Origin of the sequence: Actinomadura spongiicola (assembly GCF_003432485.1) — a bacterium.
Classification (GTDB): domain Bacteria; phylum Actinomycetota; class Actinomycetes; order Streptosporangiales; family Streptosporangiaceae; genus Spirillospora; species Spirillospora spongiicola.
In genome coordinates this window covers 676,194-728,017 of the sequence record NZ_QVNQ01000005.1, presented here as the reverse complement: position 1 = coordinate 728,017, position 51,824 = coordinate 676,194, and the positions used below count along the sequence as shown (strand labels likewise).

At 71.8% G+C, this 51,824-nt stretch carries 50 protein-coding genes (1 of these 50 only partly in view); 26 read left to right on the top strand and 24 right to left on the bottom strand.

Going from position 1 to position 51,824, the window contains the following annotated elements:
• A partial coding sequence (locus D0T12_RS19735) for a maltotransferase domain-containing protein (RefSeq protein ID WP_117401138.1) occupies window positions 1–170 on the bottom strand: 170 nt, incomplete at its 3' end.
• A 141-nt stretch (window positions 171–311) separates the two neighbouring features.
• On the bottom strand, window positions 312–674 hold the full coding sequence (locus D0T12_RS19730) for an STAS domain-containing protein (protein ID WP_147339555.1): 363 nt from the start codon (window positions 672–674) through the stop codon (window positions 312–314).
• A 183-nt stretch (window positions 675–857) separates the two neighbouring features.
• Between D0T12_RS19730 and D0T12_RS19725 the strand changes: the two genes are divergently transcribed.
• The 4 genes from D0T12_RS19725 (at window position 858) to D0T12_RS19710 (ending at window position 3,514) form a co-directional block, all read left to right on the top strand.
• On the top strand, window positions 858–1,541 hold the full coding sequence (locus tag D0T12_RS19725) for a carbon-nitrogen hydrolase family protein (protein ID WP_117401039.1): 684 nt from the start codon (window positions 858–860) through the stop codon (window positions 1,539–1,541).
• 129 nt (window positions 1,542–1,670) lie between these two features.
• On the top strand, window positions 1,671–1,946 hold the full coding sequence (locus D0T12_RS19720) for a sulfurtransferase TusA family protein (protein WP_117401137.1): 276 nt from the start codon (window positions 1,671–1,673) through the stop codon (window positions 1,944–1,946).
• A gap of 42 nt (window positions 1,947–1,988) precedes the next feature.
• Window positions 1,989–2,939: a DNA polymerase domain-containing protein gene (locus D0T12_RS19715; protein ID WP_117401038.1), complete on the top strand. Its 951-nt coding sequence runs from the start codon at window positions 1,989–1,991 to the stop codon at window positions 2,937–2,939.
• Window positions 2,940–3,031: 92 nt separating this feature from the next.
• Window positions 3,032–3,514, top strand: coding sequence for a VOC family protein (locus D0T12_RS19710; protein WP_117401037.1), 483 nt, complete (start codon window positions 3,032–3,034; stop codon window positions 3,512–3,514).
• A 49-nt stretch (window positions 3,515–3,563) separates the two neighbouring features.
• On the opposite strand, the gene D0T12_RS19705 is transcribed toward D0T12_RS19710, so the two are convergent.
• On the bottom strand, window positions 3,564–4,394 hold the full coding sequence (locus D0T12_RS19705) for an undecaprenyl-diphosphate phosphatase (RefSeq protein ID WP_233526179.1): 831 nt from the start codon (window positions 4,392–4,394) through the stop codon (window positions 3,564–3,566).
• Between the two features lie 300 nt (window positions 4,395–4,694).
• Between D0T12_RS19705 and D0T12_RS19700 the strand changes: the two genes are divergently transcribed.
• From D0T12_RS19700 to D0T12_RS19680, 5 genes are all read left to right on the top strand, one after another.
• Complete coding sequence (locus D0T12_RS19700; protein ID WP_117401035.1) at window positions 4,695–5,114, top strand: YciI family protein; 420 nt, start codon at window positions 4,695–4,697, stop codon at window positions 5,112–5,114.
• A 13-nt stretch (window positions 5,115–5,127) separates the two neighbouring features.
• Window positions 5,128–6,414, top strand: coding sequence for an RNA polymerase sigma factor (locus tag D0T12_RS19695; protein ID WP_117401034.1), 1,287 nt, complete (start codon window positions 5,128–5,130; stop codon window positions 6,412–6,414).
• Window positions 6,415–6,457: 43 nt separating this feature from the next.
• Window positions 6,458–6,982, top strand: a complete 525-nt coding sequence (locus D0T12_RS19690; protein WP_117401033.1) for a DUF488 domain-containing protein — start codon at window positions 6,458–6,460, stop codon at window positions 6,980–6,982.
• Between the two features lie 399 nt (window positions 6,983–7,381).
• Complete coding sequence (locus D0T12_RS19685) at window positions 7,382–8,473, top strand: PQQ-dependent sugar dehydrogenase (protein WP_117401032.1); 1,092 nt, start codon at window positions 7,382–7,384, stop codon at window positions 8,471–8,473.
• A 154-nt stretch (window positions 8,474–8,627) separates the two neighbouring features.
• Window positions 8,628–8,870, top strand: coding sequence for a hypothetical protein (locus D0T12_RS19680; protein WP_117401031.1), 243 nt, complete (start codon window positions 8,628–8,630; stop codon window positions 8,868–8,870).
• A gap of 11 nt (window positions 8,871–8,881) precedes the next feature.
• Here D0T12_RS19680 and D0T12_RS19675 read toward each other — a convergent pair whose 3' ends face one another.
• Window positions 8,882–10,642, bottom strand: a complete 1,761-nt coding sequence (locus D0T12_RS19675; RefSeq protein WP_117401030.1) for a methyltransferase — start codon at window positions 10,640–10,642, stop codon at window positions 8,882–8,884.
• Window positions 10,643–10,858: 216 nt separating this feature from the next.
• On the bottom strand, window positions 10,859–11,638 hold the full coding sequence (locus D0T12_RS19670; protein WP_117401029.1) for an IclR family transcriptional regulator: 780 nt from the start codon (window positions 11,636–11,638) through the stop codon (window positions 10,859–10,861).
• A 138-nt stretch (window positions 11,639–11,776) separates the two neighbouring features.
• On the opposite strand from D0T12_RS19670, the gene D0T12_RS19665 reads away from it, so the two are divergent.
• The 4 genes from D0T12_RS19665 to D0T12_RS19650 all read left to right on the top strand — a co-directional run bounded on the left by D0T12_RS19665 (window position 11,777) and on the right by D0T12_RS19650 (window position 16,069).
• The gene (locus D0T12_RS19665; RefSeq protein WP_117401136.1) at window positions 11,777–12,982 is read left to right on the top strand and encodes an FAD-dependent monooxygenase; all 1,206 of its coding nucleotides are present in this window, start codon (window positions 11,777–11,779) and stop codon (window positions 12,980–12,982) included.
• Window positions 12,983–13,014: 32 nt separating this feature from the next.
• On the top strand, window positions 13,015–13,626 hold the full coding sequence (locus tag D0T12_RS19660; protein WP_117401028.1) for a hypothetical protein: 612 nt from the start codon (window positions 13,015–13,017) through the stop codon (window positions 13,624–13,626).
• Window positions 13,627–13,634: 8 nt separating this feature from the next.
• Window positions 13,635–14,606, top strand: a complete 972-nt coding sequence (locus tag D0T12_RS19655) for an amidohydrolase family protein (protein WP_117401027.1) — start codon at window positions 13,635–13,637, stop codon at window positions 14,604–14,606.
• Window positions 14,607–14,782: 176 nt separating this feature from the next.
• Complete coding sequence (locus D0T12_RS19650; RefSeq protein WP_117401026.1) at window positions 14,783–16,069, top strand: MFS transporter; 1,287 nt, start codon at window positions 14,783–14,785, stop codon at window positions 16,067–16,069.
• Window positions 16,070–16,134: 65 nt separating this feature from the next.
• Here the strand turns inward: D0T12_RS19650 and D0T12_RS19645 are convergent, their stop codons facing one another.
• Genes D0T12_RS19645 through D0T12_RS19630 form a run of 4 tightly spaced genes read right to left on the bottom strand, consistent with a single transcriptional unit; the run spans window position 16,135 to window position 21,574 of the window.
• Window positions 16,135–17,616 carry a CoA-acylating methylmalonate-semialdehyde dehydrogenase gene (locus D0T12_RS19645; RefSeq protein ID WP_325050824.1) on the bottom strand — a complete coding sequence of 494 codons (1,482 nt, stop codon included), beginning with the start codon at window positions 17,614–17,616 and terminating at the stop codon, window positions 16,135–16,137.
• A 26-nt stretch (window positions 17,617–17,642) separates the two neighbouring features.
• Window positions 17,643–18,587 carry an alpha/beta hydrolase gene (locus tag D0T12_RS19640; protein WP_117401024.1) on the bottom strand — a complete coding sequence of 315 codons (945 nt, stop codon included), beginning with the start codon at window positions 18,585–18,587 and terminating at the stop codon, window positions 17,643–17,645.
• A 51-nt stretch (window positions 18,588–18,638) separates the two neighbouring features.
• Window positions 18,639–19,991: an amidohydrolase family protein gene (locus tag D0T12_RS19635; protein WP_117401023.1), complete on the bottom strand. Its 1,353-nt coding sequence runs from the start codon at window positions 19,989–19,991 to the stop codon at window positions 18,639–18,641.
• A gap of 14 nt (window positions 19,992–20,005) precedes the next feature.
• The gene (locus D0T12_RS19630; protein ID WP_117401022.1) at window positions 20,006–21,574 is read right to left on the bottom strand and encodes an FAD-dependent oxidoreductase; all 1,569 of its coding nucleotides are present in this window, start codon (window positions 21,572–21,574) and stop codon (window positions 20,006–20,008) included.
• 277 nt (window positions 21,575–21,851) lie between these two features.
• Between D0T12_RS19630 and D0T12_RS19625 the strand changes: the two genes are divergently transcribed.
• The 6 genes from D0T12_RS19625 (at window position 21,852) to D0T12_RS35415 (ending at window position 26,979) form a co-directional block, all read left to right on the top strand.
• Window positions 21,852–22,658 carry an IclR family transcriptional regulator domain-containing protein gene (locus D0T12_RS19625; RefSeq protein ID WP_117401021.1) on the top strand — a complete coding sequence of 269 codons (807 nt, stop codon included), beginning with the start codon at window positions 21,852–21,854 and terminating at the stop codon, window positions 22,656–22,658.
• A 30-nt stretch (window positions 22,659–22,688) separates the two neighbouring features.
• Window positions 22,689–23,597, top strand: a complete 909-nt coding sequence (locus D0T12_RS19620; RefSeq protein ID WP_117401020.1) for a dioxygenase family protein — start codon at window positions 22,689–22,691, stop codon at window positions 23,595–23,597.
• Between the two features lie 2 nt (window positions 23,598–23,599).
• Entirely contained in the window at window positions 23,600–24,691 is a 1,092-nt protein-coding gene (locus tag D0T12_RS19615) for a maleylacetate reductase (protein WP_117401019.1), read from the top strand.
• Window positions 24,692–24,705: 14 nt separating this feature from the next.
• Complete coding sequence (locus D0T12_RS19610) at window positions 24,706–25,131, top strand: sensor histidine kinase (RefSeq protein WP_117401018.1); 426 nt, start codon at window positions 24,706–24,708, stop codon at window positions 25,129–25,131.
• Window positions 25,132–25,268: 137 nt separating this feature from the next.
• Window positions 25,269–26,714, top strand: a complete 1,446-nt coding sequence (locus D0T12_RS19605; RefSeq protein ID WP_117401017.1) for a hypothetical protein — start codon at window positions 25,269–25,271, stop codon at window positions 26,712–26,714.
• A gap of 109 nt (window positions 26,715–26,823) precedes the next feature.
• Window positions 26,824–26,979, top strand: a complete 156-nt coding sequence (locus D0T12_RS35415; RefSeq protein WP_158581543.1) for a hypothetical protein — start codon at window positions 26,824–26,826, stop codon at window positions 26,977–26,979.
• A 33-nt stretch (window positions 26,980–27,012) separates the two neighbouring features.
• Here the strand turns inward: D0T12_RS35415 and D0T12_RS19600 are convergent, their stop codons facing one another.
• The 5 genes from D0T12_RS19600 to D0T12_RS19580 are packed head-to-tail and all read right to left on the bottom strand — an operon-like array spanning window position 27,013 to window position 33,092.
• Window positions 27,013–28,152 carry an acyl-CoA dehydrogenase family protein gene (locus D0T12_RS19600; protein ID WP_117401016.1) on the bottom strand — a complete coding sequence of 380 codons (1,140 nt, stop codon included), beginning with the start codon at window positions 28,150–28,152 and terminating at the stop codon, window positions 27,013–27,015.
• Window positions 28,152–30,338, bottom strand: a complete 2,187-nt coding sequence (locus D0T12_RS19595; RefSeq protein WP_199487550.1) for an iron-containing redox enzyme family protein — start codon at window positions 30,336–30,338, stop codon at window positions 28,152–28,154. The genes D0T12_RS19600 and D0T12_RS19595 overlap by 1 nt, the downstream gene beginning before the upstream one ends.
• 11 nt (window positions 30,339–30,349) lie before the next feature.
• On the bottom strand, window positions 30,350–31,294 hold the full coding sequence (locus D0T12_RS19590) for a beta-ketoacyl-[acyl-carrier-protein] synthase family protein (protein WP_117401015.1): 945 nt from the start codon (window positions 31,292–31,294) through the stop codon (window positions 30,350–30,352).
• Between the two features lie 2 nt (window positions 31,295–31,296).
• Complete coding sequence (locus D0T12_RS19585; protein ID WP_117401014.1) at window positions 31,297–32,058, bottom strand: thioesterase II family protein; 762 nt, start codon at window positions 32,056–32,058, stop codon at window positions 31,297–31,299.
• A gap of 8 nt (window positions 32,059–32,066) precedes the next feature.
• Window positions 32,067–33,092: a DMT family transporter gene (locus D0T12_RS19580; protein WP_117401013.1), complete on the bottom strand. Its 1,026-nt coding sequence runs from the start codon at window positions 33,090–33,092 to the stop codon at window positions 32,067–32,069.
• A gap of 245 nt (window positions 33,093–33,337) precedes the next feature.
• Here D0T12_RS19580 and D0T12_RS19575 point away from each other — a divergent pair, with 245 nt between their 5' ends.
• The 4 genes from D0T12_RS19575 to fabG are packed head-to-tail and all read left to right on the top strand — an operon-like array spanning window position 33,338 to window position 36,670.
• On the top strand, window positions 33,338–33,613 hold the full coding sequence (locus D0T12_RS19575; RefSeq protein WP_117401134.1) for an acyl carrier protein: 276 nt from the start codon (window positions 33,338–33,340) through the stop codon (window positions 33,611–33,613).
• Window positions 33,610–34,884, top strand: coding sequence for a beta-ketoacyl-[acyl-carrier-protein] synthase family protein (locus D0T12_RS19570; protein ID WP_117401012.1), 1,275 nt, complete (start codon window positions 33,610–33,612; stop codon window positions 34,882–34,884). The genes D0T12_RS19575 and D0T12_RS19570 overlap by 4 nt, the downstream gene beginning before the upstream one ends.
• On the top strand, window positions 34,881–35,924 hold the full coding sequence (locus D0T12_RS19565; RefSeq protein ID WP_117401011.1) for a beta-ketoacyl synthase N-terminal-like domain-containing protein: 1,044 nt from the start codon (window positions 34,881–34,883) through the stop codon (window positions 35,922–35,924). Before D0T12_RS19570 ends, D0T12_RS19565 begins: the two co-directional genes overlap by 4 nt.
• A complete protein-coding gene (fabG, locus tag D0T12_RS19560) occupies window positions 35,921–36,670 on the top strand; it encodes a 3-oxoacyl-[acyl-carrier-protein] reductase (RefSeq protein WP_117401010.1) in 750 nt (249 codons plus the stop codon). The genes D0T12_RS19565 and fabG overlap by 4 nt, the downstream gene beginning before the upstream one ends.
• Here fabG and D0T12_RS19555 read toward each other — a convergent pair.
• From D0T12_RS19555 to D0T12_RS19510, 10 genes are read right to left on the bottom strand one after another with little or no spacing between them, the layout of a single operon-like run.
• Entirely contained in the window at window positions 36,622–37,455 is an 834-nt protein-coding gene (locus D0T12_RS19555) for a helix-turn-helix transcriptional regulator (RefSeq protein WP_117401009.1), read from the bottom strand. The two genes, fabG and D0T12_RS19555, sit on opposite strands and share 49 nt — an antisense overlap.
• 15 nt (window positions 37,456–37,470) lie before the next feature.
• On the bottom strand, window positions 37,471–38,514 hold the full coding sequence (locus tag D0T12_RS19550; RefSeq protein ID WP_199487549.1) for a C45 family autoproteolytic acyltransferase/hydolase: 1,044 nt from the start codon (window positions 38,512–38,514) through the stop codon (window positions 37,471–37,473).
• Complete coding sequence (locus D0T12_RS19545) at window positions 38,511–39,110, bottom strand: GNAT family N-acetyltransferase (protein WP_117401007.1); 600 nt, start codon at window positions 39,108–39,110, stop codon at window positions 38,511–38,513. The genes D0T12_RS19550 and D0T12_RS19545 overlap by 4 nt, the downstream gene beginning before the upstream one ends.
• A complete protein-coding gene (locus D0T12_RS19540) occupies window positions 39,107–39,406 on the bottom strand; it encodes a phosphopantetheine-binding protein (protein WP_117401006.1) in 300 nt (99 codons plus the stop codon). Before D0T12_RS19540 ends, D0T12_RS19545 begins: the two co-directional genes overlap by 4 nt.
• Window positions 39,399–40,931 carry an AMP-binding protein gene (locus D0T12_RS19535; protein ID WP_117401005.1) on the bottom strand — a complete coding sequence of 511 codons (1,533 nt, stop codon included), beginning with the start codon at window positions 40,929–40,931 and terminating at the stop codon, window positions 39,399–39,401. The genes D0T12_RS19540 and D0T12_RS19535 overlap by 8 nt, the downstream gene beginning before the upstream one ends.
• Window positions 40,931–44,272: a non-ribosomal peptide synthetase gene (locus tag D0T12_RS19530; RefSeq protein ID WP_117401004.1), complete on the bottom strand. Its 3,342-nt coding sequence runs from the start codon at window positions 44,270–44,272 to the stop codon at window positions 40,931–40,933. The genes D0T12_RS19535 and D0T12_RS19530 overlap by 1 nt, the downstream gene beginning before the upstream one ends.
• Complete coding sequence (locus tag D0T12_RS19525; RefSeq protein WP_117401003.1) at window positions 44,269–46,239, bottom strand: class I tRNA ligase family protein; 1,971 nt, start codon at window positions 46,237–46,239, stop codon at window positions 44,269–44,271. The genes D0T12_RS19530 and D0T12_RS19525 overlap by 4 nt, the downstream gene beginning before the upstream one ends.
• Window positions 46,236–47,354 carry an NAD(P)/FAD-dependent oxidoreductase gene (locus tag D0T12_RS19520; RefSeq protein ID WP_117401002.1) on the bottom strand — a complete coding sequence of 373 codons (1,119 nt, stop codon included), beginning with the start codon at window positions 47,352–47,354 and terminating at the stop codon, window positions 46,236–46,238. Before D0T12_RS19520 ends, D0T12_RS19525 begins: the two co-directional genes overlap by 4 nt.
• On the bottom strand, window positions 47,327–47,674 hold the full coding sequence (locus D0T12_RS19515) for a cupin domain-containing protein (RefSeq protein ID WP_117401001.1): 348 nt from the start codon (window positions 47,672–47,674) through the stop codon (window positions 47,327–47,329). Before D0T12_RS19515 ends, D0T12_RS19520 begins: the two co-directional genes overlap by 28 nt.
• Window positions 47,671–49,002 carry a lysine N(6)-hydroxylase/L-ornithine N(5)-oxygenase family protein gene (locus D0T12_RS19510; protein WP_117401000.1) on the bottom strand — a complete coding sequence of 444 codons (1,332 nt, stop codon included), beginning with the start codon at window positions 49,000–49,002 and terminating at the stop codon, window positions 47,671–47,673. Before D0T12_RS19510 ends, D0T12_RS19515 begins: the two co-directional genes overlap by 4 nt.
• A gap of 331 nt (window positions 49,003–49,333) precedes the next feature.
• Between D0T12_RS19510 and D0T12_RS19505 the strand changes: the two genes are divergently transcribed.
• The 3 genes from D0T12_RS19505 to D0T12_RS19495 form a co-directional block, all read left to right on the top strand.
• Complete coding sequence (locus D0T12_RS19505) at window positions 49,334–50,443, top strand: ATP-binding protein (protein ID WP_117400999.1); 1,110 nt, start codon at window positions 49,334–49,336, stop codon at window positions 50,441–50,443.
• 582 nt (window positions 50,444–51,025) lie between these two features.
• Window positions 51,026–51,679, top strand: coding sequence for a helix-turn-helix transcriptional regulator (locus D0T12_RS19500; RefSeq protein WP_117400998.1), 654 nt, complete (start codon window positions 51,026–51,028; stop codon window positions 51,677–51,679).
• Window positions 51,676–51,824 carry the 5' end (the start) of an aminotransferase class I/II-fold pyridoxal phosphate-dependent enzyme gene (locus tag D0T12_RS19495; protein WP_117400997.1) on the top strand. Its footprint extends 985 nt past the window's final position, so 149 of the gene's 1,134 nt are visible here — the first part of the coding sequence; its start codon is at window positions 51,676–51,678; its stop codon lies beyond the right edge, outside the window. Before D0T12_RS19500 ends, D0T12_RS19495 begins: the two co-directional genes overlap by 4 nt.

Below are 51,824 nucleotides of genomic sequence, written 5' to 3'. Positions count from 1 at the left end.
CGCAACACCACCGCCGCGCCCAACCGCTCGTGCCCCTCACGGAACACCGTCGCCGACACCTCGACCGTCTCACCCACCACCGCCTTGGCAGGCCACCGACCACACCCCACCACCGGCGCGACATCAACAATCGGAATGCGACCGAGCTCCGCCTCCAACTTCACCTGCATGTGCCCGCTCCCGCTCGTCGGCGACGGACCCGCCTCCGGCGCGAGGCATGGGTCCCAGGCATCCATGCCCCGTCCGCGCCGCCACGTGATCAGCGCCGTCACAAGATCACGCAAAGAGATCATCTGTGGGCGGCGCGTCGCTCAGCGGTGCGCGGCGGCCGCGAGCGCCTCGCGAGCGGTCGCCACGTCCGGTGCGATGGCGACCCGGCGCTGCAATCCCGCCACGTCCGACACCTGGCGGACGATGCCGCGCGACGGCAGCACCACCCACATCGGCACGCCGAGTTCGGTGGCCCGCATCTGCGAACGCGTGATCACGTTCAGCCCGTTGGAGTCGCAGAACGCGCACCCGGTGAGGTCGAGGATGAGGGCCGGTGTCCCGGAGTCGAGCAGCCGGATGGCCTGTTCGAGGATCGCGTCGCCGTTGCTCAGGTCGACCTCTTCGGGGAACGACAGCGTTCCGCAGGTCTCCGTGATCTCCACTCGCGCCACTCCGAGATCCATGGTTCGCCCCAAGATCGTGTCCCTCACCTGGATGACAATCGGGGGGTACCTCACTGCGACTGTAAGCTCCAGACCTGGACGGAACCGGAAAGAAAGGGTCAAGTTCCGGACGGTGATCGCCCATATCCCCGACGATCCCGTTCATTGTGGATTCATCCTGGTTTGCCGCTTTTGGAGGCCTGCATGCCCGCCCCGCTGAGCCTCGCCGCCGTCCAGCCGCCCTGCGTTCCGCGCCATGTCGAGGCGAACGTGGCCGCGCACGTCGGGACGATCCGTGCCGCACAGGCCAGGGTGGTCGTCTTCCCCGAACTCTCCGTCAGCGGATACCAGTTGGACGCCGAGGCGGTCGAGCCCTCCGACCCGCGCCTGTCGCCCCTGGTCGGCGCCTGTGCCGAGTCGGGCACCGTCGCCCTGGTGGGCGCCCCGGTCGGCGAGCACATCGCGATGCTCCGCGTCGACGGGGACGGCGTCGCCGTCGCCTACCGCAAGATGTGGCTCTCCGACAGGGAGGCCGAACGGTTCGAGCCCGGCCCCGGACCCGCCGTCGTCACCGTCGACGGCTGGCGCTTCGGCCTGGCCATCTGCAAGGACACCGGCGTCCCGCGACACCTCGCCGACACCGCGGCCCTCGGCATCGACGTCTACCTCGCCGGGGTGTGCGACACCGATCCGGCCGTTCCGGAGGAACGCGCCCACCGCGCCGCGACCGGCCACGGCGTCTGGGCGGCCTTCGCCAGTTTCGCGGGCCGGGCGGGCGACGGCTACGACCCGGCCGCCGGCCACTCCAGCATCCGGACCCCCGACGGCCTCGTCGTCGCCCAGGCGGGGCCCGAGCCCGGAGACCTCGCCCGAGCCACCCTGGTCTGACCACACCCCGGTTCGACCGCATCGTCCCCCTTTGCTCATGAGTCCTGGACGCGGCTGCTAGGTTCGCGACCACGACGGGCGTTGGAACGAGAACGGAACGAGATCGGGGATGAGGGCGGGGGAGGCGGCGTGAACACGGACCCGGTCGTCATCGACGGCGGTGATCGCTCCTGCGTACGGCTGCTGCTGGAGTTGCGCGGTCATATCGCCGGCCTCGCCCCCGGAACCGTCGTCCACCTGATCGCCTCCGACCCGGTGGCGCCCATCGACCTGCCCGCCTGGTGCCATCTGACCGGTCACGTCTATCTCGGCCCGGTTCCCGGAGCCGAGACCCCGACCTACGCCCTCCGGGTGGCGGCCGACGCCAACCCCACGTCCGCGGAGTCGCCCTGGCGTCCGCGCTGACCGAGTCCCGGTTCTGACACCCCCGCGTGCGAAGCTGGGCGGGTGAGCGCCGAGGAGGAACGGGACGGGGTCCGGCTGACGAACCTCGACCAGCCGCTGTTCGACGGGGCGGACGCGACCAAACGCGACCTGGTCGACTACCTGGACGCCGTGTCCGGACGCATCATCCCCCAACTCGCCGGGCGCCCGCTGTCGGTCAAGCGGGTGCTGCGCGGCCAGAAGCCGTTCATGCAGAAGAACGTGCCGAAGTACACGCCGTCGTGGGTGCGGAGGGTGGCGGTGTGGGCGGAGACGTCCCAGCGCGAGGTCTCCTACGCGCTGTGCGACGACCGCCGCACGCTGCTGTGGTTCGCGAACCAGCGCGCCGTCGAGTACCACCCGCCTCTCGTCCGCGCGGACGCCTGGGACCGGCCGACCCACCTCGTCATCGACCTCGACCCGCCCGAGTCGGGGGAGTTCGACGCCGTCGTCCGCGCCGCCCATCTCGTGCGCGGCGCGTTGGACGACTGCGGGCTGCGCGGCGCGGTCAAGACCAGCGGCGCGAAGGGCGTCCACGTGTTCGTGCCGGTCGAGGGGCACGGCGCCGAGGACGTCGCCGCCGCGACCAGGGCCCTCGCCGCCCGCGCCGAACGTCTCGATCCCGCGCTCGCCACCACGGCGTTCATCCGGGAGGACCGCGCCGGGAAGGTGTTCCTCGACTCGACCCGCGCCGCCGGCGCCACCGTCGTCGCCGCCTACAGTCCCCGCATCCGGCCGGGCACGCCGGTCTCGTTCCCCGTCCCCTGGGACGGGCTGGACGGCGTCGCGCCGGGCGACTTCACCGTCCGGACCGCCGTCCGGCTGCTGGGCGACCGCGACCCGTGGGCGGAGCTGATGCCGCCGCCGCAGCGGCTCCCCGACGACCTGATCGCCGAGGGGCACACCATCCCGATCGCCAGGGTCGCGGCCATGCACGAGGGCAAACGCCGGGCCCGCGCCCGCCGCAACGAGTGAACCCCCGCGTCCCGACCCGCGGGGAAGAAGCGATGAGTTTCCCGGACGCGTGGGGTCTGCCCTACTGAGCGACCACACAGGGGTGATATCTGATGGATACCAGGCGTTTGACCACGTGCCTGTGGTTCGACGGGCAGGCCGAGGAGGCGGCGAACCACTACGTCTCCATCTTCAAGGACTCCAGGCTCGGCGACGTCCACCGCGTCGGCGAGGGCGGACCGGGCGAGCCGGGCGCCGTGCTGACCGCCGAGTTCGAGATCAAGGGTCAGCAGTTCGTCGCGCTCAACGGCGGGCCCGAGTTCACGTTCAACGAGTCCGTCTCGTTCCAGATCCACTGCGCCGACCAGGACGAGGTGGACTACTACTGGGACCGGCTCACCGACGGCGGCGAGGAGTCCATGTGCGGCTGGCTGAAGGACAGGTTCGGCGTGTCGTGGCAGGTCATTCCGACCGTGCTGTACGAGCTGATCGGCGACCCCGACCCCGAGAAGGCGGCGCGTGCGACGAAGGCGATGCTCGCCACCCGCGGCAAGCTCGACATCGCCGAACTCCGCAGGGCCCACGCGGGCGCCTGACATTCGGACGCGCGGTCCGCCCACGAGTCCCCGCGACCGCCGCGGGGGCTCAGGCGTCCAGCTCGCCCGCGCCGAGCAGCCCGAACAGGAGCAGCCCGATCACGACCCGGTAGATCACGAAGGACGTGAAGCTGTGCCGGGACACGAACCGGAGCAGCCAGGCGATGGACGCGTACGCGACGATGAACGACACGGCGGCGCCGACCACCAGCGGCAGCGGGTCGGCTCCCGAGCCCAGCGCGCTGGGCAGCTCGTAGATCCCCGCGCCGGTCAGCGCGGGAATGCCCATGAAGAACGACAGCCGTGTCGCGGCGACCCGGTCCAGGCCGAGCAGCAGCCCGGTGGACATCGTCGCGCCCGACCGGGAGAAACCGGGGAACAGCATGGCGAGGATCTGCGAGGAGCCGATCAGCATGGCGTCGGTGAGGGACGTGTCGTCCTCGCCGCGCTTGTGCTTGCCGTACCGGTCGGCGAGCCACATCACGACGCTGCCGCCGAGCAGCGAACCGGCGACCACCCACAGCGACGCGAGCGGGCCGTGGATCAGGTCGTCCGCGGCGACGCCGACGGCGACGACGGGCAGCGTGGCGAAGATGACCCACCAGCCGAACTTGTAGTCGTGGTGGTACCGCTCGGACGGCTTGGCGATGCCGCGCCCCCACGCCTTCACGATGCGGACGATGTCGGCGAAGAAGTACACCAGGACCGCCGCGATCGCGCCGGCCTGGATGACGGCGGTGAACCCGACCACCGCGTCGTCGTCCACCGGGATCCCCATCAGACCCTCGGCGATCTTGAGATGGCCGGTCGAGGACACCGGCAGGAACTCGGTCAGGCCCTCCACGATGCCGAGGACGATGGCCTGCCCGACGTTGATCACGCTCAATGATCCGGTTTCCTCTCCCGACCTGCGGCTGTTCGCGGTGAGCCTACTAAGCGGCGCCGAGCACGATGCCGGTTGAGCGAGAGAGCTTCACCGATCGTTAACCCGCCCGATCATAACCGGACGTCCCCGGCCCTCCAGGGGGTCCGGACGGCCGCCTGAGGCCCTGTGAGAGGCCGGGAACGGAAGTTCTCGGAAAAAGTCCGGCGGACGTGTCGATCCTCGATGGGACCCGTTCGACCTAGGGATGAAAGGGTCCGCAGGAGGGGCCCGAACGAACCAGGGAGACGAAAGATCATGAAGTTCATGCTGATCATGCGCGCCACCGACGAGGCCTTCGCGGGCGCGGAGGACTTCGACTTCAACGAGATGCTCGCGACCGTAGGGAAGTTCAACGAGGAGATGATCCAGGCCGGGGTGCTGCTGTCCGCGGAGGGCCTGGACGACGCGTCCCAGGGCGTGGTCGTCGACCACTCCGTCGAGCCGCCCGTGGTCACCGACGGTCCCTACGGCGAGACGAAGGAGCTGTTCGGCGGGTTCTACATCCTCAACGTCGCGTCGAAGGAGGAGGCCGTCGAGTGGGCCAAGCGGGCGCCGATGGCCGGGCCCGGCTTCAAGACCGAGATCCGCCGGGTCACCACGATCGACGAGTTTCCGCAGGACAATGAGTGGATCAAGAAGGAGCGGGAGTGGCGTGAGGCCACCGGCCAGCTCTGAGCGGAGCGGGGGGATGACCGACCCGACGGGCCGCGAGGCCGTCGCCGCGGTCTGGCGGATCGAGTCCGCCCGGATCGTCGGCGCGCTCGCCCGGTACACCGGCGACTTCGCGATGGCCGAGGACCTCGCCCAGGAGGCCCTGGCCGAGGCGCTGGTGACCTGGCCGCGCGACGGTGTGCCGCGCAGCCCCGCGGGGTGGCTGCTCACCGTCGGCCGGCGCCGCGCGATCGACATGTTCCGCAGGCGTTCCGCCCTCGACGACAGGTACGCCGCCCTCGCCCACGGCCTGGGCGAGGGCGGCGCCGCCGCCGGGAGCGCGCCGGCCGACCCGGCGCGCGAGGCCGACGACGTCCTGTGGGACCCGGACCAGATCGACGACGACGTGCTCGCGTTGATGTTCATCGCCTGCCATCCCGTCCTGTCGCGGGAGTCGCGGGTGGCGCTGACGCTGCGCGTCGTCGGCGGTCTGACCAGCGACGAGATCGCCAAGGCGGTCCTCGTGCCGACCGCCACCGTCCAGGCCCGCATCACCCGCGCGAAGAAGACCCTCGCCGCGGCGCGGGTCGCGTTCGAGGCGCCGCCCGCGCGGGAGCGGGCCGAGCGGCTCGGCTCGGTGCTCAGCGTGATCTACCTGATCTTCACCGAGGGGTCGTCGGCCACGTCCGGCGACGCGCTGATCCGGCACGACCTCGCGGGGGAGGCGCAGCGCCTGGCGCGGGTGCTGAGCCGCCTCGTCCCGGACGAGCCCGAGGCGTACGGTCTGCTGGCGCTGCTGGAGCTGACCGCGGCGCGCTTCCCGGCCCGCACCGGCCCGGACGGCGAGCCCGTCCTGCTGGAGCACCAGGACCGGCGCCGGTGGGACCGCGCCGCGATCCGCCGCGGTCGGGCCGCCCTCGCCCGCGCCGAGCGGGCCGGACGGGGCCTCGGCTACTACGGCCTCCAGGCGGCGATCGCCGAATGCCACGCCGTCGCGCCGTCCGTCGAGGCGACGAACTGGGAACGCGTCATCGTGCTCTACGAGGCGCTCGGACGGCTCGCGCCGTCCCCGGTCGTCGACCTCAACCGGGCCGTCGCGGTGTCCATGGCGCACGGACCGGCCAGGGCGCTGCCGATCGTCGACGGGCTGGTCGCGGCCAAGGCGCTGCCGCACTCGCACCTGCTGCCGACGGTCCGCGGGGAACTGCTCACCCGCCTCGGACGCGCGGACGAGGCACGCGCCGAGCTGGAGCGGGCCCTGCGACTGTGCGGCAACGAGGCGGAACGGACCGTCCTGCGACGCAAGATCGCCGACCTGGGGTGACCCGGGGTGTCGGGCCGGCCCCGTTTCCGGGAACGGGCGGGTCATGGAGACGCTGCTGACCTTCGGACACGGCACCGCCGAGCGTGAGGAGCTGACGCGCCTCCTGCACGGCGCCGGCGTGCGGTCCGTGGTGGACGTGCGCACCGCGCCCGGAAGCCGCAGGAACCCCGACGTGCACCGCGACACCCTGCGGGAATGGCTGCCGGCGGCGGGCGTCGGCTACCGGTGGGAGCGCCGGCTCGGCGGGTTCCGCCGGGCCGCGCCCGACTCGCCCGACACGTTCTGGCGCAACGCGTCCTTCCGCGGCTACGCGGGGCACACCCGCGACCCCGACTTCGTGGCCGCGATGGACGAACTCCTGCGCGAGTCCGACCTGACCCGCACGGCCGTGATGTGCAGCGAGTCGGTGTGGTGGCGCTGCCACCGGCGGCTCATCGCCGACTTCGCCGTCCTGTCGCGCGGGCGACCCGTCCTGCACCTGGCCCACGACGGTCGCCTCACCGAGCATCCGCCCACGTCCGGGGCACGGCTCCGGCCGGACGGGCTCCTCGTCTACGACGGCGACTGATCGACGACCGACGGGCGACCGGCACGGCCGGGCCCGCTGGTCCTCGCCGCCTGCGCGGTCTCGGCGGCCGTCCTGTCCGCGCAGCCATCCGAACACCGCTCTCCACCTGCGGCACCCGGCATTTTCAAGGCGCACCGCACACCGAATGTGAAAGGTGAAAAATCGGAACTTCACAGCGCTCCATGAGGTGGGTAGGTTGTAATGCGGTACCGACCGCTCCCCTTCGGCTGCGCGGCCTCAATCGACCTCCCGGCCCGTTGAAAAAGGACGCGCGACAACGCTCCCCGGTGCCGCCCGCCCCCGGTGGCCGTGAAATTCATCCGTCATTTGAGAACCGCACTCCGCGGGGACAGCGATCGGAGCCCTTTACTCGTTCGGGGGTGTGACTTAGGAGTGAGAATGCCCCGCACAATGCGCACGTTGGCTCCCGCCGCGGCCCTCGCGGTCGCGGCCGTGCTCGCCGCTCCCGTCTCTTCGGCGACCCAGGCCTCGGTGGCCTCCACCACCGCCGATCCCGCGTTCGACTTCACCAAGCCGAACGTCGTCGCGTCCAACCTCACCGTCCCCTGGGGTCTGGCGTACCTGCCCGACGGCAGCGCGCTGGTGTCCGAGCGGACCACGTCCCGGATCCTGCAACTGCGGCCCGGCTCGCAGCCGACCGAGGTCGCCCGCCTCTCCGGCGTCCAGCCGACCGGTGAGGGCGGGCTGCTGGGCCTGGCCGTCTCACCGAACTACAAGGAGGACGGCTACGTCTACGCCTACTACACCGCGGCCTCCGACAACCGGATCGTCCGGTTCAAGCTCGCGGCCTCGCCCCAGCAGGAAGTGATCTTCTCCGGTATCCCGAAGAACTCCTACCACGACGGCGGCCGCATCCACTTCGGCCCCGACGGGATGCTCTACGCCGGAACGGGCGACGCCGGCCGGACCGCCAACTCCCAGGACTGGAACAGCCCCGGCGGCAAGATTCTGCGGATGACGCCGACCGGCGCCCCGGCCCCCGGCAACCCCCGCGCGAACTCGGTCGTCTACAGCATCGGGCACCGCAACGTGCAGGGCCTCGCCTGGGGCGGCGGCCACATGTACAACGCCGAGCTCGGCAACAACGCGTGGGACGAGATCAACCACATCGAGGCCGGCGACAACTACGGCTGGCCGACCGTCGAGGGCACGGGCGGCGAGCCGACCTACCACGACCCCATCGCCGTCTGGCGCACGCGGGACGCGTCGCCGAGCGGCGCCGCCGTCGCGGGCGACACCCTGTACGCCGCCGCGCTGGGCGGCCGCCGTCTCTGGACGGTCCCGCTCGACGGCAAGGGCGGAGCGTCCGGCCAGCCCACCGCCGTGCTGCAGGGCACGTACGGGCGGCTGCGCACCGTGGAGGTCGGCCCGGACGGTTGGCTCTGGGTCACGACGAGCAACCGTGACGGCCGTGGCAGCCCCAACCAGGCCGACGACCGCGTGATCCGCTTCCCGAGGAAGGCTCGCTGACGTGAACTGACCCGGTCGTCCGCCACCGGCGGGCGGCCGGGTCGGCGGTCGGCGGGACACCCGTGTTCGGTCCGGCGCCTCTCGGGTACGTCAGCCGGTAGGTCGACAAGTCAACGGCTCGCGCGTGCCGTTCGGCCGCCGGGGATGGTGAGACATGGGAACGTTCTTCAACCGCAACGGGCCCGAGGACGACGTACCGTTGGACGCCGCTGTGGCCTGGTCTCGCGCCGAAGGCGGCGAACCCAATCCCGCCTACCCCGACCAGCACTGCACGACCGGCACCACGCCGAGCACGACCTTCGTGGGACGGGTCGCCGGTGACGATGTCGGGCACTGGGAGGAGAGCGGCGCGGAACGGCGGGCGGCGGCCGCGCGGCAGGAGTCGTCCGCCTCCTGACGGCCCCGCCCCTACACCTGGCGCACCGGTCGACCCGATCGACATTCCGAGGCGACCGTACGGGCGATGGTGACGGACATGTCGAGCCGGAGCGGCCTCTCGTCGACGACGACGAACCCGGCCTCGTCGAGTAGGGACCGGTACTGCTCGCGGGAGCGTTCCCGTCCTCCGACGTTGTTCACCAGCATGTGAAGGTCCCACAGGCTCGACACGGAGGGATCGGCCGGGTCGTCGGGCAGCGGCCGTTCGATGACCAGAAGCGTGCTGTCGGCGGTGGCGGCCCCGTGCACGGCGCGTAGGATCGCGAGGCAGGTCTGGTCGTCCCAGTCGTGCAGGATCCGGGCGACGATGTACACGTCCGCCCCGGTGGGGACGTCCCGGGCGTCGGTGAAGGAACCGGGCACCAACGTGCAACGGTCCAGGTGGCCGCGGGCGTCGAGGTTGTCCCGTGCCGCGCCGATGACCTCCGGCCGTTCCAGCAGCGCGCATCTCAGGTTCGGGTAGGTGTCGCACAGGTGCGCGAGAAGCCCACCGTCCCCACCACCGATATCGGCGACGGTGCGGGCGCCGGAAAGGTCGACGACCGTCGCGACGTCCGAGAAGAACGCCGACCCTTCGGCCATCGCCCGCGTGAAGAGGCGCCTTTCCCGAGGATGATCCCTGAGGTACTCGAAGGGCGGTTGCCCGTACACGACGGTGAAAGGCTGGACGTCGTCCTTGATCCCTTCCGGGAGCGCGCAGAAACTGCGGTAGAGCAGATCCCCGTACAGCAGCGCGAGGTGACGCATGGAGTCCGGGGAGCGGCCGGCCAGGCGGCGACCCAGGTCGGTCAACGCGTAGGTCTCCCCGACCGGGGTGAGCGCTCCGACCCAGGGGTGGCACAGCGCGCGCAGCAGCCGGTTCATCCGGTCGGCGTCGACACCGGTCCGGTCACCCAGCTCCGTGCAGGTCAGAGGGCCTTCGGCGAGGTGGTCGGCGAGTTCCAGATCGGCCATGACGCGCAGTGCCTGGGTGCCCCAGGCGCCGGTGAGCCGCCGTAACAGCCGCCGCTCGGCCCCGTCGCCGGACAGATGACGCAGCAGCACGTCGGTGTGGCGGCCCGCGGCGAGAACCTCCAGGCGGCGCGGCCAGCCCAGCCGGGTGCGCCCGTCCGCGTGGAAGCGCAACACCGTGACACCGTCCTCACCCGGTACCGGGTCGTACCCGCCACCGTCGGGGCGTGGCCCGCCCGGACGGAGGAGGGCGGACCGCAGATCCTCCAGACGGCCGGGATCGGTGAGCCGCACCGCCACATGGTTCTCGTGCTTTTCGAGGCGCTCATCGCGGAGCGCCGGGAGGTCGAGCCCGTCGTCCGGGCCGACGCAGAGCACCTCGACGGCACGCGAGGGATCGTCCGGGAGCCTGGCGTGAATGCTCCGCACATGCAGGAAACCGGACTTCAACCGCTCTTCCTGGACGTGATATCGGCCGGCGAGCCGATCGCGTACCACGCTTCCGGTGAACGGCCGGAGCGGGTGAAGCCCGTGGTCGCGGAGGAATGCCCGAACGGCCGCGGGATCTGTCGGGAAGACGAGACAACCGGCATGGTCGACGACGCAGTGGGTGGTGATGGCCTCGATCATCTCCGCGGGAGCGCGGGGCGGCAGAACGTCGGTGACGGCGTCGATGTCGCCGGTGGAGCGCAGATAGTCGTGGACTTCTCGGATTCGCCGCTCATCGTCGTCGCTCAAGCGCGCCTTGGGGGTGAGTGCGCCGTCCGACCTGCTTTTCATGCGCTACTCCATGTTCGAATTATTCCGCGACGGTCCCCGGGGCGCACAGTATCAGGATGGCACCGCTTCGGACGGTCGGAATGCGTCGTCGCTGATCATCAGCGTGGTGTTTCTCCACCGGGCCGGGGACCCGCGGAAATGACGGTCGCCCCTCTCGCGGTGACGTCGAATGGCGAACGCCGCCGAGGCCGTGCCACGGCGAGGGCACCCGCCCGCTCACACGCCCCGGATCTTGATCCCGGGGCGCCAGCCGAGCATCCGGGAGACTCCGAGACCGGCGGCGATCAGTGAGGGAAGGGCCGCCTGGTGGTGCACGGAACCCGTGCGCACCACCACGGACAACGCCGCCACGACACGGCCCTCCGCGTCCATGACGCGCGTCGCGATCGAGTCGGCGCCGACGGTGAGTTCGCCGCGGACGGTGGCGTAGCCCGTGCGGCGGCACTCGGCCAGCTCGCTCCTGAGAACGGCCGGGTCCAGGAGCGTGTGGGGCGTGTAACGCTTCAGCCCGCCGGAGAGGACCCTGTCGACGAGGTCGGAACCGCCGTGGGCCAGGACGACCTTCCCCACGCCGGAGCAGTGCAGCGGAAGCCGCCCGCCGACCTGGGACAGGAGGTCCTGCGCCCGCGGGGCGGACAGCCGTTCGATGATCACGGCCTCCGAGCCGTCGAGGACCGCGAGCTGCACATGCTGGTGGAGCGCCGTGTAGAGGTCCTCCATGAACGGCTGCGCCTTGGAGCGCAGCGACTCGGTGAGGGGCGCGAGCGTGCCGAGCCGCCACAGCCGCAGACCGATCGTGAAGCGGCCGTCGTGCTGCCGGGTCAGCGCGCCGACGTCGGTGAGCTCCATGGCGAGCCTGCGGACGGTCGCGTGCGGAAGGCCCGTCTTCCGCGCCAGATCGGCGAGGCTGAGCTTGCTCTGGTCGGGTTCGAAGGCGAACAGCACCTCCAGGAGCCGGGAGCTGACGCTCCTGCCGGGCTCACTGGTCCGAGGCATCCGCGAACTCCTTTCGTCGACACGCATCCTAGCTCCTGGTTGTTCATAGGATGGTCAACCTCGCGCCTTCTCGCCGGTCGGACGGGCAGCATGTGCCCGTCAGCCACGCACAACGACCGACGGGAGCCGAAGGCGGACATGCTCGGGTCGAACGTCGAGAACCCCAGGATCGCGATCATCGGTGGTGGGATCGGTGGTCTCGCGACCGCCGCCTTCCTGCGCCGCGCGGGGCTGCGCGGCACGGTGTACGAGCAGGCGCCGATGCTGACGGAGATCGGCGCGGGGCTCGTGGTGGCGCCCAACGCGGCCCGCCTGCTGCGCAGGCTCGGCGTCCTGGACACGCTGCTCCGCAGCGCCGTCCGGCTGGACGTCGGTTGGGAGTTCCGGCGCTGGGAGGACGGCACGATCCTGTCCGCCGAGGACCTCGCGGCGAACTGCGAGCGGCTCTACGGCGAGCACACGTACACGGTGCACCGCGCCGACCTCCTGGACGCCGTCGGCGGCGCCGTCCCGAACGGGACCGTCCAACTCGGCAGACGCTGCGTCGGACTCGACGAGCGCTCGGACGGAACCGTCCGGTTGCGCTTCGACGACGGCGGGACGGCCGACGCGGACATCGTCATCGGAGCGGACGGCGTCCACTCGGTGGTCCGCGGCGCGATCACCGAACCGGGGCCCGCCGCCTTCTCCGGCCTGTGCGCGTTCCGTGCCCTGGTCCCAGGCGACCGCGCGCCGTCGCTGTCCCGGCGCCGCGCGCAGACCCTGTGGATCGGACCGGGCCGCCACCTGGTGCACTATCCCGTATCCGCGGGCCGGTTCGTCAACCTCGTGGCCTTCGCCCCGGCGGGCGAGAACTCCGTGGAGTCATGGACCGCCCAGGCGACGGTCGAGGAGTTCCTCGCCGAGTTCGCCGGCTGGGACGCCAGGCTCGTCGACCTCGTCCGCGCCGCGCGGACCCCGGGCCGGTGGGCGCTGCTCGACCGCGCGCCGCTGCCCCGGTGGAGCCGCGGGCCGGTGACGCTGCTGGGGGACGCCGCGCACCCCATGTTCCCGTTCTTCGCGCAGGGCGCCGCGCAGGCGATCGAGGACGCGGCGGTCCTGTCCCGCTGCCTCGCCGAGGACGTCGCGGACCCGCCCGGGGCCCTGCGCCGGTACGAGGCCCTCCGCCTTCCCCGCACGACCCGGTTGCAGGAGGTGAGCCACGCCCGGTCGAACGTCAACCACCTCCCCGACGGCCCCGACCAGCGTGCCCGCGACAGGTCCTTCGCCACCGTCGACCCGCTGCTCGACAACGGCTGGATCTACGAGTACGACCCCGAGAGCCCAGCCCGATCCGTCCATTGAATGAACACCCCGCTTTTTTGAGGAGCGAAGTGATGAAGGTTTTCGACGTGCGCGGCATCACGGCGGGTGTCGACGCGGCCCTCGCCGTGGTCGACGACCCGCGGCATCGGCACATGCTGAAGAACTACCGCAGGCACGCGCTGCTGGAGGTGTCCGGCCACTGGGAGGACATCCTCACCCCGGCGATGATCGTCGATCATCCGGTCTACCGGCTCACCGAACGCGGGAGGACGCTCGTCTGCGACGGCATGGACGAGGTCCGGAAGTTCTATTCCGACATCGTCGGGCAGGGCGCGAACGTCTTCGGGGCGCTGGAGGAGAAGGTCGCCGTCTCCGACCACGGCATCTTCATCGAGGCCGTCTTCGCCCAGGTCGTCCGTGGCGACGACGCCGCGCTCGCCGGTGAGGACGTCCGCCCGGACGGCACGTACCAGATCTCGCATCGCTTCGCCGCCACCTGGCCCTACCGCGACGGACGCCTCGTCGGCGAGTTCATCTACGACGACACCGGCAGCTGGCGCGTCGACGAGGTGGACGCCTCCGCGCTCATGTCACCGGCGCAGGCGCGCGAGGCCCTGGCGCCCTACCTGGAGCAGAGCCCCCTCTCGGAGATCGAGGACGGCCTCCGACTCTTCAAGGACTAGGCACCGACATGGCGGACCACTACATCGACATACACGCGCATTTCACGCCGCCGAGCACCGAGGAAGAACGGGTCCGTGCCTGGCAGGCCATGCTCGCCAAGGGCATCTACTTCCCCGAACCCCACGAGTGGTCACCGGAACGCACCCTGGCCTACATGGACGCGTCCGGGACCGCCATGCAACTACTGAGCAACATCCCGAACAGCCTGCCGCGCCTCCAGGCGTCGAACGACTACGGCGCCGACCTGGTGGCGCGCCACCCGTCGCGGTTCGGTCTTCTGGCCGCGCTGCCCACCGACGACCCCGTGGCGGCCGTCGCGGAGGCGGAACGGGCCCGGGAGAGCCTCGGGGCCGACGGGTTCGCCGTGACGACGCGATACAACGGCGTCTATCTGGGTGACGATTCACTCGACCCGTTGTGGACGCGACTCGATGACTGGAACGCGACGGTGTTCGTCCATCCCGACGCGCGCCTGCCGCCGACCCTCGACCACCCCGCACCCCTGTACGAGGTGGCGTTCGACACCGCCCGGACGGTCTTCGACATGATCTTCCGGAGGACGTTCGCGCGCTTTCCGAACATCACGTTCGTCATCGCGCACTGCGGGGGAGCGTTCCCCGCGTTGACCGGACGGCTCCGGCTGCTCGGAAACGAGTCCTGGGTACCGCAGGGCGTGACCGCCCGGGACGTCGACGAGCAGACGTCCTCGCTCTATGTCGACACGGCGGCGACCGCGTTCCCGCCTTCCCTTCTCCCGGCGATCGCGACGGTCGGAGCCGACCACATCGTCTACGGCAGCGACTGGGGCGCGCCCTGCACCACCGAGTCGTCCGCCGAATCGAACCGTGCGAGCCTGCTGCGCTGCGGCGCGTTGTCGCCCGAGGAAGCGGGCGAGGTCCGGGGCCGCGCCCTGGAGTTGTTCCCGCGTGCGGCACGGCGAATGGCGGCCGCCGGACGGCCCGCCGCCAAGACCGCCTGACATCACCCCGACATCACCCTCGCACCGCCTTGACATCGCCCTGACGAGGGACGGGCCGCGGCGGCGGCATTGACCACAGCTCCCCACCAGAGGGCCGCGTTTCTTCGGCGTGCCCACATCTGTCCCATTCCAGCGCGCGTCCGCTGGCACAACACCCGACCCCTGGGGAGTCCTTCATGTCCGTCACCAGTCCCGGCCATGGGCGAGATCTCGGTCGCGCCGGCCCCGACCAGCAGAACACCCTCGTCCTCATCATGTTCTTCGCGGCCGGAATCGTGTTCCTCGACCGCTTCGGGATCACGTTCCTCTTTCCGCAGATCGGCCACGACCTGCGCCTGAACCACAGCCAGCTCGGCTCGCTGGTCTCGGTGACCGCCGTGACCTGGGCGATCTCCAGCCTGATCTTCGCCGTCCTGTCGGACCGTCTCGGCGGCCGGACCAAGTGGATGATCGTCGGCAGCCTGGTCCTGTTCTCCGCCGCGGTCGGCCTGATCGGGCTGGCGCCGAACTACGGGACGATGCTGCTGCTCCGCGCGGTCATCGGCTTCTGCGAGGGCCCCGCGCTGCCCCTGATCCAGGGCGCGGTCGCGCGGGCGTCTTCGCCGGAGCGGCGCGGCCGGAACATGGGCGTCGTCATCGCCGGGACCCTGCTCATCGGCAGCGCCCTGGCACCGAGCATCATGATCGGGCTGGCCTCGGCGTCCAACTGGCGGCTCGCCTTCCCCCTCGTCGCCGTCCCGGGCTTCGTCGTGGCGCTCCTCGTGGCGATCCTCATGCGCGAGCCCAGGTCGACCGGCGCGGACGCGCCCCGCGTCAGGGCCCGGGACTTCCGGCTCGTGCTGGCCGACCGCAACGTCCCGCTCGCGCTCGTCGGCACGACCGTCTGCATCGGCGCGAACATCGGCTTCGGCACGTTCGCCGCCACGTACCTGCATGAACAGGGGCTGTCGCGGGGCACCACGACGCTCGTCCTCACCGTGTACGGCTGTCTCATCGCGCTCGGAAGCGTCATCGCCCCCGCGGTCTCGGACCGCGTCGGACGCAGACCGGCCCTGTTCGCCGCGGCGATCTGCGGCGGGCTCGTCCCGGTGTTCTTCGTCCTGTTCGCCGACTCGGTGCCGCTGCTCCTGGTGTCCCTCGGGGTCGGGTTGATGGCGGGCGGCTCGCTCACGCTGGTCACCTATGTGGTGCCCGGCGAGTCGGTGCCCCGCGAGCTGATGGCCACGGCGTTCGCGTTGCAGATCGCCGTGGGGGAGACCATCGGCGGCGCGCTCGGCCCGCAGCTCGGCGGCGCGCTCGCCGACGCCACCCACAACCTGGACAACGCGTTGCTGATGTACGGCGCGGCCTCGATCCCCCTGGCCGTCGTGGCCCTGCTGATCCGGGAGACCGCCCCCCGTCGCGTGGGCGCGGCCACACGCGAAGGAGGGCCCGAGGCGAGCGGCGAAGCCGCCCTCTCCTGAGGTCGGACCTCATAAGGCCCGCCCGGCGCGAAGGCGCCGGGCGGGCCGTTTCGTACGAGCCGGTGTCAGCTGTTCCGCGGGAACCCGAGGTCGAGGCCGCGGGTCGCCGGGTCGGGCCAGCGGCTCGTGACGACCTTGCCCCGGGTGAAGAAATGGACGCCTTCGGTGCCGTGCGCGTGGGTGTCGCCGAAGAGGGAGTTCTTCCAGCCGCCGAAGCTGTAGTACGCCATCGGCACCGGGACGGGCACGTTGACGCCGACCATCCCGGCCTCGACCTCGTTCTGGAACCGCCGGGCCGCGCCGCCGTCCCTGGTGAAGACGCACGCGCCGTTGCCGTAGGGGTTGGCGTTGATGAGCGCCATCGCCTCGTCGTAGGTGCGGACCCGGACCACCGACAGCACCGGTCCGAAGATCTCGTCGACATAGACCGTCATCTCGGGCGTGACGTGGTCGAGCAGCGTCGGGCCGAGCCAGTAGCCGTCCGCGGCCCCGTCCGGTTCGACGTGCCGCCCGTCGAGGACGACCGTCGCCCCGTCCCGCTCCCCGGCGTCGATGTAACCGGCGACCCTGTCGCGGTGCTGCGCGGTCACCAGCGGGCCCATGTCGCAGGAACGGGTGCCGTCGCCGACCCTGATGGCCGCCGCCCGCTCGGCGATCTCTGGGACGAGCCGGTCGGCGACGTCCCCGACCGCGACCACGACGCTGACGGCCATGCACCGTTCACCGGCGGAGCCGAACCCGGCGCTCACCGCGGCGTCGGCGGTGACGTCGAGGTCCGCGTCCGGCAGGACGAGCATGTGGTTCTTCGCGCCGCCGAGCGCCTGCACACGCTTTCCGTGCGCGCTCGCCGTGGCGTAGACGTACCGGGCCACGGGGGTGGAGCCCACGAACGACACCGCCTTGACGTCGGGGTGCGTCAACAGTTCGTCGACCGCGGCCTTGCCGCCTTGCAGGACGGTGAACACGCCCGGCGGCAACCCCGCCTCCGCCCACAGCTCGGCCAGCCAGATCGACGCGGACGGGTCCTTCTCGCTTGGTTTGAGCACCACGGTGTTGCCCGCGGCGATCGCGACGGGGAAGAACCACAGGGGCACCATCGCGGGGAAGTTGAACGGCGAGACGATCGCCACCGGGCCGAGCGGCTGGCGGATCGAGCAGACGTCGACGCTGGTGGAGGCGTTCTCCGTCATCGCGCCCTTGAGCAGGTGCGGCATGCCGCAGGCGAACTCGACGACCTCCTGGCCCCGGCTGATCTCGCCGAGCGCGTCGGCGAGCGTCTTGCCGTGCTCCGCGGTGATCAGTTTCGCCAGTTCGGGCTTGCGCCGGTCGAGCAGTTCACGGAACCGGAAGACGATCTGCGTCCGTCTGGTGAGGGAGAGGTCCCGCCACGCCGGGAACGCCGCCTTCGCCGACGCGATCGCGGTGCGCGCGTCGGCGGCGTCCGCCATCGAGACCCGCCCGGTGACCTCGCCCGTCGCCGGGTCGGTCACGGGCGCGGTGTTCCCGCTGGACCCGACGAGCTCCTTGCCGTCGACCCAGTGCCCGATCTCCCGCACGTCGTTGATGTCGGTGGTCACGCGCCCTCCTCCGTTCCATTGAGAAGATCGCCGAGGAGGCCGGTCAGCTCGGACACGGCGGCCTCCGCGGCAGGGGACAGGCCGGGCATCCCGAAGAACGGGTGGATGAGGCCCGGATAGACGCGCAGGGCGGTGGGCACCCCGGCGTCCAGGAGCCGCGCGGCGTGGACGATCCCGTCGTCGCGCAGCGGGTCGAACCCCGCCACCCCGACGACCGCCGGGGCGACACCGCCCGGGTCGGGCGCCAGGGCGGGGGAGACGCGCGGGTCCAGGGCGCGGGCCTCGTCGTCCCCGACGTAGTGCCATCTGATGACGGCGAGGTCGTCCCGGGTCAGGAAGCAGCCCTCGGCGTTCTCGTCGACGGACGGGTACCGGGCCGCGAAGTTCGTCACCGGGGAGGCGAGCAGCTGGCCCGCCACGGGAACGCCCGCGTCGCGGGCCCACAGCGCCGTGACGGCCGCCAGGTTCGCGCCCGAGCTCTCCCCGGCGAGGCCGATCCGAGCCGGGTCGCCGCCGAGGTCGCCGATGGAGTCGACCGTCCAGCGCAGCGCGGCCGCCGCGTCCTCGACCGCCGCCGGGAACGGGTGTTCGGGGACGAGCCGGTAGTCCACGGAGACCACCCAGGCGCCGAGGTCGTGCGCGAGCCGCCGCGCGACGTCCTGCATGAGGTGGGCGCTGCCCATGATGAAGCCGCCGGGGTGGAAGTACACGACGGTGGGCGCCGGCCCGTCGGCGAGGGGCCGGACGACCTTGAGGCGCAGCCCGTCGACGACGACGTCGTCGACGCTCTTGACCGGGGCGAATCCCGCGGGATCCCAGTTGCTCTCGATCGCGGCCCGCATTCGTTCGCGCATCTCGTCGGGCGCCCCGGAGAAGCCGGGCGGGGCGCCGGCGGAGCGGAGGGCGGACAGGAACCCGGCGACGTCGGGGTCGAGCGTCATGGTGACCTTTCGGGGAGTGTGCGGGGATGTGGTGGTCGTGCGGGCATGCGGTCAGCCGCCGAGCAGGCGGCGGTGGGAGGTCAGCGCGAGGTCCCGGGCGCGGTCGATCGCGGCGGGGCCGTCGCCGACGAGCGCGCCCGCCCGCTTGCGGACGACACCGTCCACCAGGACGGTGTCGACGTTGCCCGGATGCGCGGCGCAGACCAGCGCGGCGACCGGATCGGTGACCGGGAACAGGTTCGGGTCGGTCGCGCGGACCAGGACGACGTCGGCGCGCTTGCCGACGGTCAGGCTCCCGATCCGGTCGCCGAGCCCGAGCGTGTCGGCGCCGCCCTGGGTCGCCATCGTGAAGACCTCGGCGACGCCGAACGGGTCGAGCCTGCCCGCGAACCGGGTGCGTCCGTCGGCGAGCTGGCTGCGGTGGGCGGCGAGGCCCGCCCGCATCTGCGTGAACAGGTCGGAGGCGCCGACGGTCTCGGTGTCGGTGCTCAGCCCGGCCGTGATCCCGAACGCCCGTACGCGGTCGATCGGGGTGTGCCCGATCCCGGGCAGGGCCTGCTCGTGGTGCGGGGCGAGCGCGATCGACGCGCCGCTGTCGGCCATCATCGCGAACTCGTCGTCGCCGGACTCGCTGCAGTGCACGAACGTCAGGTCGGGGCCGAGCAGCCCGGCCCGCCCCAACCGCGCGATGGCGGCCATCGCGCCGAACTCGGGCCCGCACCCCATGTGGATGGACGTGCGTATCCCCAGGTCGCGGGCCATGGCGAGGTCGGCGCGGGTGGCGTCCATGGTGGACAGCTCCGGGCCGCGTCCCGCCAGGTGCAGCGTGACGAGGGCGTCGTCGTCGCCGAGCAGCTCGCGGCGGACGCGCCGGACGTCGCCGGTGTGCGGCCGGTCGCTGCCCCCGATCCACACCGGGAGGTCGACCAGCGGCCAGCCGTGCCCGAACACGGCGCGGATCCCGCTGTCGCGCAGCGCGGCGATCGCCTGGTCGCTGTGCTCCGGCGAGTTCTGCACGTGCGACCAGTCCATCAGCGTGGTCGTGCCCGCGTCGAGGGCGGACAGGGCGCCGAGCAGGTTCCCGGCGTAGACGTCCTCGGGCCGGTAGAGCGATCCGAGCCTGCCGAACATCTCCCCGAAGTAGCTCCGCAGATCGAGTTCGGCGCACCGGTGCCGGACCGCCGACTGCCAGGTGTGCTTGTGGGTGTCGACGAGCCCGGGGAACACGATCATGTCGCGGGCGTCGATCGTCTCGGCGCCGTCACCGGGCAGGCCGGGTCCCACACCGGTGATGAGACCGTCCTCGACCAGGACGTGGCAGCCGGTGAGCGTGCCGAGCGCCGGGTCGCCGGTGACGACCCAGCCGTTCTCGATCAGGATGCGCCGTGGCGCGCGGTCGGTCATGGTCACTCCTCGTCTCACGCGTGTTCGGGCTGCCGGTGGACGGCGTCGGCGCCCGGTTCCCGCGCGCCCGTCTCCTGCCGGGTCGCCATCCGGAGGGCGGTGGCGACGTCCTCGTCGGTGGGCCGCGCCGCCCAGGCACGCGCCACATAGGCGTCGGGACGGATGAGCACCGCCGCCGCGCCGCCGAACCGCTGCGCCAGCGCGTCGGCGGGCGCCGTCACGGCGGTGACCAGGTCGGGCAGGTTCCGGCCGGTCGCCGCGCCGCCGGTCGCCGCGTTCCCGGCGGCCTCGGCCAGGACGAAACAGGCGTCCTCGGCCACCCGCGTGTACGTGGTCGCGGGCGTGGAGAGCGGGAAGTCGCTGACCCGGGTGCCGTCGGCGGCGTGCGTGTCGAGGGCGCGGTGGTAGGACGTGCCGAAGCCGCTCAGCCGGTCGCGGAGGATCGCGTTGACCTCGGGAATCGGGATGAGCTCCCGCTCGACGAAGTCCTTCAGGGCCAGCCCGGCGTGGGAGAAGTCGAAGTGCAGCCCGCACTGCGCGGCGACGTCGTCCATCAGCGCCTTCAGCACTGGATGGCGCTCGTCGTGGTAGGTGTCGAGCAGCGCGTCGGGAGCGCGGCCCGTCGCGGCCAGGGCGAGCTTCCAACCGAGGTTGAAGGCGTCCTGGATGCAGTAGTTCATCCCGATGCCGCTGGCCGGATAGTGGACGCGGGTGGCCTCACCGGCGAGCAGGACCCGGCCGCGACGGAACGCGGGGACCATGCGGTGCGCGTCGCCGTACCGGGACAGCCATTTCGCCGACGTCACCCCGAAGTCGTCCCCGAAGATCAGCCGGAGGGACTCCCTGACCTCGTCCATGGTGACCGGCTCGTGCTTGGGAACGTTCCGGCGGTGCTGGGCGACGATGATGAACCGGGTGATGCCCCGGCCGAAGGGGTAGGCGAGCACCCAGCCGTGCTTGTTGCGTTTCATCTGCATGGACGCCTGCCAGGGGAAGGGCAGGTCGGCGTCCACGGCCACGGCGGTCATGCGCGTCGCGTGGCCCTCGAACGGGATGCCGGCCGTCTCCCGGACGAGGCTGCGCGCACCGTCGGCGCCCACCAGATAGGGCGCGTCGAACTCCAGCTCCCGTCCCGCGGCGTCGCGTGCGGTGACCGTGACGCCGTCCGCGGTCTGGGCGTGACCGAGGTAGGTGATCCCGCGCCGCACGTCGGCGCCCTGTTCCACGGCCCATTCCGCGAGCAGGTGCTCGGTGGTCATCTGCGGGAGGATCAGCGCGTACGGGAACTTGCTGTCGAGCAGGTCGTACCGCAGCCCGATCAGCCCCGCGTAGATGTAGCGCGGCACCTCGAAGTCGGGACGCCAGCGTTCGGCCGCGACGCGGAACCGGTCCATGAGGCCGCGGACGTCGAACAGCTCCAGTACACGCGGCTGGATCACTCCGGCCCGTGAGTGGGTGTCCTCCGTACGGCGCTCCAACACGACGACCCGGGCCCCGGCACGCGCGGCCTCGGCCGCGACGGTCAGACCTGCCGGTCCGCCGCCGACGACGACGGCATCGGCGGATGTGGCGCTGTTCGACATAAGCTGCCTCCACTGGAACGACCGCTCAGCGGACGATCGTCCGTACTACGGTCAAACGTGCTGTGATTCAGAAGCATGGGTCGGCGGAACACGCCTGTCAAGGCCGGTGTCCATTCATTGCTCTGCTCTTTTGCCTGCGGAGATAGGCCTGCCCCGGCCCATGTTCAAGAAAACGGGCACTTGACCGGAGAGCGGTCGTATCTCGTACTCTAGGCCCGGACAGGTGGCGGGGCGGGGGCCGGGCGGCGCCCCGCCCGCCCCGACGGAGAGGAGCGACATGCCGCGCGACGACGCCGGGCCGGACTTCATCGAGGCCCTCGCCCGCGGGCTCGACGTGCTCAGATGCTTCGGCTCACATCCGGTGCCCATGTCCCTCACCGAGATCGCCACCGCGACCGGGCTGGCCAGGCCGACCGCCCGACGCATCGTGCGCACGCTCGAACACCTCGGATACGCGCGCACCACGTCCGAGGGCGTCGCGCTCACCCCGCGCGTCCTCGAACTGGGCGTCGCCTACACGCTGTCGACCGGACTGTGGGAGGTCGCGCTGCCCCATTTGCGTGACCTGGTGAAACAGACCGGGCAGGCCGCCTCCGTCGCCGAACTCGACGGCTCGGACGTCATCTACGTCGCCCGCGTCGAGGTCCCCAAGGTGGTCGCCGTCAACGTCAAGGTGGGCATGCGCCTGCCCGCCGCCAGTACGGCGCTCGGCAAGGTCCTGCTCGCGTCACTGGACGCGGACGCCCTGCGCGCGGCGCTGCGCACGGCCTCGCGCTCCCCGGTACGGCCGCACCGGCCGAGACCGGTCGCCGAGATCGAGGCCGAGCTGCGGGAGGTGCGCGCCCGCGGCTGGGCCACCACCGACGAGGAGGTCGCGCCCGGCATCCGCTCCGTCGCCGCGCCCCTGCGCGACGGGGACGGTCGGACGGTCGCGGCGATCAACGTCACGGCGATCGCGGCCGAGGTCGGCCGGCGCGAACTCGTCGACGAGCTGCTGCCCCTCCTGCTCCAGACGACCGGCGCGATCGGGCGAGACTACGAGCTGATCCACGCCGCGCCCCAGCGCTCCGTCCGCCGACCCTGAACACGCCGGCCCCGAGAACGAGGAAGAGGAATGACCCGACACGACACACCCGACCCCGACGAACTGTTCAGCGAGGAACGGTCCGCCGAGGTCGTCGCGGCGAGCTTCGCCGGGACGCTCGACCCGCGCCTGCGCCTGATCCTCACCTCGCTCGTCCGGCACCTGCACGACTTCGTCAAGGACGTCGAACTCACCGAACGGGAATGGGCCGCGGCGATCGAGTTGCTCACCGCGACCGGGAAGATGTGCACCGACACCCGGCAGGAGTTCATCCTGCTCTCCGACGTCCTCGGCGTGTCCATGCTGGTCGAGACCCTCAACAACCGGGCGGACGGCGCCCTCACCGAGTCCACGGTCGAGGGCCCGTTCCACATGGTCGCGTCGCCGCCCCGGGAACTCGGCGCCGACATCGCCGAGGACGGCAAGGGCACGCCGTGCCTGGTCACGGGCAGCGTCACCGGCCCGGACGGGCGGCCCGTCCCCGGCGCGACGATCGACGTGTGGCAGGCCAACGACGACGGCTTCTACGACGTGCAGCAACCCGGTGTCCAGCCGCCGCTGAACCTCCGCGGACTGTTCACCGCGGACGGCGACGGACGGTTCTGGTTCCGCTCGATCGTCCCCCGCCACTACCCGATCCCGCAGGACGGCCCGGTCGGCCGCCTGCTGACGGCGACGTCCCGGCACCCGAACCGGCCCGCGCACATCCACTTCGAGGTGTCCGCCCCCGGCCACCGCACCGTGACCACCCACCTGTTCGTCGCCGGCACCCCGTTCATCGACTCCGACGCCGTGTTCGGGGTCAAGCCCAGCCTGGTGCGCGAGTTCCCCACCGTCGACGACCCGGAGCGCGCGGCGCGGGTCGGGCTGCCGAACCCGTTCCGCACGGTGAACTTCGACGTCGTCCTCCGTCCCGACGCCACCGACCGGGAGGCGTGACCATGATCCAGACCTCGTTCTCCTACGACGCGCTCCCGATGCGGGTGCGGTTCGGCTCCGGCGTCATCGCGTCCCTCCCCGAGGAGATCGCGCGGCTGGGCGCCCGCCGCGCCCTCGTGCTCTGCTCACCCGAGCAGCGCGACACCGGCGAGGCCATCGCGGGCGCGCTGGGCGACCGCTCCGCCGGGGTGCTCGCCGAGGCGCGCATGCACGTCCCGGTCGAGGTCGCCGCGCGGGCCCGCGCCCGCGCCGCCGAACTCGGCGCCGACGCCTGCGTGGCGGTCGGCGGCGGATCGGCCATCGGCCTCGGGAAGGCCGTCGCGCTCGAACACGGGCTGCCGGTCGTCGCCGTCCCCACCACCTACGCGGGCTCGGAGATGACCACCGTCTGGGGCATCACCGAGAACGGGCGCAAACGAACCGGCAAGGACCCGCGGGTGCTCCCGGCCGCCGTCCTGTACGACCCAGACCTCACCCTCGGACTTCCGATCGCCATGTCGGTGACCAGCGGATTCAACGCCGTCGCCCACGCCGTCGAGGCCCTCTACGCGCCCGACCGCTCCCCGGTCGTCTCGCTGATGGCCGAGGAGGGCGTCCGCGCGATGACCGAGGCCCTCCCGGCCGTGTTCGCCGACGGCGGTGACGCCGACGCCCGCGCGAAGGCGCTGTACGCGTCCTGGCTCTGCGGGGCGACCCTCGGCGCCACGACCATGTCCCTGCACCACAAGCTGTGTCACGCCCTCGGCGGAACCCTCGACCTCCCGCACGCCGCCACCCACACCGTCGTGCTGCCCCACGCCCTCGCCCACAACCAGCCCGCCGCCCCCGACGCGGCCGAGGCCCTGTCCCGCGCCCTGCACGCCGACGACCCCGCCCGCCGCCTCTGGGACCTCGCGGGCTCCCTGGACGCGCCGCGGTCCCTCCGCGACCTCGGCATGTCCGAGAGCGACATCGACCCCATCTGCGACGAGGTCGTGAACGCCCCCTACGCGAACCCCGCCCCCGTGACCCGCGAATCGGTGAGACGCCTACTCCACACCGCCTGGACCGGCGATCCCCCACGGCCACGCCCCCTGAAGGCCACACGCCCCTGAAGACGCAGCGGGCGGTGGACGACCTGGACGACACCGTCCGGCAGATCCGTTCGACGGTCTTCGCGTGGCGGGAGCCGGAGGTGGAGGAGTCGCTGCGCGGCCGGCTGCACGTGCTGGTCGACGCCGCGACCGAGCATCTGGCCTTCGCGCCCTCGGTGCGGCTGGACGGGCTGCTGGACACCGCGGTCGACGACGAGACCGCCGAGCATGTGCCGGCCGTCGTCCAGGAGGCGCTGTCCAACGTCGCCCGGCACGCCCGCTCCACCGAGACCGCCGTGCGCGTGGACGTCGGTGACGCTGTCACGGTACGGATGGACGACGACGGCGTCGGCATCGGTGCGGACGGCCGCCGCAGCGGCCTGCGCAACATGGCCGAACGGGCCGCGGCCCTGGGCGGCGAGTGCGCGGTCGAGCCGCGACCGGCGGAGGAACGGCCTTGACCTGGAGCGTCCCGCTCAGACGTGACCACGGACGTGCTCGCTGTGGAGCCTGGGCGCTCATCACCCGTGAGGGGTGATGAGCGCGGGTGCTACCTGGGTCGACGATGCGGGCAGGCGCTTCGGTCTGGAGGCTCGTGATGAGCGACGTCGAGCACGCGAACGGCGGGGATGAGCACGCGACCGCCCCCGGCGGCGACGCGGAACTGCGCAGGCTGCGCGCGGAGGTGGCCGATCTGCGGGCCCGGCTCGCGGCACGGCCGCCGGACGCGGCGGGCCGGGTGCGCGCGCACCCGAACCTGATGAGAACGCGGCGGGCCGTCGCCGCCCTGCTGGTGGCCCTCGCCGGCTTCGGCCTCGTGGCGTCGGTGATCGGAGTCTGGGGCGCGCGCACCACGCTGGAGACCGACCGGTGGGTCGCCACGGTGGAGCCGCTGCCCGAGAATCCTGAGGTCAACGCCGCCATGGCGACGTATCTCACGGACCAGGTCTTCACGCATCTGAACGTGCAGGGACGAATCGTCGAGGCGCTGCCGCCCCGGGCCGCCTTCCTGGCCGGCCCCGTGACGGACGCCGTCCACGATCACCTGCGGAACCGGGTGCGGAACTTCATGGGCACCGAGCAGTTCGCGGCGCTGTGGCAGGAAGCGAACCAGTTCGCGCACGCCCAATTCGTGGCGATAGCGGAGGGCGAAAGCGAGACGGTCAACGTCCAGAACGGAACCGTGACGCTGAACCTGCTGCCGGTCATCAACGATGTGCTCGTCACCGTCTCGCAGGAGCTGCCGACGTTGTTCGGCGAGGAGCTTCGACTGCCCGCGCTCTCGTCCGGTGAGGTCCCCGCCGACCTGCGGGAGAAGGTGGCGACCGCGCTCGGTGTGACGCTTCCCGCGGACTTCGGTCAGGTCGCCGTCTACCAAGACGGCGACCTGACCGGGTTCCAGGACGCGGTGCTGTTGTTCGAGCGCGGCATCGTCCTGCTCGTGATCGGCACGCTGGTCTGCCTCGCGCTTGCGCTGGTGGTCTCGCCCGGACGCAGGCGGACGCTGCTGCTGTTCGGCGTGGCCGTTGCCGGCAGTGCGGTGGTGTTGGCGGCGGTGCTGCGAACCGTCGGCGACCGGCTTCTGGAGCGGGTGCCCGAGGGCCTCTACCGGCAGGCGGCGTCCGTGGCGGTGCACGACGTCTTCAGGACGCTGCGCGACCGCGGCGACCTGTTGTTGTGGTCGGGTGTCGCGCTGGCCGTCCTCATGTACCTGGTGGGCCCCGGCCGGGGGGCGGTGGCGCTGCGCCGGTCCGCCGTCTCGGGATTGCGCGCGGGCTGGTCGGCCGCGCGGAGCGATCGGGTCGGGGAACTGGTCGTCCGTCATCTGGACGTGCTGCGGATCGCGGGCGTGGTGGTGGCGGCGCTCGTCGTGCTGCTGTTCGCGTCCTGGACGGCCCTGCTCGTGATCCTGGTCGTCCTGGCGGCGTACGAGGTCGGGGTGACGCTGTTCGCCCGCCACGCCGCGGAGCGTGGGAGGGCCCCGGATGCCGGGACGGCGCCGCGCGTCCCGCCGGTGGCCGGTGCCGGTGGGTCGCCCCCGTGAGGCGGCACCGGTCATCCGCGGCGGGTGATGTCCGCCGGGGCGGCGGGATGTCGAGGGTTCTGGGACGAGAGCCGGCCGCTCGCCGGTCCCGAGCGTGAGGAGCCTGCCAATGGCCTTCGGACCCGTGCAACTCGTCGTGCTGGGCTTCGACCACCCGCGCTTTGTCCATCCCGGGGAGGGGGAGGTGACCGGCGAGCTGGACGGCCCCGACGCCATTCACCGCCAGCTGGTCCGCTGGTTGGACAGGGCCGGCTTGCGGCGGTAACCGCGGGAGGGGGCGGCGATTCGGGGGCGGTGCTCACTCGGCGCGGCGGAGATCGAGGGACTGGGCGATGACCGCGCGCTGGATTTCCGAGGTTCCCTCGTAGATCCGGAGGGAGCGGATCTGGCGGTAGAGGCGTTCGGTCACGGAGTCCGACACCAGGCCCGCGGCGCCGAAGATCTGGAGGGCGGCGTCGATGATCTCCTGCGCGGACTCGGTGGCGTAGAGCTTGGCGATGCTGGAGTGCCGCGCGAAGCGGCGGCCGTTGTCCAGCTCCCAGGCGGCCCGGGCCACCAGGAGGGCGGCGGCGTTCAGCTTGACCTCGGTGTCGGCGAGCGTGGCCCGGATCGTCGGGAGATCGATCAGGCGGCCGTCGTAGATCGGGCGGTCGGCGGATCGGGAGAGGGCGGCGTCGGCGGCGCGGCGGGCGAAGCCCAGGGCGGCGGCGCCCACGGTCATCCGGAAGCGGTCGAGAACGTCCATCGCGATCACGAAGCCGTGGCCGGGGCGGCCCAGGACGCTGTCGGAGGGGACCTCGCAGTTGTCGAAGGCGAGGTGCGCCAGGGCGCGGGGAGCGATCACGGCGATCTTCTCGCGCACGTGGAGGCCGGGGGTCGTCGCGGGGACCAGGAAGGCGGTCAGGCCGAGGGCGCCGGGACCTTCGCCGGTGCGGGCGACAACGCAGTAGAGGTCGGCGATGCCGCCGTTGGCCACCCAGGCTTTGCGGCCGTTCAGCACATAGCCGCCGGGGGTCTGGTCGGCTCGGAGGGCGATCGCGGCGACGTCGGAGCCGGCCTGCTCTTCGGACAGGGCGAAGGCCACGACCCGCTCGCCCCGGGTGAGGGCCGGAAGATGGCGCTCCTTCTGGGAGGGCGAGCCGTGACGCAGGAGGGGAATCGAGGCGAGGGCCTGGATGGAGAACGCGTAGTCGGCGAGGTCGTCGGCGTAGGCGAGCGCCTCGCGGACGAGGCAGAGCGACCTGAAGTCCGCTTCCGGGGAGAGCCAGCCGTCTTCGCCCAGGGCTCGGATGACGTTCAGCTCGGTCTTCTCCGGGTCGGTGCGGGCGTTCCAGAGTTCGGAGTGCTCGTCGCACCAGTTCGTGAGGCGCTGTGCGAGTTCGCGGTGCTCCGGCTCGTAGAAGGGGAGCGCGAGGATTCCGTCGTCGAAGGCCCGCATCAGATGACCAACTCGGCGTCGTCCCGCAACGAGTTGACGAGCTGGTGTTCGGCGAAGTAGGCGAACGACGCGTAGCCGCGCCAGATGCGGCGCCATTCCCGCTCGGCGGCCGGCCCGCCGTGGTCGCGCTCCACCACGTCCAGATAGGAGATGATCACGTCCACGGCCTGCCGCGAGTGGCCGGTCGAGACGTTGTCGATCGACAGGTGGGCCTCCTCGTAGCCGATGTCGAAGCCGTGGGCCTGGAGCTTCTCGATCTCGTGCATGCGCATCTCGCCCAGGCCGTACATCTCGATCGCGAGGTTGTAGCCGAGGATCTCGCAGTAGAAGGAGTCCGGGAACAGCCCCAGGCACAGCTGGCCGATCGCGAAGTGGTAGTGGCTGTCGGGGAGTTCCTCCTGTTCCTTGAAGGCGGCGTCGCGGACGTGCGGGAGGTCGATCGACATGCTGTCGAGGGCCTGGTGGATGAGGGTGATGTGATTCTTGCGGACCTCGCCGCGGCCCATCTCGTCGGCGTAGATCGCGAACATCAGGTCGTCGCTGGGGCGCTGGTCGCGGCCCAGGTTGCCGATCCGGTGGACCCAGGCGGCCTCGATGAGGCTGCCCAGGGCGAGGGTCTTCTGATGGAAGATCACCTGTTCGCGGTCCGGGATCTCGGTGAGCGGCTCGTACGGGTTCACGAGCTTGTCCCAGTAGATGGTCTCGACCCGTGCGCGCAGGGCCTCGGGGGTGTAGTCGAAGTAGCTCGCGTCGGTGTGGCGGCCCGCGGCGCCGTGTGCGAACAGGATCTCGCCGTCGGCGAACCCGGACAGTGCCCAGTTCCTGGCTTTGGCCAGGGTGTTCGGGAAGTTCTCGATGTTGACCAGACGGTAGAAGAACTCGCGATCGTCGATCTCGGGAAGCTCGGCGTGGACGACGTCGGGCGGTTCGCTGTTCTCGATGGCGGTGAGCCGGCGGGCCGCTTGGGGGTCGCCGACCCGGTTCACCGGGAGTTCCACAGCGGGCAGGTCGCCACCGGCCTGGACGGCCGCCACCCAGTCCTTCAGGACGGCCGACTCCCGCTCGTCGAAGATCGCGAACATGGGGCCGCCGAACTTGATGGCGTCCAGAAAGCGGCACCCGGTGGGTGTCGGCTTGAGGTAGGGAGACGTGCGGAACCGGTTGAGGAAGTCCGCCACGTCGAAGCCCGGGTCGGCGAAGGTCTCGGTCAGCGGGCGCCCGGCCACGCGGAGGTCGCGATGGTGGAGTCCCGCGTACGGGGCGTGCCGGGCGAAGATCTCGGCGACCTGGGCGTCCAGGGAGAGCCCGGCGTGCCAGTCGGCGAGATCGCCCAGCATGGCGACGTGCTCGCGTTCCAGGTCGAGGACGAGGCGTACGGCCGCCAAGAGGCGCGCCCTGTCCGCCGGGCCGCTCGCGGATCGCCGGGTCAGGTCGAGGTACTCGGCCAGGACGGCGCGGAGCGCCGGTTCCGGGAGCGGCGCCGGGAGGCCGGTCAGGACGTCGTCCACACCGAGCGCGTGGAACGCGTAGTGCACGCCGACGACCTCGGGCATGAAGCTCGCCGGGAGCCGCGACAGGGCGACGTAGAAGTCGGCGTGCAGCGCCGTCAGGGGTCGTGCCCGGGCCTTATCCATGAAGTCGGCCGCGGTGATCTCGGGGAGGTGGACGCCGAGGTCGTCCAGGGCCCGTCGCCGGCGGCGGTGGAGCGAGGCGCCGGGGCGGCCCCGTCCCTTCACGAGGAAGTGCTGCCCGAACAGGCGGTTCACGATGACCGACGGCTGGGTCGCGGGCTGCGACAGGGTGTCCAGCCAGCAGCCTCCGATCAGGCCGAGCGGGGCGCGCTGGCGCAGGACGGCCTGTCGCAGCTCGGGTCGCAGGTCCCCGAATGCCCTCAGAGGCACCATCAGATCGTCCCGGACGGCGTCCACCTCGGCCACGATGGCCTCCACGCTCACATCGGACGGCGCGCCGGGCGCGGGTGCGGGCAGGAAGGCGTGGATGACGCGCCGGGCGGCCAGCAGCGTCGGCTCCGACTCCTGGTCGCGCAGGAAGCGATGAAAGATCGCTTCGGGGCCCGCGGCCAGCAGCGCCGTGGCCTCGTCCGCGGTCCCCGGACTGAACTCGAAGGTGGTCAATGCCGATGAGGTGATCAGGTCCGGCGTCTTGAAGATGGGGAGTGACATCATGACTCCTCCGCTCAGGGGGTGTTCTTCCGCAGCAGGACGCCGACGCGCGAGCCGGGGACGCTGGCGGCCATGAGGTAGTGCCGGCCGTCGTGCAGGCGATGGGCCGTCGCCTGGTCGACCAGGTTGATGAGGGGATCGGCCGCGAAGCAGTGCCCGATCCGCGCGACGTTGTCGGTGAAGAGCTGCGCGCGGGCGAAGCCCGCCTGCATCTCCTTCAGCGTGACGATGGGCCGGAAGATGTTGGAGTGGAACAGCCCGGCGATGTCCTCCACGGCCAGGCCCGCCGGCTTCAGCAGCCGGTCGTTCACCTCGCGCGAGAGATCGGAGTCGATCTCGTTCCTCCACTCGAGCCGGTGGATGTCGTGCGCCGCGGCGCTGCCGGCGATCTCGAAGACGGAGTCGTCCGGGCCGGTGCAGGCGGTGCCGTCCCGCGCGTCCATCACCAGACAGCTCGCGGCGCCGTCGCTGAAGAGCGCGAACTTCTCGACGCGGTCGGCGTCCTCGGCGCGGTCGGTGGTGATCACGAGAACGCAGCGGTGGAGACCTCCGACGACCATCGACGTGGCGACCCGCAGGGCCGACAGGAGGTTCAGGCACCGGCCCAGTGTCACGCCGACGAAGTCGGCGCGGTCCAGGCCGAGGCCGGTCATGACGGTCTGGACGAACAGGCCGTGGTTCCGGGTGTCCACGGGGATCCGCGTTGAGCAGAGCACGAGCGCGTCGACGGCGGCCGGGGTGATGCCGGCGGCGCGCAGGGTCGCCGCCCCGGTGTCGACGGCCAGCGCCTCCACGCCCTTCTCGGTGCGGCGGATGTTGCCCCACCCCCAGAAGCCCGGCTTCGGCAGGATCTGGAACTCGGCGATCCGCTCCGCCAGGCCGGGGATGGCCGAGTGGGCCTCCTCGATCTCGCCGAGGACGTATCGGGGTGCCCTGAGCTGGACGGTCGTGCCGTTCATCGCTAGATCACCTCGACGTGTTCGCCGCGGACGAGTGGACGCAGCGTGTCGAGCACCGCCGATGGGTCGTGGTCCAGGTAGAAGTGATCGCCTTCGACCCAGTGGATCTGTGCCGGCACCGCGCTCTCCCGTCGCCAGTCCTGGACGCGGGCCAGGTCGACGTGCGGGTCGTCCCGGCCGCAGATCACCGAGAGGGGCACGACGAGCGGGGGTGCCTCCTCGTACCGGTACGCCGCGAACAGACCCACGTCCGCGCGCAGGTCGGCGAGCAGGAGGTCCTGGACCTCCTCGGGAGCGGCCCCGAACTCCGCGGGCAGGCCGAGGAACCTCGCCGCCGCCTCGGCGAACGGCCGGCCGTGCCTGCCGTCCGCCCACAGGATGTATTCCGAGGGGTTGTGGCGCGGCGCGGTGGAGCCGGAGACGACCAGGTGCCGGAACTCGGCGCGGCCGGAGAGGCGGCGTGCCGCCTCGAACGCCAGCACCGCGCCCATGCTGTGGCCGAAGAGCAGATACGGACGGTCGTCGGCCGTCGCGATCTCCTCCGCCACCGTCTCGGCGGCCCCGGTGAGGGATGCCGGCGGGGGCTCGTCGGCGCGGTGCCACCGCCCCGGCAGGCAGACCACCGTGACCTGCGCCGCGTCTCCGAGCAGAGGCTGCCATTCCAGCAGGCTTCGCGGATCCACGCCCGCGGCGGGGAAGCAGTGGATCCGCACGGGAGGACGGGGATCGAGCTCGTGCGACAGTAGCCAGCGTTCGTTCGGCATTGCGGGCGTCACCTCTGGTCCGTGCCGGGCCGGGTGGTGGCGGGCTGGATGGTGGCGGGCTGGGCGGTGGCGGGCTGGGCGGGGGGCCGGGCGCCGCCCGGGGTCTGCGCGGGACGCGACCGGGCCTTGCTGCTCCGGGAGACCGCCACGCCGGCCAGGCACAGCAGGCCGCCGGAGAAGGCGAGCCACCCGGGCACCTCGCCGAGGAAGATCCAGGAGATCACGATGGCGAAGGCGGGCACCGCGTAAGTGGTGGAGCCCAGCGCGCCGGCGCTGATACGGGACAGCGCGTACGCCCAGGTGGTGAACGCCAATGCGGTCGGGAACGCGCCCAGGTAAATCATGTTCAGCGTCGCCGGCAGCGGGGCGTCCGCGGTCTGTGTCACCAGCTGGTACGAGAAGGGGAGCGTCGCGACGGCGGCGACCGAGCAGCCGAACGTGGTGGCCTGCAAGGGCGAGGCGTGCCGGAGCGCCGGTTTCTGGCTGGTGACGCCGCCGGCGAAGCCCACCGCCGCGACCAGGCACAGCAGCACGCCGAGCGCGGACGACCCGCCGCCGTCGGAGGTGGCGAAGCCGACCACCGCCACACCGGCCAGCGACACCGCCATCCCGGCCAGGAGCCGGGTGGGGAATCCCTCCCGCAGCAGCCAGCCGCCGAGCAGCGCGATCAGGATGGGGCCGATCCCGACGAGCAGCGCGGCGGTGCCCGCGTCCACCTTCTCCTCGCCCCAGTTCAGCGCGACCATGTACAGGCCGAACCACAGCAGACCCGAGGTGATGATGCCCGGCCACGCGGCGCGCGGCGGCGGTCCCTCGTGCCGCAGTCGCATGATGACGCCGAGCACGGCCGCGCCGACGAGAAGCCGGCCGAGGGCCAGTGCGCCGGGCGAGAAATGCGGCGCCGCGCTGCGAATGGAGACGAAGGCCGAGGCCCAGAGCAGCATGGTCGCGACCGCCGCCCCGATCGCCCCGCGATCGACCGGGACGTCCGGCGCGGTCGAGGGCGAAGCGTGCGCGGACTCGGTCTGGCCCATCCGACAATCACCAGCCTCGGGTCTCTGACCAGGCGGGCCTGATCCGAATGCGGTCGTGGGTCGCTGCAGATTAGCCCGCTGTCACCCGGCCGCCGGCGAATGTGGCAGGAACCTGCGACCCGTTCACGATCTTCCGGTCACATTCCGTGCTCTGCCGATCGCGGAGGGCCGCTCCGCCGTGGTTGGCGTGTCAGCTTGTGGAAAGGCGCGTTGGCGGGCCCGCCGCCGACGCCTACGTTCTGGCCATGACCACTGCCGCTAAGGACCGCATGGCGGAAATGCGGGACATCGTGTGCGAGATTCTCGAAATCGATCCCGACGAGATCACCGAGGACAGCCTCTTCAAGGAGGACCACGGTGCGGACTCGATGGGCACGATCGAAATCCTGGGGCTGCTGGAGAAGCAGTACAACATCGTCATCGACGAGGGCGAACTGATCCGCATGGTCAACCTGTCGGGCGTCTTCGCGGTGGTGTCAGAGGCCGCGGGATGGGAGCGGGAGGCCGACCCGGCTCCATGACCGCACGCGCCGCACCGCGACCGTCCGCCCGAGGCCGCAGGGTTGTGGTCACCGGGCTGGGCGTGATCTCCCCGATCGGCGTCGGCCTCGCCGCGTTCGCCGCCGGGCTGCGCACGGGGCGTAGCGGCGCCGCGCCGGTCCGCGGGTTCGACACCACGGGCTTCGAGCACGACATCGCCTGCGAGGTCCCGGATTTCGACGCGGCCGACTGGCTGCAGGAACTGGACCCCGCGGACCTGGGCCGGGCCAGCCGGTTCGCCGTCGCGGCGGCCCGCCTGGCCGTCGCCGACGCGAGCGGCGACCCGGCCGCCGCCGAGCACACGGTGGCCCGGCTGCGCTCCCGGCACGGCCTGATCGCGATCGGCACCACGATGGGCGAATCCCGCGACATCGACGCCCTCGTCGCGCAGGAACTGGCCCACGGCCCGGCCGGCATGTCCCCGGCGCTCGCCCGCCGGATCAACGCCGGGCGGCTGTCGGTGTCGATCGCCCACGAGCTGGGCCTGACCGACGTCGAGCCGGTCACCGTCCCGACCGCCTGCGCGGCGGGCAACTACGCCATCGGCCACGGGTACGACGCGGTGCGCGCCGGGGACGTCGACTTCGCCCTGTGCGGGGGCGCGGACGCGCTCTGCCGCAAGACGTTCGCCGGCTTCTACCGGCTCGGTGCGATGGCTCCCGACCGCTGCCGTCCGTTCGACCTCGACCGCCGCGGGATGCTGACCGGCGAGGGCGCGGGCGTGCTCCTGCTGGAGGATCTGGAGTCGGCGCGCGCCCGAGGCGCCCGGATCCACGCGGAGGTGCTCGGGTACGGGCTGAACTGCGACGCCGCACATCCCGTCGCCCCCGACTCGGACAGCGTCGCCCGGTGCATGCGGCTCGCTCTCGACGACGCGAACGTCGAACCGGAGGAGGTCGACCTCATCTCCGCGCACGGCACCGCCACCAAGGCCAACGACATCGCCGAGGCCCGTGCCATCCGCGGGGTGTTCGGCGACGCCTCGCCCCCGCGGACGGTGTCCATGAAATCGATGCTCGGCCACACGCTGGGCGCGGCGAGCGCCCTGGCCGCGATCGGGTGCGTGGTCGCGATCGGCGAGGGCTTCATCCCGCCGACCATCAATCACGAGGAGACCGACCCCGAGTGCGGGCTGGACTGCGTGCCCAACGAGGCCGTCGAGGCCGATCTGCGGGTCGTCCAGAACAACGCGCTGGCCTTCGGCGGCAACAACGCGGTCCTGCTCCTCGGCCGGTACGAGGAGCCGTCATGACCACGACGATCTCGGACTGGTCGGCGATCTCCGCCCTCGGCCTCGGCCGGCCGGCCTTCGCCGCCGCCGTCCGGGCCCGCGGGACCGCCGCGGAAACGGCCACGCCGCCCGACCCGGGACGGGCCCGCCTGGTCCCGCGGTTCGAGATCCGCGAGGTGCTGGGCCGGGGCGGCACCCGCACCATGGATCGGGTGACCGCGCTCGCCGTCGCCACGGCGGGTCATCTGGTCGGCGGCACCGATGGAGAGCGGAGAGCGGACGTGGGGAACGAGGCGGCGCTCGTTCTCGGCACGAACATCAGCAGCGCCAAGAGCAGCATGGACTTCGCGCGCGACACCCTCACCCAGGCCAAGCCGTTCTTCGTCGACGCGGGCCGGTTCCCCAACGCCGTGCTGAACTGCGCGGCCGCCCAGTGCGGGATCCGGCACACACTGCGGGGGCCGAACGCCACCATCTCCGGGGGCAGGGCGACGGGCCTGCTCGCGCTCAACTACGCGCGCCGTCTCCAGCGTTCGGGTCGCGCGGGAGCGGTGTTGTGCGGAGCCGTCGAGGAGTTCTCCGCCGAACGGGCGTGGCTCGAGGGGGCCGCGGCGGCTCCCGGCGCGCTCCTCGGGGAGGGCTGCGCGATGTTCCTCCTGGCGCCGGAGAAGGACGACCGTCCCGGGCTGGCCGAGGTCCTGGCGGTCGAGTTCTCGGTGTGCGCCGAACCGGCGGGGGCCGGGGCCGCGCTGGGCACCTGCGTCGACCGCGCGTTCACGGCCAGCGGCGAGTCGCCGGCCGACCTCTGGGCGATCGCCGGCTCCGGCGGCGCGGCCGAGGACGACGTGCTCGCCGGTCATCCGGCGGTACGGCTCCGCAGCACCGACCTGGTCGGCGACACCCACGCCGCCTCGGCCGCCTTCGCGCTGGCTGCCGTGCTCGCCCTGGCCGAATCGGAGCGGACGGGCGACGCGCGCACCGCGCTGGTGACCGCGGTGGACCGGGACGGGGTGGTCGGCTGCGCGCTGCTCCGGCTGCCCTCGGCAGGAGACACACGATGACGGATGACGCGCCGACCGGCGTCGCGCTGGTGACCGGCGGCACTCGGGGAATCGGCGCCGCGGTCGTCCTGCGGCTCGCGGCCGACGGCCACGACGTGGCGTTCTGCCACCGGTCCAGCCCAGAAGCCGCCCGGGACCTGGAGAAGCAGGCCGGTGAGCTGGGCGTGCGGGTGAGGTCGTGGCGGACCGACGTCACCGACCCCGGTGCCGTGAAGGATCTGGTCACGAGCGTCCAGGCCGAGCTCGGCCCGATCGCCACCGTGGTCACCTCGGCCGGGATCGTCCGCGACCGGCCGCTGGTGATGATGACCCGGGACGACTGGCGCCACGTGCTCGACGTCAACCTCGACGGCACCTACAACGTCTGTCGTGCGGCGGTGTTCGCCATGATGAAGCGCAGGGCCGGTTGCGTGATCACGCTCTCCTCGGTGGCCGGCGTCCAGGGCAACGCGACGCAGACGAACTACTCGGCGTCCAAGGCGGGCGTCATCGGCTTCACCAAGGCGCTCGCCAAGGAGGTCGGCCCGTACGGCATCCGCGCCAACGTCGTCGCTCCCGGATTCATCGAGACGGAAATGACCTCGGGCCTGCCGGACCCGGTCCGCGAGCAGGCGCTGGCCCGGATTCCGCTGGGCCGCATGGGCCGCCCGGACGAGGTCGCCGACCTGGTCGGCTTTCTCGCGTCGGACCTCGCCTCCTACATCACCGGCGCCGTGTTCCAGATCGACGGCGGCATACTCGGCTGACCCCGCCGGCCGTCGCCTCCCGCAAGCAGGCCGAGCTCGGCGGCACGGGCGCCGGCCTGGAACCGGGAGGCCGCCCCCATGTCACGCATGATCTCCGCGACATGCCGCCGGTACGTGCGCACGGAGAGGCCGAGGTGGCGGGCCGCCGCGTCGTCCTTGTGCCCGGCGTTCAGCAGCGCCAGAACCTGCCGGTGAAGCCCGTCCCAGCCCGCCTCCTCCAAGGGCCGGCGGTCCGCGGCGAGGCTGGCCGACTCCCACGCCCCGGCGAACAGGCCGCGCAGCGCGCCCAACATCGCCGGAGCCCGGATGACCATGAGCTGCCGCCCCGCACGGACGGCCGCGGCGCACTCGTCCACGAGCATCAGCTCCTGGAGCGGGACCCCGGCCACCCGGACCTGGGCACCCGCCGAGCGCGCCCGGCCGACGAGCCGGGTGCCCCACGCGGTGCGGAGCGTCTCCCTCGCGCAGAGCACCCGTACCGGCACGCCGTTCTGCAACGCGCGGCCCAGCTCCGGCAGCACCTCGGCCGCCCAGCCGGCGCCCGCCAGCACGATGATCAGCTCCTCCCGGGCGGAGGCCGCCAGGGAGCGTGTCGTGCCGCCCGCCGCGTCACCGTCGTCCGACAGCTCGACCAGCGTGGCCGCCGCCAGCCGGCGGCGGTGCTCGAACATGGCAGCCTCGACCAGCGCCCGGGCCTTGAGCAGGTCGCGTTCCACCTCGTCCTGCGACGAGCGGCTCCCGGCCCCGGCGGGCACGGAGCGCTCGACCGCCGATTCGGCACTCACCGCTGGCACTCCTCCCTAGCTCAACGTGAAGACATGCGTCCGGGAACGGGACGGATCGCCCGGACGCACGTACAGGCGGCCCTGGTCGGGTCGCATGACGACGGCGGCGACGGTCTTGTCCAGGCGTATGTCGCCTTCATCCGGTACGCGGATGGGCGGCGCGGACAGCACCCCGAAGTGCTCCTCGGCTCCCGCCGACGCCGGAAGCGCCGCGAGCCTGGCCGTGCACGCCTCCAGCCGCCGGAGCGAGGAGTTGCGGGCGAAGACGTTCAGCTCGTCGTGCGGCGCGAACTCCGGATGCAGGTAGTGGTTGGTGTGGACGATCTGCGGCGCCTCGACGATCCGCAGGTCGTCACCGAGGATCTCGACGTAGGCGGCCTTGCCGGAGCGGTCGCACAGGGTCAGGCTGCGCGAACTGGCCACCCGCAGCCCGGCGAGCGCCCTGGTCGCCTCATCGACGTCCGCCGTGGTGTCGAGCAGATGGCGGATGGCCAGGTACGGCGGGAGCCCCGGCCGCCAGTCGCCGCCGAGCAGCAGGTTCAGGCCGACGGCCAGCCCGTCGGAGTTCACCCCGAGATACCCCAGCAGGCCCGCGAAGCTCAGGAGCAGCGACCGCCGCCCGCTTCCCTCTGGGGCCACCTCCAGGACGGCGATCTGGTCCTCCAGGTCACCGTTGAGATCGACCGTCTGCGCCAGTACAGGCGTCCCGGCCCCGGCCCGGGCGTAGGTCGTGCAGTCGCCGCGCACCGGCACCTTGCGGTAGCCCAGGACCTCGCGCCGGACCTGCAGCAGCGTCGCCTCCTCCGGCGTGAGACCGGCCCCCTCCGCGAGGCCGCGGATCTCGGCGGCGAGGTCGGGGGTCTGCGCCTCGATCTCCGCGCGGTACGCGTCGAGCACGGGGCGCAGGCCGTCCATCGACTGCGGCAGGTCGAGAAGCCGGTTGAGCCGGCACAGCGAGTCGTCCAGGAACGCCCGCAGCGCCTCCGCCCGGGCGGCCCCGTGCAGCCGGCCGAGGGTCGCCGCGTCCCCCGCGGCCCGCACGAAGGGGACGTCGGTCACCGTCGCACCTTCGGGCTGGTCGCCAGCTGCTCCTTCACGTGCGGCCATTCGGCGCGCAGCACGCTGTAGAAGACCGCGTCGCGGCGCCGCCCGCCCGGCATGGGATTGAAGCTGCGCAGCGTGCCCTCCTCGGTCGCGCCGATGTTGCGGAGGCCGCGTCGTGCCTGGTCGTTGAGCTGGTCGGTCTTGAACTCGACCCGCTCTGCGCCGAGACGCTCGAAGGCGTGTTCCATCAGCAGGTATTTGGCCCAGCGATTGATGCCCCGCCCGCGGAAGTCGCGGCCGAGCCAGGACCAGCCGACCTCGATGCGCCGGTCCGCCTCGGCCATGTTGCCGAAGCTCATGCTCCCGGCGACCTGGCCCGAGTGCTTGTCGGTGATGACGAACACCGCCCGCCGCCCCGTCGCGTGGTCGGCCAGCGTCGCGTCGAAGAACGCCTCGTAGTCGGCGTCGGTCTCGACCCGGTTGACGAAGTAGCGCCAGATATGCGCGTCCAGCGCGATCGTGCGCAGCGCCGCGCGGTCGCCGGGCTCGATCGGCCGCAGCAGCACGTGTTCGTTCTCCAGGGTGGCGGGGGCCAGTTCGGTCCAGCTCATCGGGCGGCCTCGTTCTCCGCGTCGTCCTCGGCGCGGGGAGACGACCCGGCATGGGAGCTCAGCAGCTCGGTGACGTCCCGCAGCGTGTGCATGCGAGCCACGTCGCGCTCGGTGAAGCGGGACAGCGCGACACCGGTGTCCTCGCACACCGAGGTCAGGAACAGGACCTTGTTGAGCGAGGTCAGCCCGTAGTCGGCGGCGAGGTCGCGATCGGGGTCGAGCTCGTCCGGGGCGATGTCCAGATCGAGCAGCGGCGCCAGGGTGCGGCGGGCCGCGACCTCAACGTGCTCAGGCATGAATTCCCCTGTCACTGTCGTGGATCTCGGGACGGTACAGGTCGTGGATCCGGTTGCGTTTGGGTTTGAACTGCGAGGTGAGCGTGCCGCCGTCGATGGTGAACGGCGGGTCGGCGATGACGACCTTCCAGATCCGCTCGTCGCGTTCCAGGGCGGCGTTGGTCTGCGCCAGCCGGGCCGCGATGGCGGCCTCGTCGGCGGGCGTGCGGGCGGGAGAGACGACGGCGACGAGCCGGCTCTGGCCCAGGCAGAAGATCACGCATTCGGCGATCTCGGGGTCGGCCTTCATCGCCTCCTCGACGGGCCGCACGACGATCTTCTTGCCGTTGTCCAGCACGAGCGTGTCGTCGGCGCGGCCGTGGATGTAGAGGAAGCCGTCCTCGTCGATGTGGCCGACGTCGCCGGTCCGCACGGTGCCGTCCGGACCGAACATGCGCTCCGACTCGCCGGGCCGCGCGTACTCGTAGCGGGTGTTCACGGGGAAGTCGGCGCGCACGCTGATCGCACCGGCCTCGTCCAGCAGCACGTGCTTGCCGGGCAGCACCCGCCCGACGCTGCCCTCGCGGTGCGCGCCGGGATGGTTCTTGCTGACGATGCACGTCTCGTTGAGCCCGTACCCCTCGTAGATCGGCAGGCCCACCGAGCCGAAGAACCGCAGCAGCGCGGCGGAGGCCGGGGCCGAACCGGTCCACAGATAGCGGATGCGGTCGCCGAACAGCCGCCGGGCGGCCTCCTCCCGGGTGACGCCGGTCGCGTCGGCCCTGGCCTCGATGTGCTTCTTCGCGGTCTCATAGAACCCGGGCACGCCCATGACGACGGTGGGCCGGGTCTGGCGCATGGCCATGAAGGCCGCCTCGTACGTGCTCACGGTGACGTCATGGCCGTACCGCAGCGCCGAGTAGATCCAGTACCGCTGCTGCAGCAGCGACAACGGCAGGAAGACGAACAGGTCGTCCTCGGGGCCGTGCTGGAACATCTCCTGAACCGCGCGCAGCGAGCTGTCGATGCTGCCCACGCTGGCCGCGAGGCCCTTCGGCTGCCCGGTGCTGCCCGAGGTGAACTTCAGCGTGGTCACATCGCCGGGCTCGTAGCGGACCGCCGGCGGTCCCGCGACGTGCGGCTCCGCGACGTGCGGCGGCGCCTCAGCGAGCGAGCCGACCTCCTTGATGGCACGGACACCGCCCACGCCCGCCGCCTCGCCGCGGTCGGTGAAGAGCAGTTCGAGGTCGTAGCGGGCGAGCAGCTCGCCGTCCCCCTCGAACTTGCCCGGCTCGAATCCGGCGGTGACGACGCCCAGGCGCAATGCCGCCAGGTCGAGGAGCACCCATTCCAGGCAGTTGGCGGCCAGGATTCCGATGCGGTCGCCGGGACGCACCCCCTCCTCGCGCAGCCGTCCCGCGAGCCGCCCGGCGGTTTCGTGCAGCTCGGGCAGGCCGATCGTCTGGGTGCCGTGCAGCTCCACGAGGCGCAGCCGGTGGCCGGGCTCGGGCGGCTCGGCGACGATCGCATTGATGATCGACTCCATCAGCGGCCCTCCCGTTCGATGTAGGTGGCCATCGCCCGCACGGTGGCCACCTCGGGAAGGCGGTGCAGCGGGATCGTGAGGCCGTACCGTTTGCGCACCCCGGTGGCGATGGTGGCCGCGGCGATGGAGTCGCCGCCCAGCTCGCCGAACTCGACCTCGGGGGGGACGTCCGGGAGTTCCAGCACGCTCGCCCACAGTTCCGCGATCTGCTGTTCCAGATCCGTGGCCGGACCGGCCGCCCCGGTGCCCGTGGCGGTCACGACACCGGCCACGGCACCGGTCGCGGTCAGGCTCGTCCGGTCGACCTTGCCGTTGCGCGTCAGCGGCAGGCTCTCATGCCACACGTACGCGGACGGGATCATGTAGTCGGGCAGGTGGGCGCGCAGCCGCTCGCCGAGGCGGGCGTCGGGCGGGCGCTCCGCCCCCGCCGCGACCAGGTGCGCCACGAGCCGTTCGCCGCGCGCTCCCTCCTGGCGGACCACCACCGCCTGCCGTACGGCCTCGATCGCGGTGAGCCGGGTCTCGACCTCGCCCGCCTCGATGCGGTGGCCGTTCACCTTGACCTGGTGATCGGCGCGCCCGACGATCTCGATCTCGCCGTTCGGCAGGTAGCGGCCGAGGTCGCCGGTGCGGTAGAGCCGCTCGCCGCGCCGGTCGTCCCAGCGGAACCGCTCGGCCGTCCGTTCCTCGTCGCCCCAGTAGCCGCGGGCCAGCCCGACGCCCGCCGCGCAGATCTCTCCGGTGACCCAGTCGGGCATGTCCTGGCCGTGCGGGCCGAGGACGTAGGCGCGGTTGCCCGCGTTGGGCCGCCCGTACGGGACGCTGCGGCTCCCGTCGTCGCCGGGGCCGATGGGATGCAGGATGTTCCAGATGGTGGTCTCCGTCGGGCCGCCCAGGGACACCAGCCGCAGGTCGGCCTTCAGCTCACGCAGCGCGGGCGGCAGTGTGGGCGGGATGCGGTCGCCGCTCATCATCACCAGCCGCAGCGTCGCGAGCGCCTCGGCGCCGTCCGCCGCCGCCTGGTCGCGCAGCAGCGAGACGATCGCGGGCACGGAGTTCCACACCGTGACGCCGGCCGTCCCGCAGAGCTCCAGCCAGTGCGCGGCGTCGGTGGCCCGCTCGTGGTCGGGCAGGACGATCGCAGCGCCCGCGCCCAGGGCTCCGAACACGTCGTAGACCGACAGATCGAAGTTGAATGCGCTGACGCCGAAGAAGCGGTCGCGGGGGGCGACGCCGAACCGCTCGTTGCAGTCGGCGACCACGTTGACCACGCTGCGGTGACCGACCATGACTCCCTTGGGGTCCCCGGTCGTGCCCGAGGTGTAGAGCACGTACGCCAGGTCGTCGGGCCCCGCGCCCGGCGGTCGTTCCACGGCGGCCGGCACCGTGTTCGGCGGCGGCTGTGCGGCGTCGAGCCGGAGGACCTCCGGCGGATCGTCGCCGACCGTGATCCCCTCTGCCGGGCCATTGGTGAGCACGAGGCGCACCCGCCCGTCCCGGAGCATGTAGGCCCGGCGCCTCTCGGGCAGCCCGGCGTCCACGGGCAGGTACGCCGCACCGGCCATCAGCGTGGCCAGGATGCCGATGATCTGCTCCGGACCCCGGGTCATCACCAGGCCGACGAGCTCGTCCCGCCCCGCCGCGCGTTCCCGCAGCCAGGCCGCGGCGTGGCGGGCGCGCGCCAGCAGCTCGCCATAGCTCATCGTGCGCCGGGAGGTGATGATCGCGGGCGCGTCCGGGGTACGCGCGGCCTGGTCCGTGAACGCGTCCGGCAGCATCTCGTCCGTCGGTGCCACCGCCGTGTCGTTGGCCTCGCGGCGGCGGGCGCGCTGCGCCTCGGGCATCAGGTCGAACGTCTTCGCCGCCCAGGCGTCGTCGTCGAGCAGCCGCAGCAGCAGCGCCTGGTAGCCCGCCACGACGTCGTCGAGCAGGCCCTCGGGGAACAGCTCGTCCACGCCGTCCACCTGGACGACCAGGCCGCCGTGCTGCTCGAAGGCGAAGACGTTGACCCACACCTGCGGGGTCTGGCTGACGGTGTAGACCCGCGGCCCGAACAGCTCGAAGGTCGAGCCGTCGAGATCCCCGAACGGGTAGCCGATGGCGCTGTTGAAGGTGAACGGCATGCGCGCCCGCGCGCTCCCGTACCGCCGGCTGATCTCCCGCATCACCTCGACGCCCGAGAAGTGCCGGTGGTCGAGGTCGCGTCGCAGCCGCGCCTGGAGGCTCCGCGCGCGCTGCGCGAACGCGTCCCCATGGTCGAGCGCGATCTCCACCAGCATGGTGTCGGAGAAGGCGCCGATCGTGTCGAGGATGTGCGGGTGGATCGGCGGGCGGTCGGCGACCGTGGTCGTGACGGTGAAGGCGGAGCCCGCGCCCCAGGCCGCGAGCGTCTCGGCGTACGCGGCGAGCAGCAGGCCGGACGGGGTCAGCCCGTGCCCGCCCGCGGTCGCCTTCAAGGTGGCCCACGGCGTCGCGTCCAGCCGCACCGTCCGAGGGACGAACCTCGGTTCGGTGATCTCGGCCGGGGCGGCACGGAGCGGAAGGTCCGGATGCGGCGGCAGGTCGTCGAGCCTGGCGTACCAGTACTCGCGCGACCGCTCCGCGGGGCCGCGGGTCCGCGCGGCCTCCAGCGCCGCGACGTACGATGCGAACGGCGTCGCCTCGTGCCGGACCGGCTCCCCCTGGTAGGCCGCCCACCACTCCCGCATGAACAGCATCGCGCTGATGCCGTCCATCACGAGCCCGTCGTTGCTCACGTGGAGGACCATGCGGTCGTCGGCCAGGGTCGTCGCCTCGACCGCGATCAGTGGCGGGCGGTCGAGCGGCAGCATCCGGTGCGACCGTTCCTCGCGTAGTTCCAGGCGGCGTCGGCGGCGCTCGTCATCGCTGAGGTCCCGCAGATCCACCCGCGCGATCCGGGGAGCGGCGACCGTCTCGTCCTCGGCCTGGCCGTCGTCGGTGAAGCCCGTGCGGAGCATGCCGTGACGCCGGACGACCGCCGCCAGCGCGGCCTCGAGCCGGTCGAGGTCCCAGTGCCCCTCGATCTCCTGGTAGACGTGGTTGGCGACGTTGCCCATCTCGAAGATGTCGTCGCGGCCGAGGAGGTAGCCGCGCTGCAGCGGGGTGAGCGGGAAACGCGCCTCCGCCGCCTCGGCCGCCGCGGCGAGGTGGGAGATGAGTTCCGCCTTGTTCGCCTTGATGCGCCCGATCAGGTCGGGGTCCATGCGCTCGCGCGGCCCTTGCAGCCGCAGGTCCGATCCGGTGGCGGTGAGGCGCAGTCCGCGCGAGTCGAGATCCCCCAGCAACGACTCGATCTCTTTCGGCAACACGGTGCGGCTCATATCCGGATCGCCTCCGCACGATCGTTGAGCAGTGCGGCGAGTGCGGCCACATCGGGGGCGGCGAAGAGCTCCTCGCCGGTGATGTCGACGCCGAGTTCCTCGAGGATCTGGTATTGCAGCGCCACGGTCTGCAGCGACACCAGCCCGAGCTCGTTCATCGACCTGCCGTCGAGCGGGGTCTCCTCGGGCAGTTGCAGCGTGGTCCGGAGGACGTCGCGAAGCCACGAGAGCACATCCGTCCCCGTGTCGGCGTCGTTGGCGTCCGCGCCGGATGTTCGGGCCGTATCGGGTTGGCGCGGAACGGGTTGGGCCGTAAGGGGTTGGGCCGTATCGGGCGTTTCCGGGGGGACGAAGAACGTTCGCCGGGCGAGGCTGATGCGGGTTCCCGCGGGTGGCGACGGCACCTGCCGCGGCCACTCGGTTGGTTCGGGGACGCAGAGGGCGGCCGCGAGCCGTTGCGCGAAGCGGGGCATGACCGGCGCGGCGCAGTGCGCCAGCAGGTTCGCCGCCGCCAGTTCGAGGGAGATCGCCGTACGGGTCTGCCCGGCCCAGCGGTCGCTCTCGGCGATCACGCCCTCCTCCCGGGCGAACCGCAGCGCGTCCAGCACGAGCCCGTGCAGCTCGCCCGCCGCCCGGTTGAGCGAGAAACCGTCCGGGCCGAGGCTGCCGGTCAGGGCGCTCAGCCGGTCGTCGAGCCGTTGCCGGAAGGCGCGGTGCTCGGGCGTCCATGCGCCGGGCTCCGGCACGATCCCGTCGTGGAGCTTCTCGACCCTGGCGCCCAGATCGGTGAGCCAGCGCTGCCACGTCCCGATCAGTTCCTCGCGCAGGACGGTCTCGTACGCGCCGCGCGAGAAACTGGTGCGCCTGCCTTCCGGCCGCGTGCGTGACAAGAAGAACCGGACGGCGTCCACACTGCCGGGACCAAGGATGTCCTTGCCCCACACCGCGTGCCGCCGGCTGGTCGAGAACTTCTCACCGTCCAGCAGATAGAACTCGTTGACGTGGTACTCGATGTCCGGCGACCAGTCGGGGTGGGCGAGCCGGTAGAGCACCGGGTAGAGAACCGCGTGGTAGAAGCTGTTGTCATAGCCGAAGAAATGGACGATCTTCCAGTCGTCGCCGGGGCGGTTCGCGCGCCAGTCCCGTCCGAGACGGCGGCCGAGGGCCTGGATGCCGTGGAGGAAGCCGTACGACATCTCCGGCCACACCCAGATGACCTGCCCTGTGACGTCGGTCTCGGTAGGCGGGACGCCCCAACTAGACGGGTGGGTGATGGCGATATCGAGGCACTCCCTGCGGAAGAGCCGGTCGGCCAGTTCCTTCAGCCGGGCCGGGACGCGGCCTCGCGCGTGGTGCTCGGCGACCTCGTCCGCGAACTCGTGCAGCGGCACCGAATGCCGGACGGCCGTACCCCGCCGGGGCGGGGCGGGCGACCGGCCCGACCTCGGTTCGAGGAGATCCGCGCAGCAGTTGGGCTCGCCGCACTCCTCGCAGATGTTTCCGCCGGTCGCAGCCCGGCAGCTCGGGCACCCGCCGGAGACGTCGACCTCGTAGAGGTAGTCACCGGTCTCGGCGTCGAAGAGGGCGGCGTTCTCGGCGGGGGCGGCGCGGCCCGACGCGACAAGCCGGGAGAAATAGTCGCGCAGGCCCTCCGTGTAGCCGGGCTCCGCGCTGGTCACGGTGTACTGGTCGGGCCGGACGTCCAGCAACGCGAGCGTCTCGGCGATCTCGGCACTGTAGTGCCGGGCGGTCGCGGTGCAGTCGCGCCCGTCCCGCCGCGCCCGCTCCACCACGTAGCTCTGGAAGTCGTCGCTACCGGTCAGATGCCAGGCCGCGGCCCCGTTCATCCGCTGGAAGCGGACGAAGGCGTCGGCCCCGAGGTAGGGGCCGGCCAGATGGCCGAGATGCAGGTCGCCATTGGGGGTCGGAGGGGTCGAGAAGACGAAGATCGGCTTCCTGGTGCTCATGCGTGCCTTCCTCGCTGGGAATGCGCCGGGTCTCGTGCGGTGACGGCGTCGAACGCCTCGGTCGCCAGTCCGGGTGCGAGCCGGACGCCCGAGCCGGAGCCGCCGCGGACCGCGGCAAGGCCCGGGAGCCCGGACGAGGTCGTGACCACCGGCAGCCGGTGGTCGGTGTAGAGGTCGCAGAAGGCGCGTCCGCCGGTCACGGCCGCCGCCGCGGCGGGGCTCCGGCGGTCCAGCGCGGCACGTCCCTGCCGCAGGTCGTCGGCGCTGGGCCGCCCGTCACAGGAATCGGGATCGGTGTCCCACTCGTCCCGGTAGAAGCTCACCAGCGCCACCCCGGCGGACAGCGGAAGGAGGAACAGGTCGTCGTCGACGAAGTAGACCAGTGGGTCGTCCATGGTCACGGGCAGCCGCGTGTGCAGGGCGGCGATCCGCTTGCGCCGCGCGCCGGGTGCGGCGGGCAACGTCGGTTCGCCGAGCGGGGGCGGTGTCCAGGGGCCGCACGCCAGGACGACCCGCCGCGCCGTCCACTCGCCGTGCTCGGTGCGCAGCCGGTAGCCGGCGTCCTCGGGCTCGATGCCGTCGACCCGCTGGCCGATCTGGACCTCGGTGCGCCCGGCTGCCCGGGCGACCAGCGCCTCGGCCATCGGGCGGGCCCCGACGACCAGTCCGTGCCCGTCGTGGGTGATCATCTCCTCGTCGGGTTCGAGCCGCAGGTCGGGCAGGATGCCTCCGGTCACCCGTTCCCGCTCGGCCGCTGTGACCGGCCGTAGCGCCGCGTCGACCACCCGGGCGGTGAACGCCGCCAGGTGGGCCCGGCGCAGCACGTAGATCATCTGTACCGGGCGCAGGAACGCCCCCGCAGCGTGGTCCCGGAGGGCGTGGTAACGATCGGCGCTGGCCCGGACGAGCTGCCGGTGCCGTGCCGTGGCGCCCAGCGGGAAGCTGACACCGGCGGACCATGCGGTGGCGCTCGCGCCGATCGCGGAACGCTCCAGCAGCAGCACCTTCCAGTCCGGGCTGCGCCGCAGCGCCTCGTGCACGACGAAGGAGCCGATCACGCCGCCGCCCACGACGGCCAGGTCGGCGGTCATGCCGCCGGTCCCGTCGAGGTCCACCAGACGCTGAACAGCCGGAGCGGCTCGGTTCCGGTGTTGGTGATCTGATGCGGAACCCGGCCTGCGAAATAGACCATCTCACCCGGGCCGACGTCCAGCCGCGTCGACCCGGAGGCCACGGTGCCGGTACCGGTGCGCACCATCCACAGCTCGGCGACGTCGTGGACGTCGAGTTCGGACGTGCGGCCCGGCGGCACCTCGAAGCGGGCCGTCTTGAACGGCCACCGCTCGTCCTGCGCCGCGGGGGCCGCCTCCTCGATGACCATGCCGCTGTCGTGGCGCTCGGGCGACCGGTAGGCGATCCGCCTCGGCCGGGTCATAGGGCCTGCACCTCCGGGGCTTGGGGGGCCGGCGCCTGGACGGCCGGCGGAGGGCAGTCCCCACGTCGCCAAGCGATCGTCGCCTGCTCGTTCTCGATCTGGTAGACGGTCCTGCCGTGGACGGCGTTGATGATCCGGGCGCTGCGCCAGGAGGAAAGGCTGAGGTTGGGATCGGCGATGCCGTGCGTGTCCTCGGCGGCGTTCTGCACGTACAGACCCAGATGGCCGGGACCGTCCCAGACCAGCGAGTAGTCATGCCGGACCTGGAGTGTGCCGTCGGTGTCCGGCAGCCGCCCGCGCAACGGCTCCAGGTAGGAGGGGAACTCGGCGCGGTAGCCGGTGCAGCAGATGACCGTGTCGACGGAGGCGGACTCGATCATGCCGGTGTCGTCGTCGCACAGCGCCGCGACCAACCGGCCGCCGTCGCGCGTCAGGTCGATCAGGCGGTGGCCGGCCAGCAGGCGATGCCGGAATCCGGCCGCCTTGATCACGTCCAGCTCGTACAGCCGCCGGTAGATGTCCTGCAGCAGCGACTCCGTGACGCCGTCGCTGGCGAGGCGCTGCCGGTCCAGCAGGAGCCGCCGCCGTTGCGCGGTCAGCCCGTGGAAGTGATCCACGTACGCGGGGTGGAACCACTCGTTGGTGAAGGGGGAGTCGTCCATCGGCAGGAAGCCCACACGGCTGGACACCCAGGTCAACGAGGCGGGCAGTGCCCTGTCGTCGGCCGAGAGCAAATGGTGGACGACCTCCGCGCCGCTCTGCCCGGCGCCGATCACCATGACGTTCCGCCCGCCGGTCTCGGGTGCCCGGTCGACCAGTTCACTGCTGTGCAGAACGGTGTCCCCGCGCAGCCGCTCGGCGTACGGCGGCATGAAGGGCGTGCGCCCCGATCCCAGCACCACGTTGCGGGCCGCGACCGGCCGGGCGTCGGAACAGATCACTTCGAGCCGGTCGCCGCGCAGCTCGACACGCTCGACGGCCCGTCCCCACCGGATGCTCTTCAGACGGTCGGCGGCCCATTGGTAATAGCGCTCGAACTCCTGCCGCGAGCACCGGTCGGCGTGCGCGATCAGGAACCGGTACAACCGGCCTTCCTGCGCCAGGTAATTAAGGAACGACAGCGGGTTGCTCGGATCGACCAGCGTCACAAGGTCTTTGAGATAGGACACCTGCAGTTGGGCACCCGGAACCATGATCCCGCAGTGCCAGCGGAACGTCTCCTGGGCCTCGTAGAATCGCGCCCGAATATCGGGCAGCGGTTCCAGCAGGGCCGCCAGGCTCAGATTCGACGGCCCCAGTCCGACACCGATGACATCGAATTCCTGCACCGGCCACCCTCCGTTTCACGATTCGTGGTCAATTGAATACCGAGCACGTCCTGGAGACGGCCGGACGATCGGGCCCTTGGACGAGCGGAATGTGGCCGCGCGATGGTCAGTTCCGTGCCGGGACCGGCCGGTCAGCCGATCGAGCACCTCCGCCCGATGGAGGGCGGCCTGCCGGGTCTGGTCGGAGGCGGTGGGGGCGCCCCGCGCATCGATCCGCGCCCGTGGCCGTCCCGGGAATCGACGTTTCGCATCCTTGTCGACCTTCCTTCAGGGGGTCGTTCGTGAAGGCACTTCTGGACTTATAGTCCATCGTGGACGTATAGTCCAGAGCATGGAGGCTGTGGAAGAGGGCACCGATGATCGGGTCCGGATGTGGGCGCCGGTGGGCCAGGCCGTCGCGCTGCTGCTCGGCCCGTATGCCGAGGTGGTGCTGCATGACCCGGACACCGACCGGATCCTGGCGATCTGGAATCCGATGAGCTTCCGCGGCCCAGGGGATCCCTCGATGCCTGCGGACGGCCGGCGACTGTCATCCGTCAGCGCCGTCCAGCGCGAGCCGGACGGGAAGGCCGCCGCGGTGCTGTGCGTCAATCTCGACCGCACGCCGCTGGAGCAGGCCTCAGCCGTGCTGACCGCGTTCGGCGACCCCACGGTGCTCCAGCCGGAACCGCTCTTCGACCAGGACCGCGCAGAGACAGGAGCCGACATCATGGCCCTCGCCACCGATCGCCCAGACCGGACGCAACCCAGGCCGATCAGGCAGCCCGGCGACCCCCCGAGCCCGCTGAGCGCCTACGAGGAACGCCACCGCCGGTTCTCTGTCGCTCTTGCCCACGAACTGCGCACACCGGTGGCAGCCCTCGGACTGCAGTTGGAAGAGGCGCTCGCGCACGCCGAAGGCGACGAGACCCGTTCCGCACTCCATGGAGCCCTGCGCGCCGCCGAACGACTGGGCATGCTCGTCAACGACCTTCTCTTCCTGGAGCAGGTCGATGCCGCGAGGAACTCGGCTCGCCAACCGGTCGACCTCACCTCTTTGATCATCCAGCAGAACTCCCAGGGCTCACGGCACCAGACGCGCCTCGACCTCGCCCAGTCCCTCACGGTGCCAGGAATCCCCGCGCTCCTGGCCCGCCTTGTCACCAATCTGCTCGACAACGCCGAACGCCACGCCAGCAGCGCCGTCACCGTGACCCTGAGGCACCGCGACCACCAAGCGGTCATCACCGTCACCGACGACGGCCCGGGCATCCCTTCGCCTCACCGTGACCGCGTCTTCGACCTGTTCTACCGGCCCGACACCGCCCGCAGCCGCCAGGCCGGCGGCGCCGGCCTCGGCCTCACCATCGCCCGCGCCATCGCCGGCGTGCACCACGGCACCCTCACCACTGCCGCCACCGATGACGGCGCCCAGCTCACCTGCCGACTCCCCGCTCAATGACCACGGTCGCGGGTCTGTACGGCCTCCTCTGGGTGTGACCGATCAGGACGTCTCGCTGCCGTTGTTCGCCGTCGCGTCCGCTCACTACCCTTCGGCGCGTCCGCACGCGCCGCGCCCGGTCGCGCCGGACAGGGCGGTCGCGGGGTCGACGCCGACGCCCGCGCCAACTGCCTGGGCTTGGGCCTGGCTTGCGGTTCCCCCCTTTGTCCTGACACCTGCTCCAACAGGCCATCGACCGTCGGTGGCTTCCCGAACGCCGACCGTGACCGGCGGCCCGTCCCCGCCCTCACGTGCCGACCGCCGCTGCCGGACCCGATACCGCGACCGGATGACCTCCCGCAAGACCGCCTCGACCCCCGCGCCCGGCCGCCTACCACCCGGGCCACCGCTGGAGCGGCGGAGCGACCCGGTGAAGGGCGGCCCGCCGGGTCTGGTCGGAGGCGGTGGGGGCGCCCCGCTCATCGGTCCGCGCCCGTGGCCGTCCCGGGAATCGACGTTTCGCATCCTTGTCGACCTTCCCTCTGGGTCGTTCGTGAGGGCACTTCTGGACTTTCAGTCCATCGTGGACGTATAGTCCAGAGCATGGAGGCTGTGGAAGAGGGCACCGATGATCGGGTCCGGATGTGGGCGCCGGTGGGCCAGGCCGTCGCGCTGCTGCTCGGCCCGTATGCCGAGGTGGTGCTGCATGACCCGGACACCGACCGGATCCTGGCGATCTGGAATCCGATGAGCTCCCGCGGCCCAGGTGATCCCTCGATGCTGGGCGAGCTGGACGCGCTGGATCCGGCGGCGCGGGACGTGTTCGGACCCTACGAGAAACTCCTTGCGGACGGCCGGCGACTGTCATCGGTCAGCGCCATCCTGCGCGAGCCGGACGGGAAGGCCGCCGCGGTGCTGTGCGTCAATCTCGACCGCACGCCGCTGGAGCAGGCCTCAGCCGTGCTGACCGCGTTCGGCGCCCCCACGGTGCCCCGGCCGGAACCGCTGTTCGACCAGGACTGGAACGAGCGCGTCCAGCACATCGTCGGCGCGTACGTGCGTGAGTGCGGCCGCCCCATCGAGCGGCTGACCCGCGCCGACCGCCTGGCCGTCCTCGCCCGGCTGGACGAGGCCAAGGTCTTCGCCGTGCGCCGCGCCACCCCCGTCGTGGCCGCGGCCCTGCGGGTCTCCCGGTCCACCCTCTACGGCCTGCTGGCCGAACTCCGAACACCCGGTACGAAGGACAACGGGTCATGACCCGGCTGCCCGACTTCCGCCTGGAAACCTATTTCTCCCGGTGGGAGTTCACCGCGCGGCACCACCTGACCGCCTCCGACGTGCAGACGATGACCCTTGGCGAGCTGCTCGCGCTGGGCGATGACCAGGACCGGGCAGCGTTCGA

Bases quoted from the DNA above. Each gene is read 5' to 3' on its own strand.
- D0T12_RS19730 (WP_147339555.1), bottom strand. From the start codon at position 674: ATGGATCTCGGAGTGGCGCGAGTGGAGATCACGGAGACCTGCGGAACG.
- D0T12_RS19725 (WP_117401039.1), top strand. From the start codon at position 858: ATGCCCGCCCCGCTGAGCCTCGCCGCCGTCCAGCCGCCCTGCGTTCCG.
- D0T12_RS19710 (WP_117401037.1), top strand. From the start codon at position 3,032: ATGGATACCAGGCGTTTGACCACGTGCCTGTGGTTCGACGGGCAGGCC.
- D0T12_RS19700 (WP_117401035.1), top strand. From the start codon at position 4,695: ATGAAGTTCATGCTGATCATGCGCGCCACCGACGAGGCCTTCGCGGGC.
- D0T12_RS19695 (WP_117401034.1), top strand. From the start codon at position 5,128: ATGACCGACCCGACGGGCCGCGAGGCCGTCGCCGCGGTCTGGCGGATC.
- D0T12_RS19690 (WP_117401033.1), top strand. From the start codon at position 6,458: ATGGAGACGCTGCTGACCTTCGGACACGGCACCGCCGAGCGTGAGGAG.
- D0T12_RS19685 (WP_117401032.1), top strand. From the start codon at position 7,382: ATGCCCCGCACAATGCGCACGTTGGCTCCCGCCGCGGCCCTCGCGGTC.
- D0T12_RS19680 (WP_117401031.1), top strand. From the start codon at position 8,628: ATGGGAACGTTCTTCAACCGCAACGGGCCCGAGGACGACGTACCGTTG.
- D0T12_RS19675 (WP_117401030.1), bottom strand. From the start codon at position 10,642: ATGAAAAGCAGGTCGGACGGCGCACTCACCCCCAAGGCGCGCTTGAGC.
- D0T12_RS19670 (WP_117401029.1), bottom strand. From the start codon at position 11,638: ATGCCTCGGACCAGTGAGCCCGGCAGGAGCGTCAGCTCCCGGCTCCTG.
- D0T12_RS19665 (WP_117401136.1), top strand. From the start codon at position 11,777: ATGCTCGGGTCGAACGTCGAGAACCCCAGGATCGCGATCATCGGTGGT.
- D0T12_RS19660 (WP_117401028.1), top strand. From the start codon at position 13,015: ATGAAGGTTTTCGACGTGCGCGGCATCACGGCGGGTGTCGACGCGGCC.
- D0T12_RS19655 (WP_117401027.1), top strand. From the start codon at position 13,635: ATGGCGGACCACTACATCGACATACACGCGCATTTCACGCCGCCGAGC.
- D0T12_RS19650 (WP_117401026.1), top strand. From the start codon at position 14,783: ATGTCCGTCACCAGTCCCGGCCATGGGCGAGATCTCGGTCGCGCCGGC.
- D0T12_RS19640 (WP_117401024.1), bottom strand. From the start codon at position 18,587: ATGACGCTCGACCCCGACGTCGCCGGGTTCCTGTCCGCCCTCCGCTCC.
- D0T12_RS19635 (WP_117401023.1), bottom strand. From the start codon at position 19,991: ATGACCGACCGCGCGCCACGGCGCATCCTGATCGAGAACGGCTGGGTC.
- D0T12_RS19630 (WP_117401022.1), bottom strand. From the start codon at position 21,574: ATGTCGAACAGCGCCACATCCGCCGATGCCGTCGTCGTCGGCGGCGGA.
- D0T12_RS19625 (WP_117401021.1), top strand. From the start codon at position 21,852: ATGCCGCGCGACGACGCCGGGCCGGACTTCATCGAGGCCCTCGCCCGC.
- D0T12_RS19620 (WP_117401020.1), top strand. From the start codon at position 22,689: ATGACCCGACACGACACACCCGACCCCGACGAACTGTTCAGCGAGGAA.
- D0T12_RS19615 (WP_117401019.1), top strand. From the start codon at position 23,600: ATGATCCAGACCTCGTTCTCCTACGACGCGCTCCCGATGCGGGTGCGG.
- D0T12_RS19605 (WP_117401017.1), top strand. From the start codon at position 25,269: ATGAGCGACGTCGAGCACGCGAACGGCGGGGATGAGCACGCGACCGCC.
- D0T12_RS35415 (WP_158581543.1), top strand. From the start codon at position 26,824: ATGGCCTTCGGACCCGTGCAACTCGTCGTGCTGGGCTTCGACCACCCG.
- D0T12_RS19600 (WP_117401016.1), bottom strand. From the start codon at position 28,152: ATGCGGGCCTTCGACGACGGAATCCTCGCGCTCCCCTTCTACGAGCCG.
- D0T12_RS19595 (WP_199487550.1), bottom strand. From the start codon at position 30,338: ATGATGTCACTCCCCATCTTCAAGACGCCGGACCTGATCACCTCATCG.
- D0T12_RS19590 (WP_117401015.1), bottom strand. From the start codon at position 31,294: ATGAACGGCACGACCGTCCAGCTCAGGGCACCCCGATACGTCCTCGGC.
- D0T12_RS19585 (WP_117401014.1), bottom strand. From the start codon at position 32,058: ATGCCGAACGAACGCTGGCTACTGTCGCACGAGCTCGATCCCCGTCCT.
- D0T12_RS19580 (WP_117401013.1), bottom strand. From the start codon at position 33,092: ATGGGCCAGACCGAGTCCGCGCACGCTTCGCCCTCGACCGCGCCGGAC.
- D0T12_RS19575 (WP_117401134.1), top strand. From the start codon at position 33,338: ATGACCACTGCCGCTAAGGACCGCATGGCGGAAATGCGGGACATCGTG.
- D0T12_RS19570 (WP_117401012.1), top strand. From the start codon at position 33,610: ATGACCGCACGCGCCGCACCGCGACCGTCCGCCCGAGGCCGCAGGGTT.
- D0T12_RS19565 (WP_117401011.1), top strand. From the start codon at position 34,881: ATGACCACGACGATCTCGGACTGGTCGGCGATCTCCGCCCTCGGCCTC.
- fabG (WP_117401010.1), top strand. From the start codon at position 35,921: ATGACGGATGACGCGCCGACCGGCGTCGCGCTGGTGACCGGCGGCACT.
- D0T12_RS19545 (WP_117401007.1), bottom strand. From the start codon at position 39,110: ATGAGCTGGACCGAACTGGCCCCCGCCACCCTGGAGAACGAACACGTG.
- D0T12_RS19540 (WP_117401006.1), bottom strand. From the start codon at position 39,406: ATGCCTGAGCACGTTGAGGTCGCGGCCCGCCGCACCCTGGCGCCGCTG.
- D0T12_RS19535 (WP_117401005.1), bottom strand. From the start codon at position 40,931: ATGGAGTCGATCATCAATGCGATCGTCGCCGAGCCGCCCGAGCCCGGC.
- D0T12_RS19530 (WP_117401004.1), bottom strand. From the start codon at position 44,272: ATGAGCCGCACCGTGTTGCCGAAAGAGATCGAGTCGTTGCTGGGGGAT.
- D0T12_RS19525 (WP_117401003.1), bottom strand. From the start codon at position 46,239: ATGAGCACCAGGAAGCCGATCTTCGTCTTCTCGACCCCTCCGACCCCC.
- D0T12_RS19515 (WP_117401001.1), bottom strand. From the start codon at position 47,674: ATGACCCGGCCGAGGCGGATCGCCTACCGGTCGCCCGAGCGCCACGAC.
- D0T12_RS19505 (WP_117400999.1), top strand. From the start codon at position 49,334: ATGGAGGCTGTGGAAGAGGGCACCGATGATCGGGTCCGGATGTGGGCG.
- D0T12_RS19500 (WP_117400998.1), top strand. From the start codon at position 51,026: ATGGAGGCTGTGGAAGAGGGCACCGATGATCGGGTCCGGATGTGGGCG.